General features: G+C 66.7%; 44 protein-coding genes and 4 pseudogenes (2 of these 48 running past the window's edge). 19 read left to right on the top strand and 29 right to left on the bottom strand.

What is annotated here, in order from left to right; translation table 11 throughout:
• Positions 1 to 2211: the 5' portion of a glycosyltransferase family 61 protein gene (locus PQI07_RS32795; RefSeq protein WP_274928983.1), read on the bottom strand. The gene continues 462 nt to the left of window position 1, outside the view; 2211 of the gene's 2673 nt are visible here — the first part of the coding sequence; its start codon is at positions 2209 to 2211; the stop codon falls past the left edge of the window.
• A gap of 266 nt (positions 2212 to 2477) precedes the next feature.
• Between PQI07_RS32795 and PQI07_RS32790 the strand changes: the two genes are divergently transcribed.
• Complete coding sequence (locus PQI07_RS32790; RefSeq protein WP_051976374.1) at positions 2478 to 3122, top strand: NeuD/PglB/VioB family sugar acetyltransferase; 645 nt, start codon at positions 2478 to 2480, stop codon at positions 3120 to 3122.
• 124 nt (positions 3123 to 3246) lie between these two features.
• Positions 3247 to 4356, top strand: a complete 1110-nt coding sequence (locus tag PQI07_RS32785; RefSeq protein WP_274928982.1) for an aminotransferase class I/II-fold pyridoxal phosphate-dependent enzyme — start codon at positions 3247 to 3249, stop codon at positions 4354 to 4356.
• A 151-nt stretch (positions 4357 to 4507) separates the two neighbouring features.
• Here the strand turns inward: PQI07_RS32785 and PQI07_RS32780 are convergent, their stop codons facing one another.
• Positions 4508 to 5851, bottom strand: coding sequence for an IS1380 family transposase (locus PQI07_RS32780; RefSeq protein ID WP_274926133.1), 1344 nt, complete (start codon positions 5849 to 5851; stop codon positions 4508 to 4510).
• Positions 5852 to 6088: 237 nt separating this feature from the next.
• Here PQI07_RS32780 and PQI07_RS32775 point away from each other — a divergent pair, with 237 nt between their 5' ends.
• Together PQI07_RS32775 and PQI07_RS32770 are read left to right on the top strand one after the other, a co-directional pair.
• Positions 6089 to 7861 carry a glycosyltransferase family 61 protein gene (locus PQI07_RS32775; protein WP_274928981.1) on the top strand — a complete coding sequence of 591 codons (1773 nt, stop codon included), beginning with the start codon at positions 6089 to 6091 and terminating at the stop codon, positions 7859 to 7861.
• A 28-nt stretch (positions 7862 to 7889) separates the two neighbouring features.
• On the top strand, positions 7890 to 9671 hold the full coding sequence (locus tag PQI07_RS32770; RefSeq protein ID WP_274928980.1) for a glycosyltransferase family 61 protein: 1782 nt from the start codon (positions 7890 to 7892) through the stop codon (positions 9669 to 9671).
• A 21-nt stretch (positions 9672 to 9692) separates the two neighbouring features.
• Here PQI07_RS32770 and PQI07_RS32765 read toward each other — a convergent pair whose 3' ends face one another.
• Positions 9693 to 12893 carry a rhamnan synthesis F family protein gene (locus tag PQI07_RS32765; RefSeq protein WP_274928979.1) on the bottom strand — a complete coding sequence of 1067 codons (3201 nt, stop codon included), beginning with the start codon at positions 12891 to 12893 and terminating at the stop codon, positions 9693 to 9695.
• 233 nt (positions 12894 to 13126) lie between these two features.
• Between PQI07_RS32765 and PQI07_RS32760 the strand changes: the two genes are divergently transcribed.
• Positions 13127 to 14470, top strand: a complete 1344-nt coding sequence (locus PQI07_RS32760; protein WP_274926133.1) for an IS1380 family transposase — start codon at positions 13127 to 13129, stop codon at positions 14468 to 14470.
• 787 nt (positions 14471 to 15257) lie between these two features.
• On the opposite strand, the pseudogene PQI07_RS32755 reads toward PQI07_RS32760, so the two are convergent.
• A pseudogene (locus tag PQI07_RS32755) lies at positions 15258 to 15551 on the bottom strand (hypothetical protein); the annotation flags it as partial.
• 65 nt (positions 15552 to 15616) lie between these two features.
• On the opposite strand from PQI07_RS32755, the gene PQI07_RS38035 reads away from it, so the two are divergent.
• Positions 15617 to 16285, top strand: coding sequence for a class I SAM-dependent methyltransferase (locus tag PQI07_RS38035; RefSeq protein ID WP_446721011.1), 669 nt, complete (start codon positions 15617 to 15619; stop codon positions 16283 to 16285).
• A gap of 142 nt (positions 16286 to 16427) precedes the next feature.
• On the opposite strand, the pseudogene PQI07_RS32750 reads toward PQI07_RS38035, so the two are convergent.
• Positions 16428 to 17390: pseudogene (locus tag PQI07_RS32750) on the bottom strand (DDE-type integrase/transposase/recombinase).
• 508 nt (positions 17391 to 17898) lie between these two features.
• On the opposite strand from PQI07_RS32750, the gene PQI07_RS32745 reads away from it, so the two are divergent.
• Positions 17899 to 19119, top strand: coding sequence for an IS256 family transposase (locus PQI07_RS32745; RefSeq protein WP_274928978.1), 1221 nt, complete (start codon positions 17899 to 17901; stop codon positions 19117 to 19119).
• Here PQI07_RS32745 and istA read toward each other — a convergent pair.
• The 11 genes and pseudogenes from istA to rfbC form a co-directional block, all read right to left on the bottom strand.
• Complete coding sequence (istA, locus tag PQI07_RS32740; RefSeq protein WP_274928977.1) at positions 19097 to 19879, bottom strand: IS21 family transposase; 783 nt, start codon at positions 19877 to 19879, stop codon at positions 19097 to 19099. The two genes, PQI07_RS32745 and istA, sit on opposite strands and share 23 nt — an antisense overlap.
• Before the next feature lie 175 nt (positions 19880 to 20054).
• Positions 20055 to 20410 (bottom strand): annotated as a pseudogene (locus PQI07_RS32735) (transposase); the annotation flags it as partial.
• Positions 20411 to 20661: 251 nt separating this feature from the next.
• Positions 20662 to 22125 carry a glycosyltransferase gene (locus tag PQI07_RS32730; RefSeq protein ID WP_274928976.1) on the bottom strand — a complete coding sequence of 488 codons (1464 nt, stop codon included), beginning with the start codon at positions 22123 to 22125 and terminating at the stop codon, positions 20662 to 20664.
• Positions 22122 to 22652 carry a hypothetical protein gene (locus tag PQI07_RS32725; protein WP_274928975.1) on the bottom strand — a complete coding sequence of 177 codons (531 nt, stop codon included), beginning with the start codon at positions 22650 to 22652 and terminating at the stop codon, positions 22122 to 22124. The genes PQI07_RS32730 and PQI07_RS32725 overlap by 4 nt, the downstream gene beginning before the upstream one ends.
• A 130-nt stretch (positions 22653 to 22782) precedes the next feature.
• Positions 22783 to 24693 carry a glycosyltransferase gene (locus PQI07_RS32720; RefSeq protein ID WP_274928974.1) on the bottom strand — a complete coding sequence of 637 codons (1911 nt, stop codon included), beginning with the start codon at positions 24691 to 24693 and terminating at the stop codon, positions 22783 to 22785.
• A 62-nt stretch (positions 24694 to 24755) separates the two neighbouring features.
• A complete protein-coding gene (locus tag PQI07_RS32715; protein WP_274928973.1) occupies positions 24756 to 25742 on the bottom strand; it encodes an NAD-dependent epimerase/dehydratase family protein in 987 nt (328 codons plus the stop codon).
• 63 nt (positions 25743 to 25805) lie between these two features.
• The gene (locus PQI07_RS32710) at positions 25806 to 28976 is read right to left on the bottom strand and encodes a glycosyltransferase (protein ID WP_274928972.1); all 3171 of its coding nucleotides are present in this window, start codon (positions 28974 to 28976) and stop codon (positions 25806 to 25808) included.
• A gap of 126 nt (positions 28977 to 29102) precedes the next feature.
• Positions 29103 to 29990, bottom strand: a complete 888-nt coding sequence (rfbA, locus tag PQI07_RS32705) for a glucose-1-phosphate thymidylyltransferase RfbA (protein WP_274928971.1) — start codon at positions 29988 to 29990, stop codon at positions 29103 to 29105.
• On the bottom strand, positions 29987 to 30892 hold the full coding sequence (rfbD, locus tag PQI07_RS32700) for a dTDP-4-dehydrorhamnose reductase (protein WP_274927246.1): 906 nt from the start codon (positions 30890 to 30892) through the stop codon (positions 29987 to 29989). The genes rfbA and rfbD overlap by 4 nt, the downstream gene beginning before the upstream one ends.
• Positions 30892 to 31941 carry a dTDP-glucose 4,6-dehydratase gene (gene rfbB, locus PQI07_RS32695; RefSeq protein WP_043757626.1) on the bottom strand — a complete coding sequence of 350 codons (1050 nt, stop codon included), beginning with the start codon at positions 31939 to 31941 and terminating at the stop codon, positions 30892 to 30894. The genes rfbD and rfbB overlap by 1 nt, the downstream gene beginning before the upstream one ends.
• A gap of 91 nt (positions 31942 to 32032) precedes the next feature.
• Positions 32033 to 32584: a dTDP-4-dehydrorhamnose 3,5-epimerase gene (rfbC, locus tag PQI07_RS32690; protein WP_043345777.1), complete on the bottom strand. Its 552-nt coding sequence runs from the start codon at positions 32582 to 32584 to the stop codon at positions 32033 to 32035.
• A 373-nt stretch (positions 32585 to 32957) separates the two neighbouring features.
• On the opposite strand from rfbC, the pseudogene PQI07_RS32685 reads away from it, so the two are divergent.
• Both PQI07_RS32685 and PQI07_RS32680 read left to right on the top strand, forming a co-directional pair.
• Positions 32958 to 33795, top strand: a pseudogene (locus tag PQI07_RS32685) (IS5 family transposase).
• 110 nt (positions 33796 to 33905) lie between these two features.
• Positions 33906 to 34849, top strand: a protein-coding gene (locus PQI07_RS32680; RefSeq protein WP_274926560.1) for an IS630 family transposase whose coding sequence is annotated in 2 segments (ribosomal slippage) — positions 33906 to 34242 and positions 34242 to 34849 — 945 coding nt in all. Because the reading frame shifts where the segments join, the coding sequence is not laid out codon by codon here.
• A 351-nt stretch (positions 34850 to 35200) separates the two neighbouring features.
• On the opposite strand, the gene PQI07_RS32675 is transcribed toward PQI07_RS32680, so the two are convergent.
• The 6 genes from PQI07_RS32675 to PQI07_RS32650 are packed head-to-tail and all read right to left on the bottom strand — an operon-like array spanning position 35201 to position 39725.
• Entirely contained in the window at positions 35201 to 35851 is a 651-nt protein-coding gene (locus PQI07_RS32675; protein ID WP_274928970.1) for an LbetaH domain-containing protein, read from the bottom strand.
• Entirely contained in the window at positions 35848 to 36573 is a 726-nt protein-coding gene (locus tag PQI07_RS32670) for an SDR family NAD(P)-dependent oxidoreductase (protein ID WP_274928969.1), read from the bottom strand. The genes PQI07_RS32675 and PQI07_RS32670 overlap by 4 nt, the downstream gene beginning before the upstream one ends.
• Positions 36574 to 36577: 4 nt before the next feature.
• The gene (locus PQI07_RS32665) at positions 36578 to 36805 is read right to left on the bottom strand and encodes a hypothetical protein (RefSeq protein ID WP_010685059.1); all 228 of its coding nucleotides are present in this window, start codon (positions 36803 to 36805) and stop codon (positions 36578 to 36580) included.
• Positions 36802 to 37842 carry a 3-oxoacyl-ACP synthase III family protein gene (locus PQI07_RS32660; RefSeq protein ID WP_274928968.1) on the bottom strand — a complete coding sequence of 347 codons (1041 nt, stop codon included), beginning with the start codon at positions 37840 to 37842 and terminating at the stop codon, positions 36802 to 36804. The genes PQI07_RS32665 and PQI07_RS32660 overlap by 4 nt, the downstream gene beginning before the upstream one ends.
• A complete protein-coding gene (locus tag PQI07_RS32655; protein WP_274928967.1) occupies positions 37835 to 38152 on the bottom strand; it encodes a hypothetical protein in 318 nt (105 codons plus the stop codon). Before PQI07_RS32655 ends, PQI07_RS32660 begins: the two co-directional genes overlap by 8 nt.
• The gene (locus PQI07_RS32650; protein WP_274928966.1) at positions 38118 to 39725 is read right to left on the bottom strand and encodes an HAD-IIIC family phosphatase; all 1608 of its coding nucleotides are present in this window, start codon (positions 39723 to 39725) and stop codon (positions 38118 to 38120) included. Before PQI07_RS32650 ends, PQI07_RS32655 begins: the two co-directional genes overlap by 35 nt.
• A gap of 179 nt (positions 39726 to 39904) precedes the next feature.
• Here PQI07_RS32650 and PQI07_RS32645 point away from each other — a divergent pair, with 179 nt between their 5' ends.
• Entirely contained in the window at positions 39905 to 41332 is a 1428-nt protein-coding gene (locus PQI07_RS32645) for an SDR family NAD(P)-dependent oxidoreductase (RefSeq protein WP_274928965.1), read from the top strand.
• Between the two features lie 198 nt (positions 41333 to 41530).
• Here the strand turns inward: PQI07_RS32645 and PQI07_RS32640 are convergent, their stop codons facing one another.
• Entirely contained in the window at positions 41531 to 42055 is a 525-nt protein-coding gene (locus tag PQI07_RS32640; RefSeq protein ID WP_179698451.1) for a hypothetical protein, read from the bottom strand.
• Positions 42056 to 42406: 351 nt separating this feature from the next.
• Between PQI07_RS32640 and PQI07_RS32635 the strand changes: the two genes are divergently transcribed.
• The 7 genes from PQI07_RS32635 (at position 42407) to PQI07_RS32605 (ending at position 51438) form a co-directional block, all read left to right on the top strand.
• Complete coding sequence (locus PQI07_RS32635) at positions 42407 to 43009, top strand: acyltransferase (protein ID WP_043349829.1); 603 nt, start codon at positions 42407 to 42409, stop codon at positions 43007 to 43009.
• Between the two features lie 324 nt (positions 43010 to 43333).
• The gene (locus PQI07_RS32630; RefSeq protein ID WP_274928964.1) at positions 43334 to 47272 is read left to right on the top strand and encodes a glycosyltransferase; all 3939 of its coding nucleotides are present in this window, start codon (positions 43334 to 43336) and stop codon (positions 47270 to 47272) included.
• 84 nt (positions 47273 to 47356) lie between these two features.
• The gene (locus PQI07_RS32625) at positions 47357 to 48151 is read left to right on the top strand and encodes an ABC transporter permease (RefSeq protein WP_043349821.1); all 795 of its coding nucleotides are present in this window, start codon (positions 47357 to 47359) and stop codon (positions 48149 to 48151) included.
• 199 nt (positions 48152 to 48350) lie between these two features.
• A complete protein-coding gene (locus PQI07_RS32620; protein WP_043349819.1) occupies positions 48351 to 48692 on the top strand; it encodes a hypothetical protein in 342 nt (113 codons plus the stop codon).
• Between the two features lie 50 nt (positions 48693 to 48742).
• Positions 48743 to 49495, top strand: a complete 753-nt coding sequence (locus PQI07_RS32615; protein WP_043349817.1) for an FkbM family methyltransferase — start codon at positions 48743 to 48745, stop codon at positions 49493 to 49495.
• 14 nt (positions 49496 to 49509) lie between these two features.
• A complete protein-coding gene (locus PQI07_RS32610) occupies positions 49510 to 49830 on the top strand; it encodes a hypothetical protein (RefSeq protein ID WP_043349814.1) in 321 nt (106 codons plus the stop codon).
• Between the two features lie 192 nt (positions 49831 to 50022).
• Positions 50023 to 51438 (top strand): phosphomannomutase, encoded by a 1416-nt coding sequence (locus tag PQI07_RS32605; protein ID WP_179698453.1) that lies wholly within the window; start codon positions 50023 to 50025, stop codon positions 51436 to 51438.
• A 55-nt stretch (positions 51439 to 51493) separates the two neighbouring features.
• Here the strand turns inward: PQI07_RS32605 and PQI07_RS32600 are convergent, their stop codons facing one another.
• The 3 genes from PQI07_RS32600 to PQI07_RS32590 are packed head-to-tail and all read right to left on the bottom strand — an operon-like array spanning position 51494 to position 54631.
• Positions 51494 to 52420 carry an NAD-dependent epimerase/dehydratase family protein gene (locus PQI07_RS32600; RefSeq protein ID WP_274928963.1) on the bottom strand — a complete coding sequence of 309 codons (927 nt, stop codon included), beginning with the start codon at positions 52418 to 52420 and terminating at the stop codon, positions 51494 to 51496.
• A complete protein-coding gene (locus tag PQI07_RS32595) occupies positions 52407 to 53372 on the bottom strand; it encodes an NAD-dependent epimerase/dehydratase family protein (RefSeq protein ID WP_274928962.1) in 966 nt (321 codons plus the stop codon). Before PQI07_RS32595 ends, PQI07_RS32600 begins: the two co-directional genes overlap by 14 nt.
• A gap of 2 nt (positions 53373 to 53374) precedes the next feature.
• Entirely contained in the window at positions 53375 to 54631 is a 1257-nt protein-coding gene (locus PQI07_RS32590; RefSeq protein WP_274928961.1) for a class I SAM-dependent methyltransferase, read from the bottom strand.
• Positions 54632 to 54838: 207 nt separating this feature from the next.
• On the opposite strand from PQI07_RS32590, the gene PQI07_RS32585 reads away from it, so the two are divergent.
• Complete coding sequence (locus PQI07_RS32585; protein ID WP_274928960.1) at positions 54839 to 55381, top strand: NUDIX hydrolase; 543 nt, start codon at positions 54839 to 54841, stop codon at positions 55379 to 55381.
• 98 nt (positions 55382 to 55479) lie between these two features.
• On the top strand, positions 55480 to 55629 hold the full coding sequence (locus tag PQI07_RS32580) for a hypothetical protein (protein WP_164706398.1): 150 nt from the start codon (positions 55480 to 55482) through the stop codon (positions 55627 to 55629).
• A 51-nt stretch (positions 55630 to 55680) separates the two neighbouring features.
• On the opposite strand, the gene PQI07_RS32575 is transcribed toward PQI07_RS32580, so the two are convergent.
• The 3 genes from PQI07_RS32575 to PQI07_RS32565 all read right to left on the bottom strand — a co-directional run.
• Positions 55681 to 56919, bottom strand: coding sequence for an HAD-IIIA family hydrolase (locus PQI07_RS32575; RefSeq protein ID WP_274928959.1), 1239 nt, complete (start codon positions 56917 to 56919; stop codon positions 55681 to 55683).
• Between the two features lie 10 nt (positions 56920 to 56929).
• Positions 56930 to 57517, bottom strand: coding sequence for a D-sedoheptulose 7-phosphate isomerase (locus tag PQI07_RS32570; RefSeq protein ID WP_053610038.1), 588 nt, complete (start codon positions 57515 to 57517; stop codon positions 56930 to 56932).
• Positions 57518 to 57599: 82 nt separating this feature from the next.
• On the bottom strand, positions 57600 to 57671 hold the 3' portion of the coding sequence (locus PQI07_RS32565; RefSeq protein ID WP_043756300.1) for an NAD-dependent epimerase/dehydratase family protein. 861 nt of this gene lie beyond the right edge of the window; only the last 72 of its 933 coding nucleotides appear in the window; its start codon lies beyond the right edge, outside the window — the gene reads right to left on this strand; its stop codon occupies positions 57600 to 57602.

The following is a 57671-nucleotide window of genomic DNA, read 5'->3' as shown; positions in this document are numbered from 1 at the left end:
GCGGAACCACGCCGGCAGGTGGGTGCGGATCAGCCAATCGGCCACCAGGGCGACCCGCCGGCGCTCCAGGGCCTCCGAGCCCCGGGTGCCGACCAAGCGCGGAACGAGCGGCAGGATCAGGGCATCGCGCGCATCCTGCGGCAGGCAATCGCTCCAGGTTCGGACAAAGGCGGCGATGCTGGGCGACGCGCAGGCGGGTTCATCCGAATGCGGCTCGCCGGCGACGTAGGCCACCGCCTCCAGGGCGCACAGGCCTGCCTCCGCGCCCGCATGGGGGCCGGCCGCGAGCGTCCTGACCCGCGCAAGCCGGTCTGGGTCGATGCGCGCGGGCCCGACGGTCCGCTTGTCCTGCAGCCGGGAGGCACCGCGATCCGGCACACGGATCGGCCGATCGTCCGCAGCCGCGATCGAAAAGCCGGCCGGTGCGCCGGTGGCGACCTCGGCCTCGAGTGCGGCCACGGCGGCCACGACCCGCCCCGGGTCGACCGTATAGCTCACGTGGAAGGCGTGCACGCCGGGGCGCGGGAGGGTCCGGCCGCGCAGGAACAGGATCCGCGCGCCCCCGGCCTCGATGAAGCTGGCATAGCCCCGGAAGTTGAAGGACAACTCCTCGTGGATCAGGCCGAGGATCCGGCACCCGGGTCGGCAGAACAGGGCGTTGCTGAGCGCCGAACTCGATGAGCCGACCACCAGTTCGGCGGAATGGAAGGCCTCGACCTGTTCGAGGAAGGACAGCGTCTCCGGATAGATCACCTCGAAGCCCAGGGGGCGCAGCCGTTCGGCGATCTCCGCCTCGTTGACGAGGGCGCGTTGGGTGAAGGCCTTGCGCGAGATGAACAGGCGCCGGTCGGTCCGGCCGGAGAGGGCCCCGCGCGCGCGGGCGCGGTCGAGGATCTGCTGGCGGATCGCCCCGAAGACGTCGGCCGGCCAGACCGTGTCGTAGAAGGGGCGGCCGGGCTTCATGTCGAAGGGGAAGAAGGCCGGCACCGGCGCCATCCCGAGGAGCCCGAACGCGACGGGCCTGGGCGGCAGCGCGATCACGGGCCGGTCGCGCGTGTCGAGAAGGCCCAGGATCTCCGCGTGCGCCCCCGGCATGTGATCGTCGATGCAGAGCGGGATTCCGTCGGGGCAGCGCGGGTCGTTGTAGCAGAGCATCCGCGGCACGAACTCGCAGAACCAGTGCCCGTAGTTCCGGCTCTGCAGGCCGAACATCATGAGGCCGGCCGCGATCGTGTGCTCGGCCTCGGGCACCTCGACGAGGGCCCGCGTGGCCCCGAAGGCGGCGGTCATGATCTGGTCGGGGTTGAGGCCGTCCTGCAGCAGGATGTCCGGGCGCCGCGGATGGGCGGCGAGGTCGTAGACGAGCTTGCCGCCGGCGATGACGACGTTGCTGCGCGGGAAGGCGCGCGCGCCCTCCAGGAAAGCGAGGTACTGGGCCGGGATATCCAGGCTGCCGGCCTCCGATCGGAGGGCCGGGGGCGGTTCCCAGAAGCGCAGATCGGGCGCGGCGATGCGGCGCTCCGGGAGCACCGTGATGACGCGGGCGCCGCCGGCCGCCGCCAGGGCCTGGACCGAGACGATGTCGTAAGCCTCCAGGGGCCCGGAGCCGGTGACGTGGCGCGTCGCCGCGTGGAGCGCGATCGCCGCGTCGAAGCGCCCGTCCTCCAGCAGGGTATCGAGGAGCAGGCGGCGCAGGTTCTTGACCTTGGTGCTGAGCCGGTCTCCGTCCTCCGTCGTCACGCCCGCGTCGCCGCCATTGAGGTCGTAGGCGAGGCGGTAACAATGGAGGCACGGCTCGGGCTGGTTCCGGCACTCGTACGCCCATCCGAGCCGCAGCAGGGTCGCAAGCCCGTCCTGGATCAGCACGGGCGCCTCAGCGTCGGCGCGCAGGCCCGCGATGTAAGCCTCGGCCTCGGCGAACCGGCCGCGCTCGCACAGGTCGCGCAGGCGCGCCGTGGCGGCGGCCCTCGTCCAGCGCGCCCGGGGGCCGGGGACCAGGGCGGCGATCAGGTCATAGGTCTCGGCGGCGGCGCCGAGCCGTTCGTCGCCCTCGAGCCGGAACGCGAGGGTTTCGAGGTGCCGGCACAGCGCGCCGCGCCGGACCGGCTCGCACTCCTCGGCGGCAAGGGTGCGGATCTGCGCGAGGACGTCCGGCGCGTTGTCGCGATGGACCGTCCGGATCAGGTCGATGAAGGTCTGCGTCGGCCTCATGTCGGTTGCGCGCCTGATCGACCCTGCCCGTCCGCGCGCCGGTCGAACGGCGCGCCCTCGCGGGCGGTGTACTGGAACCGGCGTGCCGTGACGAGATATCCGAATGGCCCTCTCCGGGGAGGGCCGGCGGATGCGGCGCTGGAGGGCGCACGCGGTCTCGTGTAGGGCAGGGCACCGGGCAGGCAGGGATCCCCGCGCATGGACGACGACCGGAACGACACGCTGCATTCGGGCCGCGGACGGATCCGATCCCGGATCCGGGCACGATGACCGTCCGCCTCGTCCTGTACGGCGCCGGCGCGCTCGCCCGCGAGATTGTCGACGCCCTGCAGCGCCTCAACGCGCACGGGACCGCGATCGAGCTGCAAGCCAGCATCGTCGATCCCGGGATCGACGCGCCGGAGACGTTTCGGGGCCGGCCCGTGATTCGGGATGTGCGCAGCCTGGCGGGCGACGCGAGCCTGCGCTTCGTCGTCGCCCTCGGCGAGCCCGGGCCCCGGGCCCGGGCGGTCGCGCATCTTCGTGCGGAGATCGGCGCCCAGTTCACCTCGATCATCGATCCGGGGGTGCTGATCGGAGCGAGCAGCCGGATCGGCGCGGGTGCCGTGATCCTCGGCCATTCCTCCATCACGACGGATGCGCGCCTCGGGGAGCACGTCCTCGTCAACCCGGGCTGCACCGTCGCCCACGACGACGTGCTCGAGGATTTCGCCACGCTGAGCCCTGGGGTCCACCTGGCCGGGCATGTCCGCGTCGAGGAGGGCGCGTTCCTGGGCACCGGGGCCTGCGTGATCCCGCGGATGCGGATCGGCGCGCACGCCGTGGTCGGCGCCGGCGCCGTCGTGATCCGGAACGTGGCGCCGGGCCAGACGGTGTTCGGCAATCCGGCGCGGTCCCTGCGGCGCGCCTAGGCGGGGAGGGGCCGGCATCCGGATCGCCGCCTTCCGCGGTCCTGTCCGGCCATGTATAGCGGGCGCGTCACCTTAGCATGCGCGTGAGGATGGTGGCGGCCGACAGTCAGGACGTGTCTCGACGATGATCCCCGTGCTCATTCCAAGCCTGCCGGAGACGGATGCCATCGTCCCGTATCTGCGCCGGATCGATCAGTCGCACATCTACAGCAATTACGGTCCGCTCTCCCGGGCGTTCACCGAGACGCTCTGCCGCTTCGTCTCGGAGCGCGCCGACGGCGCGCCGGTGGCGGCGACGATCACCGGCAGCGGGACGACGGCCATCGAGCTCGCCCTGCGCTACCGGATCGCCGGCCGGACAGGCCGGCTCTGCCTGATGCCCGCCTACACCTTCGTCGCCACCGCGCATGCGGCGGTCAATGTCGGCCTGGAGCCGTTCTTCGCGGATGTCGATCCCGAGACGCTGGCGCTGACGCCGGCCATTGCCGCCCGGGCCCTGGCGGCGGCCGGGGGCGATGTCGCCGCCGTGGTGGTGGTCAGCCCCTACGGCGCGCCGATCGACGTCGCCGCCTGGGAAGCGTTCGAGGCGGCGCACGGCATCCCGGTGGTGTTCGACGCCGCCGCCGCCACGCTCAACCTGCACCGCGTGGGCGCGCAGCCGATCTGCGTGAGCCTGCACGCCACCAAGGCGCTCGGGATCGGGGAGGGCGGGGCGATCCTCACCACCGACACCGATCTGGTCGCCCAGACCACCGCCATGACGGGCTTCGGCTTCTCGGCGAGCAGCCGCGTGTCGGAGGTGCGGGGCGGCAATTACCGGATTTCGGAATACGCCGCCGCGGTCGGACTGGCGGTGTTCGACGGGCTCGAGGCGCGCATCCAGCAATTGCGGGACGCATCCCTCGCCTATGTCGCGGGCTTCGAGCGGATCGGCGTGCGCATGCAGCCGGGCTTCGGCAGGGACTGGCTGACCATGACGATCACCGCCCTGTTCGAGCCCGGCACCGCCGATGCGGTGACGGCAGGCTTCGACGCGGACGGGATCCAGTGGCGGCGCTGGTACGGGACCGGCTGTCAGGCGCACCCCGCCTTCGCAACCTGCCGGCACGACGGGCTGGCGGGGACCGCCGCGGCGGCCGCGAGCGCCATCGGGGTGCCGTTCTTCCCGGCGATCACGCCGGCGCAGATCGATGCGGTCTGCTCGTGCGTAGAGCGGGCCCTGGCAACGCGCTAGCCCGTCTTATTCACCGGGGCTTGGCTGACGCCGTGTTTTGGGCTGATGGCGCGCGGGATCGCGCGTCCACTGTGACGCGTATGGATTCGGAACGTTGCGTCGGTGCTTGAGGGATAGGAGCGGGTTCGTCGGGGCGTCTCGGCCCCGCCGTTCAAGCGGGGGCTGGGACGAGCGCGGTCGCAAGGTGGCGTAGCAGGTCGGCTTCCGGACACGCCGCGGCGAAGGCGAGGCGGACGCGGGCAGCGGTCTCGCGGATCCGAGCGCCGAGCTTGAGCAGCCGGAGGCGGATCGTCGCGAACTCGGCCCTGGCGAGGCGATGGGCCGCCGGGATGGCGTCTCGCACGGTGAGCATCAGCCAGTAGGCCGCGGTGTGCAGGACGAGTCGCATCTGGTTGGCGGCCGGGTGCCGGCAGGAGGTGCGGTCGGAAGCGAGCTGGCCCTTGTGCAGCTTGATCAGGTTCTCGGCCTGGCCGCGGGCGCAGTAGAGTTCGGCGTAGAGCCATTCCGGCGTACCGGTGGCGATGTTCGTGACCACGAAGCGGATGTCGAGGCCGAGGCGGGTCGCCTCGATGCGGGCGGCGACGCGGCGCTGCTGCCGCCAGGACTTGGCGGCGTGGGTGGTCTCGGCAAAGCCGCGCACCGCATCCTTGTCGCCGAGGGCCCGCACCACCCGGATGTGGTCGGCGGTCGGCTCGACCTTGGCCGCGAGCGCCTTTGTGCCGGTCAAGCCGAAGACGTAGCTGACGCTGTTGTCCTCGCACCAGTCCATCGCTTCGGGCCGCCCGTAGTGGCCGTCGCCGCGGATGGTAATCGCGGTCGTCGGCCAGTGACGGCGGATCGCCCGGACGAGCCGGCGCAGATGGCCCCGGACCTCGCGACCCGAGGGTGTCTTACCCGACCGCAGGATCATCGCGACGGGACGGCTGGTGGCGGTATCGTAGACGTGGATCGGCAGAAAGCAGCGCGCGTCGTGGTGGGCGTTGAACAGCGACAGCTGCTGCTGGCCGTGCACCACGTCGCAGGTGTCGTCGATGTCCAGGGTGACCGCGGCGGGCGGTACGACGTAGCTGGCGCAGTACACGTCGACCAGCACTCGCCCGAGCCGGATCAGGTCGCGCAGGCCGGGGGTGTTCTCCATCCGCGAGACGGTGGGCTGGCTCATCAGGTCCGCGCCGCTCTCGGGCAGGCGTCCGCAGGCGAGCTTGAAGGCGGGGTCGGCGCGCAGATGGTCGAGGTCGTCGGCATCCTCATACCCGCAGGCAATCGCCAGGATGCGGGCCAGCAGGATCTCGGGCAGCGGGTGCACGACCCGGCTCGGATCGCGTCGATCCGTGATCACGGTCGCGAGCTTCTCGGCAATGCCCAATCGCTGGGCGGCCTGGGCGAGCAACAGGACGCCGCCGTCCGAGGTCAGGCGCCCGCCGTCGAAGGCAGCTGTGAGCTTCTTGCCTCGCACGGATGGAAACGCGAACGGCAGACACGTAGGATCGGACATGGCGGGCGTGGCAGGCTCGGTGCGCGTTGAAGGCTTGGCGTCAGCACCCAATCCCTAAGCTACATCAATGCCTTACGCTACGCTCGCCACCCCAGATCCACCGTCGTGATGAATAAGACGGGCTAGAGCCCTCTCTGCCCAAGTGAGCACCGGTTCGGCGCACGAGAGCGCGATACAACACGGACGTAAGGCGCTAAGCTAGCGCTGCAGATCGCGTGAGAGGAACGGTCGGTATCGATGCGAGGCGACTTTCAGCGTATCCTGACGCAGGCCAATCGGACGAACGGCGCCGCCACCCTCAACACGATCGACGGTTCCATTTCGACCTTGGCAGAGGAACGCACCGAGATAGCAGCGCAGCACCTCGCGACCCTCGCCTTTCGATACCAGGGTGAGGACTGCTTCGATTTGGCCGCCCGCGCCTACGGGCTGGCGGCGCAGGCCTCGCGTGCGCGGGCCGCGCAGTACCAATTGGCCGCCATCCGGACGAGCATCGTCGATCGCTGCCGGCGAAAGGCCTTCGACGGGGTGGAGGATCTCCTTGAGGCGCTGCGCCAAGCCAAGGCGGCCGCCGGAGACCGCGGACAGGACGACCCGTCGCTGATCAATATCGCCTGGGATGACGAGCTCGCTGGCGATGCCGAGAGCGCTGTGCGTGGCTACCTGCTGGCGCGGATCGCGCGGGATACCCTGGGCGGCCAGGCACTCACGATCGACGGCGACGCAATCGAGCGCAAGATCCGGAACCTGCGCAGCCTGCAGATGACTGCGCTCGCCGCGGAGGGACGCCACGAAGAGGCGCAGGCGCTGCACGAACGCACGCGCACGACCCTCGGGCTCGGACCCGTGCGGATCTACGATATCGTCTCCGTGCGGCAGGCCGCCGCTGAAGGGGCGGGTGACTATCGCGAGCTTGTCGGCCCCCGCCGGATCGCGGAGCCGGAGATCCGCTTCCTCGAAGGCCCGGTGGCGCTGACCTCCGTCTGCGGCACCCTGGATGCCCCGCCGCAATACGTCGCCTGGTTCGAAGACTGCCTGACCTTCCCGCGCAGCAACATCGTGCTCCAGGGCAATCGCTTGATCTACGACCTTGCCGCGCACCCCGATAGCAGCATTGCCGACATCAAGGACGGCTCGAACGCCGATCAGATCATGACGGCCGTCTACGGCGGCGGGCGCGCGCTAGTCGAGGAGCCGGCCGAGGCGCGGACCATCGAGTCCGGCCTGATGATGTTCGGGCTCCAGAGCAGAAACTACGGCCACTGGCTGCTTGAGTTCGTGCCGCGGATGCTGTGGTTCAACGACCCGGTATGTCCAGCAGGTTTCCCCATTTGCATCGACGACCACATGCCGGAAACGCATCGACAAATTGTGGAACTGCTCGATGCGCGCGACCGGCCAATTTTGCCTCTGCCGGCACAAGCGGTACGCTTCAGGGAACTCGGGGTCGCCCCGGTCCCGACGTTCTTCCCGTTCGACGTTCGGCCAGGCGTGCCGGTTTACGACTCGGTCTGGCCGAAGGACATCCTCGGCGCCATGCGGCGCGCGGTGTTGGACCGGCTTGCGGCACGCGGGATTGACCTGCGCGCCACGGGGCGGCGGATTTTCCTGTCGCGGAAAGGCTTCACGCAGCGCCAGCTCATCAACGAAGCCGAGATCATCAACGTTCTGGCGCGCTACGGCTTCGAAGTCGTCTACCCGGAGAAGCTGTCCTTCATCGAGCAGATCGCGCTCTATCATTCGGCCGACGTGATCGTAGGCTCCGCGAGTTCCGCTATGACGAACACCATCTTCTGCAACGACAAGGCCCGCGTCGTCGCGCTGATCCACGAAAACCGGTCGTTCAACTTCCGCGGCTACACAAGCATGATCGGATCGAGCGGAGCACAGGTCCTCTACGTCCGGGGCTCGACGGTGCAGGGCGAGAAGACGCACCCGTTCCACGCCAATTACACGGTCACGCCCGCCCAGGTGTTGCGCGCCCTCGATCGCGTCGGCGTCGGCCCGTAGCCCGTTTCCAGCTAGAGACGTGAGCGACATGCGGCCGACGGCAACCTTCCTCGACCTCGTTCGGTCGATTGATAGCGGCAACGCCCCGGCGCAGTTGGAGAAGCTGGCCGCTCTGCTCACCGCCGAGCCCCCGTCGCGCGCGCGCGCGTCCGCAACGCTGCGGCACCTGGAGGCCCTCGGCTTCCGGCTGGAAGGGAGCGCCCTGTTCGCGGCCGCGGCATGCGCCTTCGAGCTCGCCGCCGCGATCGACCCGCACGATCCTCCGCATTGGCGCCGGATCGCCGACGCTGCGCGGCTGCGCGGCTTCATCGACCACGAGCGCTGGGACGACGCGTCGGCGTTCGTCGCGGAGCTCCGGAGGCGGGACGAGGCGGGTTGCGCCCTGCAGGAAATCGCCCAGGGGCTGTTGCAGCTCGGCTGGGAGCACGAGTGCCGCGGCCGGGCGGAACCAGCCGTACAGTGCTACCGACTTGCCTACGCACTCAACGGGGGCGATTCCGGGCTCGTGACCGTGGACGGCGACAGCCTCAGCCAAAAGATCCGGAACCTGCGCATCCTGCAGATGAACGCCCTTGCAGAGGCGGGCCGGCACGAGGAAGCCGTGGCGCTGCACGAGAGCACCCGGTCGATCGTTGGCCTCGGCCCCGTCGGCATCTATCGTCTCGTCTCGGCCCGGCAGGAAGCCGCCGAAAGGCACGGGCGCTATCACGAGATGCGGCCCGGCCGCAGGATCGCCGACCCCGCCTTGACGTTCCTCGACGGACCGATCCCGCTGACCTCCCAGCCGGGGACTCTCGACGCGCCGCCGCAATACGTGGCCTTCTTCCAGGACTGCCTGACCTTCCCCCGCAGCAACGTCGTGCTCCACGGGGACCGACTGATCTACGACCTCGCGGCCCATCCCCTGAGCGGGGTCGCCGACATCAAGGACGGGGTCAATCCGGATCAGATCATGACGGCCGTCTGGGGGCCTGGACGTGCCCTGGTCGAGGCGCCGGCCGCGATCAACGAAGTCGACGCCGGCCTGATGCTGTTCGGGCTTCAGAGCCGGCAATACGGGCACTGGCTGCTCGAATTCGTCCCCCGGATGCTGTGCTTCAATGGTCCGGCCTGCCCCTCGGGACTCCCGATCTGCGTCGATGACGGGATGCCGGAGACGCACCGTCAGATCATCCAGCTAATGGACGCTCGTGATCGGCCGATCGTGACGCTGCCGCCGGTCGCGACGCGGTTCCGCGAACTCGGTCTCGCGCCCGTGCCGGCCTTCTTTCCGTTCGATACCCAGCCCGGGCTTCCGATCTACGACGCGATCTGGCCGCAGGACATCCTAGCCGCCGTACAGGACAGGATCCTCGCGCGGCTCGCCACGGATGGGGTCGACCTCCAGCATACCAGGCGACGCATCATTCTGTCACGGCGGGGCTTCGCGCAGCGTCAGCTCGTTAACGAGGCGGAGATCATCGAGACGTTGCGGCCCCACGGGTTCGAGGTCGTCCAGCCCGAGCAGCTCACCTTCGCCGAGCAGGTGCAGACCTATCACGCGGCCGACATCATCGTCGGTTCGGCGAGTTCCGCCCTGATCAACTGCATCTTCTGCCGGCCGGGCGCCCGGGTCGTGGCCCTCACCCACGAGAGCCCGGAATTCTACTTTCGCGGCTTCACCAGCTTCGTCGAGTCCAGCGGGGCGCGTCTTCTGTTCGTCCGCGGGACCACGCTGCAGGCGGAGGGCGTTCACCCGATGCACGCGAACTACTTGGTCCCGCCAGCGACGATGCGGCGGGCCCTGGAGGCTGTCACGTCCGCCTCTTGATCCGGATCCGCCGATGGTGCCTCAGCCGGACGCCGGACTTCCCGCCGCGTACACCCTGTGGATGGGCAGACCGCAAAAATCGTCCTCCACGCCGAGCGTCCGCATCGGTTCGGATGGGGTAACGATCAACCCCTGCATCAGCAGGCGGAGGAATTCCTGAGGCCCCCTTGTCGGGATGTCCGCCTGGAGCAGATCCGGCCCGAAGAGGTCGAGCGTGTCGGTGATGTACTGCTCGGCGCCGGCGTGCAGCTCGGCGAGTACGCCGTGCTCGGCCGGGGTCCGGAGATCCACCTTGAACAGCGGCGCGATCCGGTCGCCCACCGTCTCGTAGCCCACGACCTGTCCGTGTGGGGCGGTCAGGAACGCCTCGACGGCGAGGCCGTAGGCCAGGACGGGGAGCGACGACGTCTCGGGATTCTCGGCGCCCGCGCTGAAGCAGCTGAAGGCCGCGCCGCCGTCCTTCTTGACGGTCTGCGCCGTGTCGAAGGTCGTCATGTAGAAGCCGATTAGCGGCTGGCCGAGCGCCATCTGCATCATCTTCTGGATCGTCGCCGAATATCCGACATCGACCACCGCACAGAGACCCTCGGTATTGAGCCTCTCCTGCCTGGCGTAGGCGCGGAACCGCGCGTTCATGTCCGCGCCATGGGCGGTGATTTCCGGCTTGATGTCGGTCATGACGCGCTCGACGACCGGCGCATCGACCGGCAGACGCACGTCGATGCGGTCCAGTTCGAGATGCGCCGGGGCCGTGAAGCTCGCCCTGTTCCAGAGAAGCCCCTCAAGGCTGCCCACGTAGCGGCCGGCCGCCGTTACCAGATCCGGACGGAATTCCGTGCCGAGGGCCGCGCCGATAGCCGTCTGCCGGGAGACGTGAAAGTACCGGCCCTCGGGCAGGTGCCGCAGGTCGTAGCGCTCCCGGATCAACCGGTAGACCTTGACTAGGAAGTCGCCCTCGCGCGCAAGGAAGTACAGCCGCTCGACGCGACTCAGGGCCTCGTGCCGCATCAGCCAGGACATGAACAGCAGCATGAGCGGCCCGAACACGACGTAGCCGACCTCGCGGGCCGAGCCGAGCGTCAGGTAGGGCGGAGCGGCTCGGTTGAGGAACGGATTGCGGCACAGATGCAGCATGGCCTGGCCGACGACGAGGTCGGACGGCCACGTTCGTGCGAGATCACCTTCGTCGCGCTGAAATCCGCTCTGCGCGAGGATCTTCGCCGGATGCGCGACATGCAGATAGGGGATCCGCCGGTCGCAGGCCGCCTGGATGTCGGAGTGCTCGTTGTCGCCGACATGCAGCCAGCGGGCACGCGGCACCGCTTCGGCCTCTTCGACGTGGTGCCACAGGTCGCCCCGGTCCTTGCGCGCGCCGACCGCGTTTGACACGTAGATCTCCGCGAACAGGTCGGCGACCCCGATGCCACGAAGGATGGCGCGGATATCGGCCTCCTCATAGTAGGTGTCTGTCATCAGGACGACCCGCTTGCCGCGTTCATGGGCCGCCTTTAGGACGGCGATGACCTCCGGGCGCGGGCGCAGAGCGCCGAGGTCGATCTGCTTCTCCAGCCCGTGCGCCCGCGCGACCACGTCGCGGGGGATTGTGCCGGAGGCGGCGAGTTCCGCGTAGATCTCCGACAGGTTGACGTCGCCTCGGTGGTGCCGGCGGGCCCGGACCCGATTCTCGGCGGCGCGGCGCTCCGCGAACAGCGGCACGGGGCGGCCTTCCTCCGTCGCGATGCGGTGCTCGACGAGCTTGAGCACGGCGTCCGGGCGCCGGGCCGGGCGGCTCACGAGGGTGTCGAACAGGTCGAACGAGACGAGGTCGACATCGCTGAGCGCCAGCAGCGCTTGGTCCTGTGAGCGGGCGCTGTACTGATGCCAGTTTCGGGCGCTGCTGTCGTAACGGGCGAGCCCTTGATTGTAGTCGAAGCAGACCGCGCGGTAGCCCTGTGCACGGCACACCAGGGGAATCACCCGCTCGATCGCATGCGCGAGCGTCCCGTCGGTCTGACCGTGCTCCTCGGGGAAGTCGGCCAGGGTCAACCCCGCTGTCAGCAGCGGGCGCAGGGCGTCGACCCGTGCCCAGAACATGCCGCCGACGGGGTAGTCGAGGTATTCGTCAAACCCGTCGTAGGACAGGCCGAGGCGGGCGAGTAGACCGTGGCCGGTGCCGATGTTCGAGAGCCAGGTGTGCGCCCAGTAGACGATGTGCGCGCTGGTCTCCGGGAAGAACAGGCCGATCTGGCGATCCTCCTTCAGCAGCGCTAGGGCAACGGCGGCACAGGCGGCGTTCGCGAACAGCGCCCGATAGATCTCGTCGCGCCAGCGCACCTGCTCGGCGCCGCTGAACAGCGACTTCTTGGTGTGGACGTGGAGCACGTAGTCGTAGCTCAGGATGTCCTGCGCAAACACGGCGACGAGCGGTCCGAAGTTGCGGCCGCGGTTCTCCACCAGCACGACCCGGCAGCAATGGACCAGGCCGGCACGCGCGGCGGCCGCCTCGATAGCGTTCTTCTTCGCAGGCTCATTAGTCGAGACCAGCAGGTCGAACTGTGGGATCGCCCGCACGAGGTGCGGGAGGAGTTCCTCGAATACATCGACGTAGAAGGCGTGGACCATGACGACGATGCGTGCAGTCGTGCTCTCACGCAGGACGATGGGGAGAGTCTCGATCGCGCGGGCGCCGGCGTCGCGGGCGTATGCTAGGCGGATCGGCCGCCCCTCCGCGCGACCGCTCTCCAGATAATGCAGCAGCGGGTTCGAGCCCGCGCTGGCCACGTCGGCGTTGTTGCCGAGATACCACTCCCCATCAAACAGAGGGCCGGGCTTCATCCCGTGGCCTGCGCCCTCGCGGAGGTAATGCCGTGCGGCCTGGTTCGGCGACAGGTCGGGAACGTGGGTCGCCCGATACCATTCCGCGTCGAACAGATCGGAGCCTTCGATCCGCGCCAGCGCCACATGGTCGGCGAGCGGACAGATCGGCCGCCCCTCTGAGCGCCCGTCGTTCAGGTAGTGTAGCAGAGGGTTCTGGCCCGCCGCGGCGACGTCAGCATTGTTCTCAAGGTACCATGGGCCGTCAAACAGCGGGCCTGGGCTCAGTCCACGCTTGGCGCCCTCCTGAAGATAATGCCGTGCGGCCCGGTCCAGCGTCACGTCGGGTGCCTGTGTCGCTTGGTACCACCCCGCATCGAACAGGTCCGAGGTAGCAATTCGCGCCATCAACACCCCATCAGCGAACGGACAGATCGATCGACCTTCGGCGCGTCCGTTGTCCAGGTAGTGCAGCAGCGGGTTCAAACCTGCCGCGGCTACGTCGGGATTGTTCGCTAGCCCGTCTTATTCATCACGACGGTGGATCTGGGGTGGCGAGCGTAGCGTAAGGCATTGATGTAGCTTAGGGATTGGGTGCTGACGCCAAGCCTTCAACGCGCACCGAGCCTGCCACGCCCGCCATGTCCGATCCTACGTGTCTGCCGTTCGCGTTTCCATCCGTGCGAGGCAAGAAGCTCACAGCTGCCTTCGACGGCGGGCGCCTGACCTCGGACGGCGGCGTCCTGTTGCTCGCCCAGGCCGCCCAGCGATTGGGCATTGCCGAGAAGCTCGCGACCGTGATCACGGATCGACGCGATCCGAGCCGGGTCGTGCACCCGCTGCCCGAGATCCTGCTGGCCCGCATCCTGGCGATTGCCTGCGGGTATGAGGATGCCGACGACCTCGACCATCTGCGCGCCGACCCCGCCTTCAAGCTCGCCTGCGGACGCCTGCCCGAGAGCGGCGCGGACCTGATGAGCCAGCCCACCGTCTCGCGGATGGAGAACACCCCCGGCCTGCGCGACCTGATCCGGCTCGGGCGAGTGCTGGTCGACGTGTACTGCGCCAGCTACGTCGTACCGCCCGCCGCGGTCACCCTGGACATCGACGACACCTGCGACGTGGTGCACGGCCAGCAGCAGCTGTCGCTGTTCAACGCCCACCACGACGCGCGCTGCTTTCTGCCGATCCACGTCTACGATACCGCCACCAGCCGTCCCGTCGCGATGATCCTGCGGTCGGGTAAGACACCCTCGGGTCGCGAGGTCCGGGGCCATCTGCGCCGGCTCGTCCGGGCGATCCGCCGTCACTGGCCGACGACCGCGATTACCATCCGCGGCGACGGCCACTACGGGCGGCCCGAAGCGATGGACTGGTGCGAGGACAACAGCGTCAGCTACGTCTTCGGCTTGACCGGCACAAAGGCGCTCGCGGCCAAGGTCGAGCCGACCGCCGACCACATCCGGGTGGTGCGGGCCCTCGGCGACAAGGATGCGGTGCGCGGCTTTGCCGAGACCACCCACGCCGCCAAGTCCTGGCGGCAGCAGCGCCGCGTCGCCGCCCGCATCGAGGCGACCCGCCTCGGCCTCGACATCCGCTTCGTGGTCACGAACATCGCCACCGGTACGCCGGAATGGCTCTACGCCGAACTCTACTGCGCCCGCGGCCAGGCCGAGAACCTGATCAAGCTGCACAAGGGCCAGCTCGCTTCCGACCGCACCTCCTGCCGGCACCCGGCCGCCAACCAGATGCGACTCGTCCTGCACACCGCGGCCTACTGGCTGATGCTCACCGTGCGAGACGCCATCCCGGCGGCCCATCGCCTCGCCAGGGCCGAGTTCGCGACGATCCGCCTCCGGCTGCTCAAGCTCGGCGCTCGGATCCGCGAGACCGCTGCCCGCGTCCGCCTCGCCTTCGCCGCGGCGTGTCCGGAAGCCGACCTGCTACGCCACCTTGCGACCGCGCTCGTCCCAGCCCCCGCTTGAACGGCGGGGCCGAGACGCCCCGACGAACCCGCTCCTATCCCTCAAGCACCGACGCAACGTTCCGAATCCATACGCGTCACAGTGGACGCGCGATCCCGCGCGCCATCAGCCCAAAACACGGCGTCAGCCAAGCCCCGGTGAATAAGACGGGCTAGGTACCACGATCCGTCGAATAGGGGCCCAGGGCTGAAGCCAAGCGCGGCGCCCTGCCGCAGGTAGTGCAGTGCGGCTTCGTTCGGCACTACGTCGGGCGCCTGAGTTGCTCGATACCACTCCGCATCGAATAGCTCGGACCGTGAGAGCCTCTGCGCAACCACGAGATCGCGGTCAGCACAAAAAATGTTGCGCAGCGTCCGATAGAGCGTGGTGTAGAGGGCCATAATGGGGCTTTGAATTGAAAATTCTTGTGTCGAGGAGGGGCGCCGTCCCAGGTGCCAGACAGCGCGGTGTGGCAGGTCGTACAGCAAGGGCGGGGCGGTTCGCAAATTCCGAGCGAAGCAATGCACTTTTGAACGAGACCTCTAAGGATATGTCTGAAACCGTCCGACGACCGCCTCCGTCTGTCACGTATACAGACAAGAAATCAGCTCAGCAGAGAAAATTAATTTCCCACATCTTTTTGTTTCGGCCTGAATACGACTTTCCCGGTTTGTGGGATCCTGATGGGACGAACAAATCGTAGAGAAGAGTAAGCTCACCGAAGAGCAGACCGCCTGCGAGACGAGTGCCAAATCGCAAAGTGGTTCTGGTCGCGATGATAGCACATGCCCGCAGCTAGGGTGTGTCGTCATCTGAGGTGATCGAGGGCTGCGGCGAGACAGAGGATGCCGCTGAAGCTGGCGGCGGTCTTCTCGTAGCGCGTGACAAAGGCTCGCCAATCCGCCACGACCCATTGGGGCACGCCCGGCAAGCGCTTGAGCAAGGGCAGCGCATGAGGCAGTTCGTGGGCCTGCCTCTGTGCGATCCGAAAGGCGATCGCGCGGACTGCGCCCTCGGCGATCACGCGCGCCGTACCAGCCAGAGCTTTAGCCGCAATTGCAGCTTTGGCGCGAGAATCGCCCAGCAATCGCTTGTGCCATCGCACTTGTCCACGCTAAATTACCTCCGTTTTCCCTAGGAGCGCACGCCGTGAATAACCTGCAAGAAATGCTGCTGCCAAACCCACACTGGAATGAGGAATGGCACATGACTCAATGGGAAAGATCGACCTTAATTCAGCTGCTTCAAAATTTGAAACCGGATGTAAGCTTGGAGATTGGTACTTTCCGATGCGGAAGCCTTCGACCGATTTCGCACTATAGCCGCAGAGTCTATACATTCGACGTAGATCCCAATCAGCATCGTATAGCCAGCCTGTTCCCGACAGTGAAGTTTATCACGGGAAATAGCGCGGACACGCTACCTCCTATCATAGCTTCGATGAATGAATCTGAAGAAGAGGTCAATTTCATCTTGGTTGACGGGAGCCATGAGGTAGACGGTGTTTGCGCGGATATTTCTGCGTGCCTTAAGTATCGACCAAAACGCAAACCTACAGTTATTGTTATGCATGACAGCAGCAATCCGAAGGTCAGACGCGGGATCGAGATTTCTCCCTGGGATGACTGCCCCTTCGTTCATGAATTAGATCTCGATCTCTGTCCTGGTGCATTGTATGATCGAAGCGATATTCCAGGTGAAATATGGGGGGGCCTCGCCGCCGCGCTCCTCCTTCCAACGGCTCGATCAGGTCCAATTACACGACGAGCGTCCTTTCAGTACACGCGCGAAGCTATGCTCAGATCTTCATCGTATCCGGATGAGGCACGGTGGTGATTTTGTAGAAGTCCGCCGCACAACGTATAGTGGGCTCGAAGATGCCGACTGGGGCGAGTAGCTCATAGTCATGTCTTCACTCGCATGCTTCATCGGGCAAAGATCGCCATCAACATGCGCGGCACGGGCGTATGAACCCGGCCTAGCTGTCTGGATGTGAGACCTCCTTGGCGTCTGCGACGACGCGGAGGGCGCACTTGATGAGACTAGAACTGGGCGGTCCTTAGCTTGGGTTGGCGAGCGCGGGATCGGCTTCGAGACGCTGGCGCAACACCGTCTCGGGCGAGAGCCCGTTCAGCACGCGCTGCCGGCGGCCGTTGTAGGCCGCATTGAAGCCGCGCAGCACGATCTCCAGGTCGGCGTGGCGGTAGAGCGTGATGCCGAGCACCTACCGCTGCACGCGACCGTTGAAGCGCTCGACCATGACGTCGGTTTTCGGCGTATACGGGCGCGTTTTACGATGCTTCACACCGTGCAGCTCGCAGGCCGCCTCGAACGCATCGGCCGTGAAGCACCAGCCGCGGTTGGTGAGCACGCGGGTGACCCGGAACGGAAAGGCGCCGAGCGCGTCCGTGAGGAAGGCCACCGCCGAGGCGGTGGTCTCGTCGTCGTTGACGGTGAGAAGCACGTAATGAGACGCGCGATCGATGACGACGTACGGGTAGCGCTTGCGCGAGACACGGTTGCGGTCCTGCAGCTTGGGCAAGTGCTTTACGTCGACGTGGATGAACCCGACCTCGTAGTCCTTGAAGCTAACGTGTGGCTTGCGGGCCCTCTCGGCGGGCGGCATCCGGTTTATGCCCTCGGCCTTAAGGATGCGGTAGACGGCGTCCCGGTTCAGGTGTGGCAGGAAGTGGCTGACGACAAAGGTCAGCGCGTCGAGGGGAAAGCCGGTGGCGCGCTCCTCATCGCTGGCGCGCCAGGGCAGCCTGTGGGGACGCGCCAAGCAGTCCTGACACGCATCGGGGCCGCGTTTGCGCCATTTGCGGATGGTCTCGGTGGACACGCCGTAGCGCTTGGCCAGCACCCCGGATCTCTCGTGTGAGCGGGCGATCTCGGCGCGCACGGCTGAGGTTGTGCGGGTCTGGGGGTGGATGGCGAGCATCAGCGCTCCCTCCTGGCAGACTGGCGGAGCACACCGTCGAACCGCCACGCGTAGGCTTTAATCGCCCAACGCGCTGCGTCCCAACGACGTTCCACAACCAAACACCTAGTCGTTATAATTGTAGTGTTGATTTGCACGGAACGCGCGACTGAAACATATTATACGTTTCCGCTCGTCCGCTGTATAAAAGCTCAAAAATTTTCTACTCGGACGACAGGTCCTACCAAGAGCTTAGAGCTGAACGCTTCCAAGTGTTTGCTGCAACACAACGATACTCGTAGTTTGGATCCCACGCACTCTGACCTACGAGGCATGGCGCCGAAGAGGAATGTGGTGTTGAGGTTCGGGGGGTGATCAACGAACCATTGAGGCGAAGATCGCCCTGGAGAAACTGATTCCCGCTACTATCGATTGTCGCGTAGACGTCCCTGGCGTTGCGCGTCGCGGATCCGGGACTGTCAGGAATTTCATGTGGCGGCGGCCATAGTGGATCCGAAGGAGGTTCCCGATGGCACGACGCAAAGCACCCCGTATCCCTGACGCGATCCTGGACCAGCTCCTGGCCGGGGCCGATCCGAAGACGGCCTTCGAGGCCGATGGCCTGCTGGACGAGTTGAAGAAGGCCCTGGCCGAGCGGGCGCTCAACGCCGAGATGGACCACCATCTGGCAGGCGAGGACGACGGCAACACGCGCAACGGCTATGGCCGCAAAACGGTCACCACCGAGACAGGCCGGATCGAGCTGGCGATCCCTCGCGACCGGCAGGCGACGTTCGATCCGCAGCTGATCGCCCGCTATCAGCGCCGCTTTCCCGGCTTCGACGACAAGATCGTGTCGATGTACGCCCGCGGCATGAGCACCCGGGAGATCGTCGCGCACCTGCGCGAGCTCTACGGGATCGAGGTCTCACCCGACCTGATCAGCGCGGTGACCGACGCGGTCCTGGAGGAGGTCGCTGCTTGGCAGGCCCGGCCGCTCGAGCCGGTCTACCCGATCGTGTTCTTCGACGCCCTGCGGATCAAGGTGCGTGACGAGGGCGTGGTTCGCAACAAAGCCGTCCACATCGCGCTGGGCGTTCGTGCCGACGGCGCTAAGGAGATCCTCGGCCTGTGGCTGGAGCAGAACGAGGGCGCCAAGTTCTGGCTACGGGTCATGAACGAGCTCAGGAACCGCGGCGTCGAGGACGTGCTGCTTGCCGTGGTCGATGGCCTGAAGGGCTTCCCCGACGCGATCCGAGCGGTGTTCCCCGAGGCGCTGGTCCAGACCTGCATCGTCCACCTGCTGCGCCACAGCCTCGACTTCGTGTCCTACAAGGACCGCAAGCTCGTGGCGGGGGCGCTGAAGGACATCTACCGCGCGCTCGATGCCGCGGCTGGCGAGGCGGCCTTGGCGGCCTTCGAGACGAGCGAATGGGGTCGGCGCTACCCGGCCATCGCCCAGAGCTGGCGACGGGCCTGGGGCGAGGTGATCCCATTTTACGCCTTCCCCGGCGAGGTTCGCCGGATCCTGTACACGACGAACGCCATCGAGGCCCTGAACGCCACGCTGCGCCGGGCCGTGCGCGCCCGCGGGCACTTCCCGACCGACGAGGCCGCGCTGAAGCTGCTCTACCTGATCTTGAACCGCTCCGAGAAGGCGTGGAAGATGGGCTCGCGTGAGTGGGTCATGGCCAAGGCGCAGTTCGCCGTCATCTTCGGCGAGCGCTTCACACGGGCCATGGCGGCCTGATGTTCAACCCGCCGCCCGCACACGGAATTCCTGACAGTCCCGCCGGCAGGACGCCGATGCCGTAATGCTCGGCCATCATCCCGTAGGAGCGGTTGAGCTCGGGATCGTAGAACGACGCCTTGTGGACCCCGCTCTTGAGGTTGTCGGGCACGACGAGGCGGGGGACGCCGCCGAGGAAGCGGAACAGGCGGACATGCGCGCCGATCCAGTCGGGCAGCGTCTGGGTCCAGGTCGCCTCGGCATAGGTCAGGCTCGATGCGCCGAGCACCGCCACGAAGATCTCGGCCTCGCGCACGATGCCGGTGGCCGGATCGACGATCCCGACCTTCTTGCCCGAGTAGTCGACGAAGACCTTGTCGCCGGCGGCATGGTGCTGGCGCATCACCGGGGTGAGCCGACGCTCGAACTCCCTGTAGAGATCGCAGAACCGGGAGTAGCCGTAGCCCTCTGGATGGGTCTCCCGGTACTCCTCCCAGAGCACCGTCAGGTTGACCCCGGGCCGACGCATCTCCCGGACGATTGAGGGCCAGTCCGGCTCCGGCAGGCGGCGCATGCCCTGCTTCACCCCGGTCCGGGCAAACAGGCGCTGCTCCAGCACCGCGTCGGTGACCTCGGGGCCAAGCGGCCAGGTCAGGCCGGCAGCGCTCGCTCGGGCGAGGTTGTCCTGCACGGTCGAGCGGGCGATGCCCAACGTTCGTCCGATCTCTCGCGAACCCACCCCGTCGCGGGCGAGACGCAGCATCTGTTTGATCTGTCGCATGGTCAGCTCTCTCCTGGCCGGCATCCCGCTCTCCTCGTGGTCGAGGACAGGGATGCCGCGGTTGCTGACCCGCGGGGATGATCCGTCGCCGATATCGGCTACGGGGTGGCCGGCTTCATTTCGGAATGGTGGCCGACATCAAATCGGAACGCTGGCCGGCTTCCGTCGGAATCCGCACCTTGCACAGGCGCGCGACCGGGAAGTCCTTCTTCGTCGCGTCGATGAGGCGGAAGCTCATCGACTTCCCTCCGTGGCGAAAAAAGCCGTGGCCCGCTTCAGGATCTCCCGCTCCTGGTGCAGCACCTCGTTCTCGCGGCGCAGGCGCTTGAGCTCGGCGGCCATGTCCTCCTGCCGATCGGCCGGCGGATGGTCCATCTCCCGCTCACGCCGGCCGTCGATCCAGTTGCGCAGCGTCGAGAGCCCGACACCGAGATCGGCGGCTACCTCGCGGCGGGACCGCCCGCTCGTCTGCGCCGATCGCACCGCCTCTGCGCGAAACTCAGGGGTAAAGGTTTGCTTCCGGTCTGCCATCGGAACCCTCCTCCTTCAGGAAAAGAGCTCTCCACTTTTGCGTAGCAAGTCCGCACCGGATAAGCGACGATAGTTCGGAGAGCGTCAACATACTACCGGCGCCAATCCGGGCGTCGGTCATCCGCCGACCGCGCTACGCTTACCGCGCCTGCGTGGAAGCGATCGTGCAGGTATGGAACATAGCTCTGGCTGGCGGTCGCCAATCGATAACGAGTATGCTGGGCAGCACCCGGTCTGGTGTCCCGCGCAGCTCAATCGGCGAGACCGGGCTGCACACTCACGAACGCCCCGCTGACCCGCCGCAGCTCCGTGTTCTGCTCCGCGTAGGCCGCGTTGACCCGCCGCAGCTCCATGCTCTGTTCCGCGAATGCCGCGTTGACCCGCCGCAGCTCGATGTTTTGCTCCGCAAAAGCCGCATTGACCCGCTGCAGCTCCATGTTCTGCTCCGCGTAGGCCGCGTTGAGACGGAGTATCTCGTGCTCCTGTGCGCGATGGCTCTGCTCAACCTGAGCAAATTTCCGCTGAACGGCGGCGATCTGCTCCCTGAGGCCCTGATTTTCGACCTGGAGGGCCGACCGATTATTAGCCTGAGCAACGCTGTGTTGTCTGTACTCTAATAACGGTTTAGCGATGTGAGCAAGATGCCCCCCCGATTTCCATATTCTGTAAAACAGATTATGATCTTCCGGCTGCCCGTCGGATCGGTAGCCGCCCACCCTGTCATAGGCAGATCGCCGGTACATTGAGGAACCGTGAACGAAGTTGCTCGTCCTAAAAGTAGCAAGCGTTTCTGGGCAAGGGTCCGGGAAGCGCCACTCGTAAACATCCCAATTGTTTGTCGGTGCGTGCCCAAGGAGGGAAGCGCCCACCTTCCTAGCCTGTTCACCAGCCAAAACGCCAAATAAAAGCACGTCTGTGTATGCAACGTCCACATCTGGGTTAGCGTCTAGAGCGAGGCGGCACTCAAGGATAAAATCGCTGCGCAGCCGATTGTCTGCACCGAGAAAAAACAGATAATCACTAGTTGTTTGCGCAACGCAAGCCCGAAAATTTTCCACGATTCCAAGATTGCGGGAATTGCGAATGACGGCTTTCCCGGACAATTCTATTTCTTCCAGCACTGAATACGACATATCCGTGGATGCATCATCGACTATAATAAATTCATCTGGGCCGATAATCTGCGCATCAACCGAGGCCACCGCCTCTCTTAAGAAATGCCCATAATTATAATTCGTGATGATGGCAGCGACTGTGGCCTTGAAAAGGGAATCTGTTTCCCGCATCAGGCGAACAGGAAGCGGGCAATTCCTGCCAGAGGAACGATTGCTATAGACAATACTCAGCTTTCCATCTTCGCTAGCGGAGATAAGCCATTCATTTTTGCCAGTTCTGAAATTATCGTGCGCTGCCAAGACAAATTTACTTGGTTGGATCCCTAGCAAGTTATTCAAGACCGATGCATTCACAGCCGGCCTTGCCAAAGTCCACGACATGCCATACATCGCTAAGATCGATGCAGCGGTCTGAACTGTATCTTCGGTTGGGTCGAGGAGCACGATCGAGACGCAGCGCGTATCACTAGGATCGTACTCGTCTAAATGCACAACTCGATAAGCTCTCAACGCGGAGATGTGCCGAAAAAATCCGTCAGGCGTGACACAATCGTATCCACCAGGCGATTTTATTGTAATTTCTCTATAAGCCAGGATCATGCGATAAATATTTCTAAGATTTGAAGCTCATTGCCCAAACGATAGATAAACTGATCAATTCGACGCAACGGAAGCGATGGTCTAATCGGCCTAGCTGAACGATCATGAATGATGAAAGCGCCCGACTTTGCAAGACGCAACAATGCACCGCAGGCGATCGGGAACGAAACGCCAGTGGCCGTATCCATGCCACCCGTCACCACGATGAGATCGAAAGCCTCCATGGAAGCCTGTGCGACATGAGCCACGTCAGTGCAAGCAAATCTGACGCGATCACAGCCAACGCCATTCTGAGTAGAGCTCTCAACTATCTGCGACGGCGGAATAATGCCGAGTATACTGGCGCCGGGCAGCCTCAACGTCAGAGAACCGTCTGCGCACCCGAGATGTAGAACCCTTTCAAACGACATTATAGGAATGGCTGCTAAGATAAAATCTTCGCGGCGCAACCGCTCAACCGATTCGATTTTCGCCGGATCTGGAGCAGCTACCTGCCCCTCTCCGCAGATCACCTGAAGCGTCGTCACCTGCGATTCCGTGGTATTCCGAAGCGAGGTAGCCGTCTTACCTCTCCCGCCTCGCATTGTCACGCCGCCGGGCGCATCTGATATTGGGCTCGTAGATTACCAAGACGGTAGCTCCCGTAAATCAGCGGCTTTATTTCTGAAGGAGGGCAGAAATTCCGACCTCGTAGGCTATCCGCTGGCCCGGTGCCAGACGCTTCATGCAGGCAATCTGACGCGCACGCATGTCCATTTGTGCGCAAGCGAGGCGATTGACGGATGTCGCTTCGATCAACGGCTCGGCAAGCGACAGCACTGAAAGGCCGTGTAGTACGGCCGCGTCGAACCAGAGCAGCGGATTTGTTCCGGTGACGAACTCAGATTTCGCAAGAAGCTCGAGTGCCTCTGCCGAAATGACACCGCCGACTGGAGCAGCTCCGTAGAGAGCTGTCCAAGCCCAGTCACCGGCAAGTACCGGTTCCGTGACCTGCGAACCGTCTCCTTGCGCGCGGAACGAAAACGGAACCACGGCGTCGTTGCCTGAGATTGCATTCAACAAACGGGAGCAGCCTTCAGGCGTGAGTACAGCGCCGGATCGAAGCAAAACGACGGGACGCCCACCGCGGTTGAGCGAGCGCATCATCATTTTATTGTCTAGCTCGTCAAAGGACAACCGTTCTATGCCTGGCAGGATATCCGACGCGAGTACGGAACGCGTGTCTGCAACCACCAAAACGAAGTCTGAGACTAAGGTACCAAGCCACCGAATTGCGGCTGCGCTGACATGGAGCGCAGCACAATCGCCGTCAACGATTATTGCGATGGTTAATGATTCATGTGCCGGCGGTGATTTCGCCGGAAACCGTTCAGCGAGTTCGGCGGCAACTGTTGCGTGCGCGGCCACCCAGGCCGCGACGGTATCACTTCTCTCCAAATAGGGCGCAGCTTTAGGCAAGGCGGGCGCTTGCGCGATCACCTCGGAAAGGCGCTCGGTCAGCGACTCGACAGTATAGGAGAATAGCACCTCCGGGTGGGATGACGGATCGAGCAGCTCCGGAATCCCACCGCCAGCGCAAGCAACAAATCGCGCCCCTATCTCTAAAAGTTCATAGACAGCACACGGTGAATTATCGACGGGAGAAGCTAGAACAGCAACACGCCCCGGAGCGATGACGTAATCATAGGCTTTTTCGCGGTCAAACGAATCAAGGATCTGCCAGATGAGACCAGAATCTGAAAGCCGAGCTGCTATGTAATCAGACGCCGGAACCCCATCGACGGTCGACTGTCGACCCATAAAGGTAATCAAGATACCAGAGAGGTTATTTTTGAGGGCCAATACTGCATCAACAAATAGTTTGATGCCCTTACGGGGTTCTAGACGCCCGAAGAAAATCAGCTCGCTTGTGTGTTCTGCCTTGGGTCGCTCTCGATTCCTTAGAACGCCGAGATCGTCGGGAATGTAATAGGTCTGCTGGAACAGCCGTTCGGACGGCAACTCGAAACCGCGGCAACGCATCCACGCGACCAAGTAACGGCTAGGCGTCCAAACAAGATCGGCTTCTCGAAGCACAAATCGCTCTGCGGCGTCAGTCCACATCCAAAACGAATGACTTGCCAGTTCCTCATTGGCTTCAATCACCCACGCCGAAGGCCCATGGCAGCCGACCCAGAACTGTGTCCTATGAAAAGCTAGTCCAAGTTTTTTTGCCACGAGGCAGTAATAGGCCTCGCCAAGGTGCTCACTAGTATGGACGACGTCGAAGCTGCGGCCTCGTAGCCAGTCGTAAACTGCATAGCGTTCCCAGGACGTAAAATCCGCAAGCGGACCTTCCAGTTGCCCAACGCGCATACGCGAGATCGGGACTACCTCTATGCCCTGCTTCTCGTAGCGGACCGACTCTGCCTTGAAGACCTCGGGTGCCAGCATATCCGCTCGTGTGAGAGCGAGAGTAACCCGATGCCCCTCTGCCGCAAGCAGTTCGGCTAGACCGGTGCTGACCGTGGCAATGCCACCGTTTCTCCAGAAGCCGATCGCCTCGAAAGTAACGATGCAAATGGACAAGCTTTTGATCGATGTAGGCCTCTCCCGAGGAAAGATGCGCAGCTCACAATCCCAATTGTCTCTCACGATGCACGTCCCCTCGCAAGACCGTCGTTCTCGGACATCCAATTAAAGGTGTCCTTCAAGCCGTCGGGCCATTCGACTTTGGGCGTCCAGCCAAGCTCGGACTTGATCAAAGACGTATCAAGAACATTGACTGGGACATCAGCGGCGCGACCCGGAGTATAGACACGCTTCAAAGACCCTTGCCCGAGCAATGCCTCGATGTCGTACAATATGTTGTTAACACTCAGACCTCTGGAACTTCCAACATTCATAATACGGTGCGGCCCATCATAGGTGACGACCTCAACAAAAGCCTCAATGACGTCATCAACATGAATGAAATCCCGAGTTATCTCTCCGTCTCCCCAAATTTCGACAGGCAACCCGGCAAGAGCCCGGTGAACGAACGTACCGACTAGCCCCTGACGCTTGTGGCCGAGCTGGTATCTTCCGTACGGGTTTGCGATACGCAGAGAGTGATAATTCAGCCCGTGCAAGTGGCGGTAAAGAAATAGATACTTCTCGATCAGTAACTTGCTGATCCCATAGGCGGAAATTGGATCTGTGCGATCGTTCTCGCAGATCGGAACGGAACTTGGGATACCGTATATAGCCCCGCCTGAAGATGCAAAGATCAATTTTTTAACCCCACTCGAAACGCATAGATCAAGCATATGAATTGTGGACAGCGGACTACTTTTCAACTCGGCTGCCGGGTCGCGATTTGAGCTTTCAGGCACCGATCCGCTGATCAAATGAAAGACAATTTCCTGCCCCTCGAGTGCATTAGACAGGGCAATTCGGTCATTAAAACTGCCTGTAATGGACTTAATTTTGCTGTTTCCGGCATTAAACCCAAGACTTCTGCCAAAACTTGTCACTTCAGCACCGACCTCGGCTAACCGCGCACAGAGGTTGGCTCCTATGAACCCCCCGCCGCCGAGGACGAGACAGCGCAGACCATTGAGAAGCTCGGTCTTATCTGAAGGCGAAGAAGCGCTCATCGAAGAGGTGGCTCCGGTTTTGCGTGAAACGGCGACTGGTAACGAGCTAAGCTATAGGCGCAACTAGCTTCCCATATCTATGCCGCTCGAGAAGCGGATCCTCGACGGATCGATCGGGCGCGACTTCAAGGCCAAGGATCGGCGTAGGGCTAGAGCGTCTTGACCCTCGTCAGCTTGAGTAAGGAAACCGAGGTCCGCGGCTGGATTGTCTCTGCCGAACTGCCAGGTATCTGTGGTCGCCGGCAACGGGACGCGCGCGTGTCGGATAAAATTGCGGAGCGGCTCTGGCGCAAACCACGGCGCATAATTGTCTATAAAATACTCGAAATATATTGGCCAATTCCGACCTGATGGAGCCAACCTATTGGGCGACCGCTCGTGTCTCTCCAGATCGATGAACCTGTTTAAGGCCGGCACTCCTTCCTCGCGGAGCAAGTGGCGAGTAGAATTAAGTGTATTCGTTTCATGCACTCGGTATGCCATGCAGACGGACTGCACAAAAATGGGCTCGATGTAATGGGTCGCTTGAAGTATAAAATCCCAATCGTGGCACATTTTGTATTGCGAAAAGCCGCCGATTTTTCGGTATAGATTCTTCGTAAAAACCAGATTGCCGCTAGTCACTGCGATATTGTTGCGAAGAAGCGCAAAGCCCACTGTAGGGCATTCCAAGGCATGGCCTAGCGCCATGCGGTACCACTCGCGTATGCCGGCGGTTTCATCCACGAAGCGACTGGTGCCGTCTATGAAATCGACGGCTGAGAAGGCCAGGAAATCTCCGTCTGACGGGACTTCAGCCAAGATGGTGCTAAAGCGGTTGGTTGCGTAATAATCATCTGAGTTTAAAACGGATAGAATCTCGCCGCGAGCCAATGATAGGCCGCGCATGATAGCCGCATGAGCGCCTCCATTCGCTTTTAATGCCTCGTATCGGATCTTGACTGGCCCGGTATAATGTTCAATTACTCGTCTAATGGCTAGATCTGATTCGTCTTTTGAACAATCGTCTATTATGATAAGCTCGCCGATCGGGTAATCTTGCTCTAATACCGATCGTATTGCAGTCTCAATGTATTGGGCGTGGTTATAGGACGGGATTACAACCGACACTTCATCATTACGCCGGCCGTTTTCGATTGCTTGATGGGAAGAGGTGTTTCGTTCTTCTGCTTTCTCAGAGAGGTCGATAGCAATCCCGATTTCTCTTAGTACGTTTGACAGACCGATTGCGAATGCCTCCTGTGTGTATCGCTGGTGATAACACTGGAGCGCATTTTCCCGCATAGCTCGACGTTGTGAGTCGTTTCGCGCCAGCGTCAGCACTGTCTCCGCCATTGAGTCAATGTCGAGATATGGCACTATGATACCGCCGCCGTCGCCGAGCGCGTCGGCCGCCCCCCCAGCGTGACGGAACACGATAGGTGGAACCCCGCTTGCCATCGCGGACAGGTTGACGAGCGGGAACGGATCCTCGCGCGAGGTAAGCACGAAGAGGTCGGCGCCAGGCATTGTATCGAACAAATTGACCCGCGGTTCGAGAAAGCGGACGTGCATGCTCAAGCCGAGCTTGGATACGTCCTGCTGGCAGAAGAGCATATATGGAAGACTTGGATTTCCGATCCATGCGAATCGAATGTCTAGGTCTGAACCTGCCTGCTGCACGACGCGGTGACTGACTTGGACAAATAGGTCTGCGCCTTTACGATGATCGATGGTACCGCAGCCGAGTACAACAATTGCGTTCTCGGGGAATCCCGCCTCTTCCCGTAGTTTTCGGCGGGCAGAAATTACCTGATCGTCAGATAGGCTAGGAGCAGCGCTCCCAGTTGGAACGATGTGCAGAGAAGTATTCTGTAGCTCAAAATCTTTGCCGATTGCTTCTTTAACGTATGAGCTTCCAAAGACTAACGCATCCGCGGAAACATCAATTTTTCGGATGTGATGCTCGCCAAACAGCTTAATGCTAGCGGGCATTTCGTGTACAAGAGATACGACTTTGAAGCCGAGGCGTTTCAGAGGAGCAAGTAAATCCGACGTGAGGATGGTGTTGCAGAACGCTACCTTCAGGGGGCGACCCGCTAGTCCGGCGACGCTCTCAGTTAAGCTGTCGATGGTGTTTTCGCCGAGAAACCGGAAATCTGGTAATTTTGAAAAGCGCGGGCTCAGTGCGCCACCGCCAAGACTGAGGACCTTGACGTCAAATGCTTCATTGGCAACTAAGTATTCGGCCATATTTAAGACGACAACTGGCGCGCCACTTAGTGAGCAGTCGTGTGTAATCAGCACTACTGCGGGCTTACGCAGGCGGCTTGACGCCGGGATCAGTATAGCCTCGCTCGTTTCCAGTGGATGAGTAACCTGCTCGTCCAACGTCGGCGTGGGCGGCTGAGATGGTGCCCGTCCCTCGGCGCGTCCGCTCGTCAGGTAGTGCGTCAGCGGGTCGATGCCGGCTTCGGCCACATCCGGGTTCTGGGCGAGGTACCAAACCGGGTCGAACAGCGGAGATGGTGCCCGTCCCTCGGCGCGTCCGCTCGTCAGGTAGTGCGTCAGCGGGTCGATGCCGGCTTCGGCCACATCCGAGTTCTGGGCGAGGTACCAGGCCGGGTCGAACAGCGGAGATGGTGCCCGTCCCTCGGCGCGTCCGCTCGTCAGGTAGTGCGTCAGCGGGTCGATGCCGGCTTCGGCCACATCCGGGTTCTGGGCGAGGTACCAGGCCGGGTCGAACAGCGGAGATGGCGCCCGTCGCTCGGCGCGTCCGTTCGTCAGGTAGTGCGTCAGCGGGTCGATGCCGGCTTCGGCCACATCCGGGTTCTGGGCGAGGTACCAGGCCGGGTCGAATAGTGACGACGGCGGCCGTCCCTCGGCGCGTCCACTCGTTAGGTAGTGCGTCAGCGGGTCGATGCCGGCTTCGGCCACATCCGAGTTCTGGGCGAGGTACCCGACGGGATCGAATAGTGGCGACGGCGGCCGTCCCTCAGCGCGTCCACTCGTCAGGTAGTGCGTCAGCGGGTCAATGCCGGCCTCGGCCACGTCTGGGTTCTGAACAAGGTACCCGGCCGGGTCAAAAAACGTTTGAAAGTTATCGCGATTTTCGTCGTGTTCAGCAGCCGTCGAAGCTTCAACGAGACCACCTTCAATTGAGTGCTCTTCGAGAGGTAAGGTGGATTCGACTGCATCTTCCGAATGCGATGCCAGCGGCTTTATCCTCAGAAATGATTTTATATATGTCACCATTGGGCGTTATTCGCTTTCTTGCGGGATGGCTCGGCCAAGTTGATACCAGTAGTCACATTACCACCTTAGTGTTGCAATTTCGAGACCAATAGGCTTCCACATGAGATCATGGAGAATGCGGATCGCTTATTCAGCGCGGCTGTCCTCGCTCTCGCGGGCGAGGCGCAGCAGGTTCTGCCCGTAGGCGGTCTTGGCGAACATCTCGCCCCGGGCCACGAGCTGGTCGCGGGAGATGAAGTGCTGGAGGTAGGCGATCTCTTCCAGGCAGGCGACCTGCAGGCCCTGGCGGTGCTGCAGGGTGCGGACGAACTCGCTCGCCTCCAGCAGGCTGTCGTGGGTCCCGGTGTCGAGCCACGCATAGCCGCGCGACATGCGCTCCACGTGCAGTTGCCCGCGTTGCAGGTAGGCCTCGTTGACGCTGGTGATCTCCAGCTCGCCGCGGGCCGAGGGCTTCACGTCGGCGGCGATGTCGAGCACCTGATTGTCGTAGAAGTACAGGCCGGTCACCGCCCAGGTGGATTCCGGGTTCTGCGGCTTCTCGACGATCTTGGTCGGGCGGCCCGCCTTGTCGAGGTTGACCACGCCGTAAGCCTGCGGGTTGTCGACGTGGTAGGCGAAGACGGTCGCGCCCTGCTTGCGCGCGGCGGCGCGATCCAGGAGTTCGCCCATGCCGGCGCCGAAGAACAGGTTGTCGCCGAGGATCAGCGCCACGTCGTCGTCGCCTACGAAGTCGCGCCCGATGACGAAGGCCTGGGCGAGGCCTTCCGGCCGCGGCTGCAGCGCGTAGGAGAATTTCAGCCCGAACTGTTCGCCGGTGCCGAACAGCCGCTTGTAATTGTCGAGGTGCTCCGGCGACGAGATGATCAGGATCTCGCGGATGCCGGCCAGCATCAGCACCGAGACCGGGTAGTAGATCATCGGCTTGTCGTAGACCGGCAGGAGCTGCTTGTTGATCGACAGCGTGGCCGGGTGCAGGCGCGTGCCGGATCCGCCGGCCAGAACGATGCCCTTCATGGCTTGGAAACTCCCTCTGAAACCGGCCCGACGAGCCGGTCCAGGATATCGTCGAGTGCCGCCTGCCAGGCCCGCGGCGCGATGCCGTAAGCGGCCGTGAGGCTGTCGGTGGACAGGCGCGAATTGGCCGGCCTCCGGGCCGGTGTCGGATAGGCGGAAGTCGGGATGCCCTTGACCGGCACCGAGCGGCCGCCGCGGCGGGCCGAGCCCGCCACGATCGCCTCGGCGAAGCCGCACCATGTGGTGTCGCCGGCGTTCACGCAGTGGAATGTGCCGGTGGGAGCGTCCGCATCCCCGGCCATGCGCTGCGCGATCGTCGCGAGGGCGGCGGCGAGGTCGGCGGCCGAGGTCGGGCAGCCGTGCTGGTCGTCGACGACGGTCAGGGCATCGCGCTCGGCCGCGAGTCGCAGCATCGTCTTGACGAAGTTGCCCCTGTGCGGGCTCACCACCCAGGCGGTGCGGACGACGGCGTGGCGCGGATTGCCGGTGCGCACCGCCAGCTCGCCGGCGGCCTTGCTGGCGCCGTAGACGCTCTGCGGGTCGATCGGTGCGTCGGGCGCGTAGGTCCCGTCGGGCTTCGTGCCGGCGAAGACGTAGTCGGTCGAGACGTGGACGAGCGGGATGGATCGCGACGTCGTGGCGGCCGCCAGGATCGCCGGCGCGAGCGCGTTGAGGCGCCACGCCGCGACCACATCGGACTCGGCCTTGTCGACGGCCGTGTAGGCGGCGGTGTTGATCACCGCCCGGTAGTCGCGCGCGGCGAGCGCCGCCGCGACGGCGTCCGCGTCGGTGATGTCGAGATCCGCGCGGCCCGGTGCGTGCACGCGGACGCCGTCCGGCCAGGACAGGGCCTGCAGCTCGGTGCCGACCTGGCCCGCGCCGCCGAGGACGAGGATGTCCATCAGCCGTTCAGTCCCAGGCGCTCGCCCTTGTACCGGCCCTCGCGGATCGGGCGCCACCAGCCCTCGTTGGCGAGGTACCAAGCGACGGTCTCCTCAAGCGCCTGCTCGAAGGTCTTCTGCGGGCGCCAGCCGAGTTCGGCCTCGGCCTTGGTGCAGTCGATGGCGTAGCGCCGGTCATGGCCCGGGCGGTCGGCCACGAAGCTGATCAGCTGCTCGTGCGGGGCGTTCTGCGGACGCAGCCGGTCGAAGGCCGCGCACAGCGCCTTCACCACCGCGAGGTTGTTGCGCACCGCCCGGCCGCCGAGCAGGTAGGTCTCGCCGATCCGGCCGCGCTCCAGCACGGCGACGAGGCCCTTGGCGTGATCCTCCACGTGGATCCAGTCGCGCTCGTTCAGGCCGTCGCCGTAGACCGGCAGCTTCTTCCCCTCCAGGGCGTTCAGGATCATCAGCGGGATCAGCTTCTCGGGGAAGTGCCGCGGCCCGTAATTGTTCGAGCAGTTGGTCACCAGCACCGGCAGGCCGTAGGTCTCGTGCCAGGCGCGGGCGAGGTGGTCGGAGGCCGCCTTCGAGGCCGAGTAGGGCGAGCGCGGATCGTAGCGGCTCTCCTCGGTGAAGAACGCGTCCGGCGGCAGCGAGCCGTAGACCTCGTCGGTGGAGACGTGGAGGAACCGGAAGCTCTTTTTGTCCGCCTCCGGCAGGGCTTCGTAATAGCCCCGCGCCCCATCCAGCATGGTCTGCGTGCCGATGACGTTGGTGCGCACGAAGGCGCCCGGATCGGTGATCGAGCGGTCGACGTGGCTCTCGGCGGCCAGATGCATCACCGCCTGCGGCTTGAAGTCGGCGAAGGCCTTCTGCACGGCGGCGCGGTCGCAGATGTCGGCCTCGACCAGGCGATGGCGCGGGTTGTCGGCGAGCGGCGCCAGCGAGACCGGGTTGGCCGCATAGGTCATCGCGTCGAGGGTGCAGACGTCGTGGCCGAGATCGTTGACGAGGTGCAGCACCAGCGCCGAGCCGATGAAGCCGCAGCCTCCGGTCACCAGGATGCGCATGGCGTGTCACCTCTTCGGATAGGTCAGAAACGGAATAGCCGGGCAGCGTAAGACTGGCCGGCGTGACGAAATTGCGGCCGGGCCGCGCGGCTCAGAAGACTTGTCCGAGATCGGCGAGGCGCGGGGCGCGGCGATCCTTGTCGGACAGGATTGCCGCCTCGCCCGAGACCGGCCACGGGATCCCGACTTCGGGATCGTTCCAGGCGAGCGCCCGGTCGTGCTCGGGGCTGTAGTATTCGTCGACCTTGTAGGCGACCATGACGTCGGGGGTCAGGGTGCAGAAGCCGTGGGCGAAGCCGTGCGGGATGTAGAGCTGATCGCCCGTCTCGGCGTCGAGGGTGACGGCGACGTATTTTCCGTAGGTCGGCGACCCGCTGCGGATGTCGACCGCGACGTCGAGGATCGCGCCCTGGAGCACGCGGATCAGCTTGGCCTGGGCCCGGGGCGCGATCTGGAAGTGTAGCCCGCGGATCGTGCCCTGCGGCGCCGAGAAGGACTGGTTGTCCTGTACGAACGGCGTCGTGATGCCGACCCGCGCCAGGGCGTCGGCCCGAAACGTCTCGGAGAACCAGCCCCGCGTATCGCCGAAGCGCTTCACCGCGATGCGCTTCACGTCCGGGATCTCGGTCTCGATGACGTCCATGCCAGCGCCCTTCTTGCGGATCCCGTCGCGAGGTCCAGCGGACGTCTCCGCATCGGTCGTTCGGGGCCGCGCGCCCGCCTTGCCGACCACAACCTCGGTGATGCCCCGCGACTTCCGGTCATTCGCCGTCCGTGTCAAGGCGTTATCCATGCGCTGCCGGTCTTAGCAAAACAATGCACACGTCGTCCGTCCGACCTACCGAGCTGAGACTGCTGGCATCCAGGCCAGCCGTACCGGAGATGGCTCTTCAATGATGTGGGGTGCCAGTCGACGGCATCGACGTGCGGCGGTGGCAACCTGCAGATGATCGGCGCCACTAGGGCGTCTCTGCAAAGGGGTTCACAGGCTGGGAGGTCCGGCCCATGCGGGCTTGATGCGACGCTTTGAACTGACCGACGCGCAGTGGGCGCAGATCGCCCCGCTGCTGCCTCCGCAGAAGCCGCGCACGGGCCGGCCTTCGGAGGATCACCGGCAAGTCCTCAACGGCATGCTCTGGATCCTGCGCACGGGCGCACCCTGGGAGGATCTACCGGCGCGCTACGGTGCTGTGGGATCGGTGTCGAGCCGGTTCTACCGGTGGCGCAAGGCCGGCGTGTTCGAGCGGGTGCTGCAGCGGCTGCAGGCGCAGGCGGACGCGCGCGGCGACCTCGACTAGGACCTGCACTTCGTGGAAGCCACGGTGGTGCGCGCCCACCAGCACGCCGCCGGGGCACGCCGGTCCGGCGCCATCGGGGGGTGAGGCGACCGTCGAGGAGGTGGGCGAAGCGCTCGGGCGCAGTCAGGGCAGCTTCTCGACCAAGCTTCATCTGCGTGCCGAGGGCGGGGGTAAGCCGATCACGGCGGTGCTGACGGCGGGCGAGCGCCACGAGCAGTTTGCGTTGGATGCTCTCATGGACAAGGGCGTGGTGCCACGCCCAGGGCGAGGCCGCCCGCGCCTGCGGCCCCGTAGGACGGCAGGCGACCGGGGCTACTCCAGTCCGCCGGCCCGTCGCCGCCTCCGACAACGCCGGATCGAGCCGGTGATCCCCACCCGCAAGGATCAGCCCCGCCAGCTGGATTTCGACAAAGCCGCCTACCGCGAGCGCAACAAGGTCGAGCGGTTGATCGGCCGGCTCAAGCAGTATCGCCGCATCGCCACCCGCTACGAGAAGCGAGCCGCGAACTACCTCGCCATGGTCACGCTTGGCATGACCATGCTCTGGCTCAAATAACTTTGCAGAGACGCCCTTGAGCGTTTTCGGTTTGGGCTGAGTCGGCTTGGTGGGGTTCACGCGGCGCTGGGAGGCTGATTCACTAGGCCGGTCGACAGCTGGAGTGATGCATGGGCCGCCCCTACAGCTTGGACCTGCGCGAGCGGGTGGTGACCGCGGCTGCGGCGACCTCGCGCCGTCAGGCGGCCGCCCGCTTCGGGGTCGGCCAGGCAACCGCGATCCGCTGGATGGCGGCGCTCGCCGCGACTGGGACGGTGGCCGCCCGGCCGCAGGGGCGTGCCCGCCGCTCCAAGCTCGACCCGTACGAGACGTTCCTGCGTACGCTGATCGACGAGAAGGTTGACATCACCCTGGAGGAGATGCGCGCCCGGTTGCAGGACGAGCATGGCCTCACCGTCGGGCTCGGCACGCTGTGGGCCTTCCTCGACGCGCGCGACCTGACGTACAAAAAAAGACGGCCCACGCCGCAGAGCAGGATCGACCGGACGTGAAGGCCGCCCGGGAAGCGTGGTTCGAGAGCCAGCCCGATCTCGACCCGGACCGGCTGGTGTTCCTCGACGAGACGTGGACCGCCACCAACATGGCCCGCACCCGCGGGCGCTGTCCCCGCGGCCAGCGGCTGCGCTCCCCCGTCCCGCACGGTCATTGGAAGACCACGACCCTGGTGGCGGGCCTGCGCCTGTCCGGGATCGCCGCGCCGTTCGTGCTCGACGGGCCGATCAACCGCGACGCCTTCCAAGTCTACGTCGATCAGGTCCTGGTGCCCGAACTCGCACCCGGGGACATCGTGATCATGGACAATCTCGGCAGCCACAAAGGCCCGGCCGTGCGCGCGGCGATCGAGGCGGCAGGCGCGCGGCTCCTGTTCCTCCCGCCCTACTCGCCGGACTTCAATCCGATCGAGATGGCGTTCTCGAAGTTGAAGGCGGGGCTGCGCAAGGCCGCCGAGCGCACGCGCGAAGAGCTCTGGACCACAATCGGGCGGCTCGTCGATGCCGTCACGCCCGACGAGGCCGCAAACTTCTTCGTCGCGGCAGGATACGACCCCGATTAAACCGAAACCGCTCTAGTGTGCGGATGCGCCAACACGCCGCCTTCGCCCAAAAAAGATGACCGGTCCAGTGGCATGGGGCGCTTGCGCGGAGGCCTGACGAGACCTGCCTTGAACAATCGCACCAGCCGTAGGTGCTGAGTATGTAGGGAGGTGGCGTGGAAGATCTGATCAACGTCGCCTGATCGCTCGTAGAGATCCAGCCGAGATGGAAGCGGCCAAATCGATCAGGTGGCTGAGTTGAATACGACGCAATCGCAACCTTGCCCAACGCGCGATTGATGACGCAAATTCGAAGCGAGCTATCGCACAAACCCAAGCGCCGTCATGCCACTCAATCGGGCTCGGATCGGCTCAACCGCGATCTGATGCGACCACAGGATTATCCGGCCTCGGCCAGATCACGCCATCATCGGGCACGGCGCGCAGCACTGTACAGCCCATGCCGATCATCGCCCGTTCGCCGACCTTGAGGCCCTGCAGTACTTTGGCCAACGGTCCGACCAAACTGTCTGCACCTATCGCGCAGCGCCCACCGATGAACGCCGCGGGTGAGATCGTCGTGTTGTCGCCAATCTCGGCATCGTGACCGATAATGGCGCCGGTGTTCAACACAGAGAACCGCCCGAGCCGCGCATCGACGTTGACGATGACTCCATGCGCCACGAACGCCCCCGCGCCCAGCCCGACGCCCTGGCTGACGATCGCATGCGGCGAGACCATGGGCGGGCAGGGCAGGGCGTGGCGGTCGAGCCACGCGATGATCTCGGCCCGCGCCTGGATCGCCGCCCGGCTCACCCCGCCCACGGCCAGGGCCACACCTGCATAAGCGGCGCGGTCGGCCAGCAGTTCGTCGAGATAGCCCCTGTAGGTGCCGACCTGCGCGCTCGGCTGGCTCGAATAGGTTGCATCGACGGTATAGCCGCACATTTGCGCGACCTCTGCGATCTCCTTGGAGAATCCGCCGCCGCCGATCAGCGCGAGACGCTGCCCCGGCGCGGTCACAGCATGGCTCCGCCATCGACCCGGAGGATCTCGCCGGTGACGTGCCGGGCCTGGGGCGACATAAGAAACGCGATGGCGTCGACCACGGATTCGACGGTCGCGGCGCCTGCGGGGCTCCGTTTCTCCAGCGCGTCCTTGAACTCCGCGCCGTACAGGCGAGCATGGGCCTGAGTCATCTCGGTGTCGAGCCAGCCGGGGGCGACGCCGACGGCGCGCCGGGGGGCAAGTTCCCGGGCCAGCCCCTTGATCAGGGCGTCGAGCCCCGCCTTGGAGGCGGCATAGGGCACGATCGCCGGCTCGGGCCGCTGCGCCGCGACGGACGACACCGCGCAGAACACCGCGTCCCGGGTCGAGACGCGGGCGCTGCCGAAGGACGCCGCGAACAGGGTCGGCGCGACGAGGTTGGTGCGGTAGAGTCGCTCGATCTCCTCGACGCCGAGGCTGCGCATCGGCTTGATGATCTGAACGCCCGCGCAGTACACGAGCCCGGTCAGGAGGCCCTGCTCGGCCACCGCCGTCTGCAGCACGCCGCCGATCGCCGGGAGATCGGTGACGTCGGCCGCGACGACGGCGCAGCCGAGCGCCTCCAGCTCGGCGAGCCGGTCCGCCCGCCGGGCGAGTGCGGTGATCCGCGCCCCGCCCGCGCGGAGACGCTCGGCGACGGCGCGGCCGATGCCGCTGCTGGCCCCGACGACGAGGACGTGCCCCACTGGCTGCGACATCGGCTCAGGCCTGTAGCTTCGCGCCGGCCAGCGCGATCAGGTCGTCGGTTGTCGCCGCGCCGGCGATCCGCTGCGGATCCACCTCGAGGCCCAGCGTGTCGTAGAGCGCCATGATGTTGAGGATGCCCAGCGAGTCGAAGGTCTCGATCTCCCCGAGGCTCTGCCCGCGGGCCAACGGCCCCGGCTGATCGAGGATCGTGCCGAGTTCGTCCAGGAATGCGCCCTCGGTCATCGGATGGTCTCCTCGTAGGTCATGACCGGGGGCGCGTAGATCCGGTCGGTGGTGATCGTGCAGGCCCCCCAGCTCAGGCCGACCCCGAAGCCGGCGAGCAGCGAGCGCACTTGTCCGTCCGCATAGGCCTCCGCGAGGAAGCCCGAGATCGTGCCGGGGATCGAGGCCGAGTTCTGGTTGCCGTAGACCGACTGGGTGCCGGTCGGAAGCTTGCTGTCGTCGAGCCCAAGGCGGCGCTGGAGGTTCTTGAGGATGTATTTGTTCGGCTGGTGCAGGACCAGGAAGTCGACGTCCTCGGCGCGCGTGTCCGAGAAAGCCAAGATGCCCTCGATCAGCGGCGGGACGCGCTTGAGGGAGAAGTTGAAGACCTGCGCCCCATCCATATGCATCGTCGCGGGCTTGTCCGCATCCGCCGCGTCGGCCCGCAGGCCGCTATGGGGGATGAACAGCGCCTTCTCCCCCGAGCCGTCGCTGTGGAGCTGAAAGACGCTCTCGCTCTCGCGCCGCTCGATCAGCACCGCGGCGCCGGCATCGCCCATGATCGGGGTGATCGAGCGGTCATCGGTGGCGACCATGCGGCTCGCGACGTCGCCGACGCAGAGGAGGACGCGGTTGAGGCCGGATTCGACGAGGCTGTAGGCGACCGACAACCCGTAGACGAAGCCGCTGCAGCCGAGGCGGATGTCGAAGCAGAGCGTGTCGGTCCGCATGCCGAGGCGGTGCTGCATCGCGATCGACGTGGAGGGCGAGCTGTAATCCGGCGTCTGGGTCACGAGGATCAGCCCGTCGACGGCGTCGGGCTGCAGGTCGAGGCCCCGCAGCAGGTGGCGCGCCGAGTAGAGGCAGAGATCCGCCGTCGTGGTGCCGGGATCGGCGACGACGTGCCGGGTCGAGAAGCCCATCGCGCGCTTGAGGCGCTGCGCCTCCTCGGGGGCAAGACCGAGGGCGGCCGCCTCGTCGTCGAAGGCCAGGACGCGTGCGCCGACCGTGGTGACGAGCCCGGTGAGGGTCGCGCGCGAGAACCGCAGGTCAGCCATGCTCGACCGTCTCGGCGACGTAGTCGATCCAGCCCTGGAAGCGGCGGAGGGGCGACTTCGTGCTGTCGAGGATGCTCTCGTTGGCGAGCGGCACATAGCGGCCGATCGTCCGATCGATCTCGGATTCCGTCTCGAGGAGGAGCTCGACCACCGCGAAGGAATCGAGCCGCTCGTACACGTCGTCCTCGGGACCGAGATTCTCCAGGTCCGGGCGCCCCCAGGTCTCGACGAGTCGCGCGAAGGTGGCGCGGGCAGCCGCCTCGACGGCGCCGCGGTCACTCCGCGACGATGTGGATGTAGGGGGTGTCATCCGGTCCTCGTGTCAGTCGGTATGTCTTGCCCTCGGGGCCAGCGCTGAGGGGTTCGAAGCCGTTGTCGTCGAGGAAGGTCTCGACCATCCGGTTCTTCGCGCTCGGGCGATACTGGGCCTTCAGGTCCCGATCACCCTCCTGGTGGCAGACGTGGCGCAGAATTTGGGCCTCGATGCGGCGACCGAGCGCCCGGCAGCTCATCAGGAACGTCTCGAGTTCGCCGCCCCGGACGATGGCGACCCCGACGATGCCCATGTCGCCGAACCGGTCGACCACCCGGGCCGCGTAGACGCCGCCCTCCTGCATGGCGGTGGCGACCTCGTCCTCGGTGTAGCGCCGGGTCGTCAGGTTGAACTGGTTGGTCTTGTTGATCAGCTGCGTGACCCGCCGCAGGGAGCCCGGGTTGTTGCGGGCGACATGAACCCGGATCTCGAGGGAGGCGAGGTAGTCGTCCATCGAGGCGGCCGAGCGCTGCAGCTCCTGCCGCTGCGCCTCGCCGCGGTACTGCTCGGTCTTGGCCAGATCCTCGGCGGTGACGTTCCGGGCGCGCAGCGACGCGATCCCGTCGAGCAGGGTGAGCGCCTGCTCGGGGCGCGTCCGGTCGAACAGGTGACACTCGACCCCGGGGAGCCGGGCGCGGACCTCCTCGATCTCGAACGGGTTGTCGTCGAGGAAGACGAAGCTGTCGAGGCCGAGGTTCAGCGTCGCCGCGAGGTCGCGGATGTTCTCGCTCTTCTCCGACCAGTTGCTGCGGTAGGCTACGAAATCGTCGAGCCGCAGCGGCATCGCACGCTGGGCGAAGACCGCGCGGAAATCCTCCTCGTTGTTCTTCGTCACCGCGCAGAGCAGGATCCCGAGACCCTTCAGGCGCAGGAGCTGGCGCTGGAGCTGGGTGTGGACGATCCCCGGATAGTCGCTGTCGACCTCCAGGTTCTCCACCCCGTCCTCGCCGACGACGCCGCCCCAGAGGGTGTTGTCGGCGTCGACCACCACCACCTTGCGCCGCGCCCGCAGCCGCGCCGCGACGGCGTCGGCGTAGCGCGCGTTGAGCGCGTCCACGGCGGCCGGGGCGTAGGGCATCTGGTACATGTACCGGTTGCGCTCGCGGAAGGCGTTGGCGAAGCCGAGCAGCGCCAGGGCGCCGGCGGCGTCGACGACGCTGACCCGCTCCTGAGCCCGGGCGAGGTCGAACAGCACCGCGTTCACCCGCGCCAGGGCATCAAGCTGATCGTGGAGGTCGCTCTCGACGGAGGAGAATGGCACGAACGGCACGGTGTTGAGGATGATCGTCCCCGGCGCCCGGGCGAGCCGCGCCGAGACCAGCTCGGCGAGGCCGCGCGCGCGGGCGACGGCCGCCTCGTCCGGGGCGACGTCGAAGAACCAGCGGTGGTCGAGATGCACGATCAGGACGTCGGCGGCGGCGGGACCCGCCAGCACCTGCTCGATCTGTCCGATGGGGAGATGCTCGCAGGAGACCGTGGCGAGATCCGCAAGGCGGCCCGCCATCTTCCCGAACGGGTTGGTGACGACGTTTCCGACGAAGCCGATCGACAGGGCGCGAGCCGTGGTCATCCTCGATACCGGTCCCTGCGACATCCTGCGGATGCCTGCCCTCCGGCGATCGACCGGCCCCTTACCGTGCGTGCGAGCGCCGCCCTCTTGCGAGATCGCGTGTCATAAAGCAAGGGGCCGGGCACCCGGCGGCCGGCCAGCCCGGCCGGGGCGGGGACCGGCCGAGGAGGAGCTGCGCGATGAACGGATCCGGTTCGCACGACGCCGCCGCGACGCGGATCTGGACCGAGGCGCACCAGGCCGCCTTCGCGCGGGCCACGGGGGACGTGAACCCAATGCACATGGATGCGCGGATGGCCCGGCGGACGCTCGCCGGCGAGCGGGCCGTCCACGGCGTCCACGCCGCCCTCTGGGCCCTCGATGCCTGCGCCGACGCCCATCCCCTCGACCGGCTCGCGACGCTGCAGATGCGGTTCGAGCGGTTCGTGCTGGTCGGGGATTGCACCGTGCTGACGGTCCACGCGGCGGAGGCGGGGCAGCTGCGCCTGTCCCTCGCGGTGGACGGCGTCCGCACCCTGACGATCCAGGCGACCTTCGCGGCGGACAAAGCCCCGGCCCAGCCGGTCGAGACGGCACCCACCGCGATCCCCGCGGAGCCGATCGCCCGCGATCCGGCGGCCCTGACGGGGCTCGCCGGAGCCTTCACGCTGCCGGACCCGGCGGCGATCGCCGCGCTGGCGCCGCGCCTCGCCCGCGCCCTCGGTCCCGGCCGGGTCGCCGCCCTGGGCGGACTCTCGACGCTCGTCGGCATGTTCGTGCCTGGCCTCCACTCGATCCTCTCGAAGATCGACGTGACCCTCACCGACGGGGATGCCGGCTCGAGCCTCGGCTACGCGGTGAAGCGGTTCCAGCCGATGCTGCAATCGGTGACGCTGGACGCCGCCGGCCCCGGCCTCATGGCCCGGGTCGAGGGCTTCGTCCGCCCGCGGCCGGTGGAGCAGGAGAGCCTGCAGGACCTCGCGGCCCTGGTGGAGCCGGGCGCCTTCGCCGACGTGTCCGCGCTGATCGTCGGCGGGTCGCGGGGCCTCGGCGCCGCGACCGCCAAGCTGATCGCCGCAGGCGGCGGGACGGTGTGCATCACCTACGCGTCCGGCGCCGACGAGGCGGAGGCCGTCGCCCGGGAAATCCGCGCCGCGGGCGGGCGCTGCCAGATCCTCCGCTACGACGCCGCCGCGCCGGCCGCCGCGCAGCTCGCGGCGCTGGCGATGCGCCCGTCGCAGCTCTACCATTTCGCGACGCCCCGCATCTTCCGCCAGAAGCGCGCGCCCTTCGAGCCGGCCTGCCTGGACACGATGATGCGCGTCTACAATGCCGCGTTCTACGAGCTGAGCCAGTTCTGCCTCGACCGCAGCGACACCGTGGCGGCCTTCTACCCGTCGACCACCGCCATCGACGAGGCGCCCCGCGACACCCTGGAATACGTCATGGCCAAGATCGCGGGCGAGATTCTCGCCGCGACTTTGGGGCGGACGCTCCCGAAGCTGCGGACCGTGATCGAGCGGCTGCCCCGGGTGAAGACCGATCAGACGGCCACGATCTTCCCCGTGCCGGCCGCCGCCCCGAGCGCGCTGATGCTGCCGATCATCCGGCGCATGGCGTCGGCCTGACCCGAAGGACCGGGGCGCGGAATCGACGGGCCGGACGGGGCCGTCACAGGACTGTCGATCAACTCAAGCGCCCCCCCTGCACCGACACGAGCGCAGGACGGTGAGCCCGGCCAGCGCGACATCTCCGCGCGCGGCGCCGCTGTCTTGTTTCGCTCCGCCCGCCAAAGACGGCACCGTCGCCCTCGCCAGACGCCCGGATCACTCGGCGGCGTCGTGTTGGACCTCCGCATCCGAGTCCGGGTCGGCCTCGTCCTCGGCGTCAGCCTCACCGTCCTCGGACTCCACGGGCGCGGCGGCCGTGAAGAAGTCGCCGTTCCGGATCGCCTCGCCGCCGGTCACCAGCATGCTGAGATAGGTGTTGAGGGTATTCGGCGCGACGTCGGGCAGCCGCTCGGCGATCTCGACATGCGACAGGCCCTGCGGGCCGGCCGAGCCGAGCAGCGCCTTCAGCCGTCCCTTGGCCGAGTTCGCCCGGGGACCGCGGGCGCCGCGCCGTCCGCCGGAGGCGGGCGCGGCGCGTTCGGCCGCGGAGGCCCGCGGACCTTCGGGCGCGTGGAGACCGGAGGCGTCCAGCGGGATCCCTTCGACGATCGAGGTTAGCGCCGCCTCGGCCGCCCGGAGCTTGGTCAGCTCGGCTCCGATCCGGTCGTAGTCGCTCTGGAGCGCGGCCCTGCGCGCCCTCACGTCGACCAGGGCCTTCGTCAGGGTGTTGTCCTCAGCCACCGGACGGCCTCATCCCATGATTTCGCTGGGTGACGGCATACGTCATAGGACCATTGCGGCGTCAACAGGCGCGCGGAGGCTCGCCGGCCGGGCCCGGTGACGGCCCGCGATCGGCAGCGCGAGTTGTGAGGACGACGCCCGATGGCTTAGAGACATCTTCGAACGCCTCTGCCGGCTTGGAGTCATCGGCGCAATTGCCGAATCTCGACGGATTCCGATTTCGGCACGCCGATACCGTAATCGTCACGTCAGAAGGCGAACGTTCTTCCACGGGTTCGATGTGCGGCCGTCCGCTCCGGGACGTCGGCCGCGTCGCGCCCAGGGGCATTCATAGATCCCGCAGAGCAAATTATGTCTTTGAATATTTTCGACAAAGGGGAGAATAATGTCATCGACATCGATTCGCGGGATCAGCACAGCCAAGCCGGAAAAATCTACATCAACGGCGACAACAACTACATTCGCATAGGCAGAGGCTGCGTGTCCGACAAGGACATGCACATCGTCATCGAGTCCAACTGCCGGTTCGATGTCGGCGAGCACGTCCGGCTCTCGATGGCCAACATCTATGTCGGCCCCAGCTCGATCCTGCGCATCGGCGACAGGACCGGCTTCACCGGTCTGGTCCATCTCAATCCCGTCGAGGCGAAGGCGATCGAGATCGGGACGGATTGCTCCATTGCGTCCGGCGTCTGGATGACGACGAGCGATTTTCACTCGATCGTCACCCGGGATACCGGGCAGCGGCTGAATCCGGCCAAGCCCGTTCGCGTCGGCAATCACGTCTGGATCGCCAATCACGCCACGCTCCTCAAAGGCTCCGTGGTCGGCGACAACGCCATCATCGGCGCACACGCTGTCGTCACCGGAACCGTGCCGCCCCATTGCGTGGCCGCCGGCAATCCCGCACGCATCGTGCGGGAGGACGTGACGTGGCGTCCGGACCTGATCTGACCGCACCCCGATGAGGCAGGCGAGGGCGGACGGCTCCGGGCCTCGGATCGGTCCTGCGGAGCACCGTCGGCGCCCCGTTGTTTACCCGGTGCGCGTGTTCCGTTAGGGCGATGAACCGCCGACACGGCGTCTCGTCCGACGCGCCGGCACGCCTTCGATCAAGCCCACAATCGGCCCGCGCGAACACATGCTCCTCCGAGCCTCAGGTCTCGTCTCAAGCGCCGCCGGGCCGAAGCCCGCCTCGGGGCTGGTGGCCTGCACCGCCTCCGACGCCGCGGATCGCGGACCGGCGCGCGCGGCGCGCGGCGCAGCGCGAGCGGTGCGTTGAAGCGGTTCTTCCGCCTGTACCGCAGAGTGCGCGGCAATCCGCTGATCCGGCTGGCGGTGCGCCGCGGCCTTCCGGCGGCGAACGATCTCGTCACCGCGGACGCGCAGATCGCGACTCTGGCCCCGCATGTCGACGCGGCCTTCTACGCGAGCTGGTACGGGATCACGGCCGATCCGGTGCGCGACTACCTCGTCCACGGCTGGCGCGAGGGCCGCGACCCGCGCCCCGACTTCGACTCCGCCGCCTACCTCGCCGACCGCCCCTACCTCGCCCGGGCCGGCATCAACCCGTTCCTGCACGCCCTCACGCGCCGGCGCGCCCGGGCCGGCGGCGAGGGTGGCGGCGCGGGCGGGGCGGCCGGCGCGCCCCTGCCCAAGCCCGACACGGCCCAGGCCGAGCGCCTCGCCCGCCGCCTCGTGGACGGGGCCTTCTACCTGGCCAACAACCCCGACCTCGCCGCCGCCGGCGTCGATCCGGTCGACCACTACATGGCCTCCGGCTGGCGCGAGGGCCGCGAGCCGGCACCGCAGTTCGACACCCTGGCCTACTGCCTCACCCGCGGCCTCACCTTCGCCACCCAGAACCCGCTGGTGCACTACGTCCGCAACGGCGGACCCGCCCGGCCCGACCCGGACGCGGCGCTGGCCCTGCGGATGGAGACCCTCGCCCCCTACTTCGACGCCGCCCATTACCGGCAGCGCCTGCCCGGCCCCCTGGCCGAGGCGCTGGCCGGGGCCTCGGACGCCGCGCTGCTGCGCCATTACGTGGCGGAGGGCTGGCGGGCGCGGGTCAGCCCGCGGCCGGATTTCGACCCGGCCGGCTTCGTGCAGGCCCGCGCGGGCAGCCGGGCGGTCGGCGACGACCCGTTCTTCCGCTACGTCGCCGAGACCCGGCTGTCCGGGGGCGCGCCGTTCGCCGAGCCGCACCGGCTGAACCTGCCGGCGGTGGATGCGGACTGGTACCGGGCGACCTACCCGGACGTGGGCGGGCGGGAGCCGTACCTGCACTTCGCCGAGGCGGGCTGGCGGGAGCTGCGCGACCCGGGGCCCGGGCGCTCGACGCTGGCCGCGCTGCTGGGCGTCTGCGGCCTGCGCCCGGCGCGGGCGCCGATCGCCGATACGGGCTGGCTGGGGGCGATCGGGCAGGCGGCCTGCGACCGGGACGGGCTCCTGGACCTGCAGGCGCGGCTGGTGGCGGGGCATTTCGACCACGGCTTCTACCGGGCGCGCTACGGGCTGTCCGAGGCGGACGACGCCGTGCGCGACTATTGCGACACCGGCTGGCGCAAGGGCCGCAACCCCAGGGCCGACTTCAACGGCTGGGCCTACCGCGCGCACCATCCCTACGTGGAGGCTACGGGCATTGCGCCCTTCGTCCACCATCTGGCCCGGGCGCTGCTGCGCGGCGACGACCTCACGGGCGATGCCTTCGATCCGCGCTACGGCGCGCCGCCGGCCGCGGAGGACGCGGAATTGTTCGAGCAGGCCCGCCTGATCGAGCCGTTCTTCGACGCGCCCTGGTACCTCAAGCGCTACCCGGATACCCGCGGCTTCGAGAACGGGCCGGCGATCCACTTCCTGTCCCACGGACAGGAGGAGGACCGCGATCCGAGCAAGACCTTCTCGACCCGCTTCTACCGCCGGGCCTACGGCCATCTCCTGGGTGCGGGAGAGTCGCCGTTCCTGCACTACGTGCGCACGGGCCGGGCCGCCGGGCTGATGGCCGCCCCCGAGGATCTCGGCACCTACCCGCCCATGGAGGCCCCCGCGCCCGACGCATGGGACCGCCTGCCCCAGGCCCTGCCCATCGACCAGGCCCGGGTCGTCGTGATCGTCCCGGTCTACAAGGGCCGCGGCGAGACCCTGCGCGCCCTCCACGCCTGCCTGTCCCAGCCCCAGGCCACGCCCTTCACCCTGCTCGCCGTCAACGACCGCTCCCCCGACCCGGAGCTCACCGCAGACCTCGCCCGGCTCGCCGGCCGCGGCCTGTTCCACCTCGTCGAGAACGAACGCAACCTCGGCTTCGTCCGCTCGGTCAACCGCGCCCTCGGCCTGCGCCAGGGCCGCGCCGTCGTCCTGCTCAATTCCGACGCGCAGGTCTTCGGCGACTGGCTCGACCGGCTCGTCGCCCACGCAGACCCCAAGGTCGAACCCGAGGCCGCCCCCAGGGCCGAACCTGAGGCCGAACCCGGGGCGGGGCTGCGCGTGGGCAGCGTCACGCCGCTGTCCAACAACGCCACGATCTGCTCCTACCCGCGCTTCAACGCCAACAACACCATGCCGCTGGAGATCGACCGCGCCGATCTCGACCGCATGGCCGCGCAGGTCAACCGCGGCCACGCCGTGCCCGTGCCCACCGGCGTCGGCTTCTGCATGTACATGACCGCCGCCGCGCTCGACGCCGTCGGCGCCCTCGACGCCGAGGCCTTCGGCAAGGGCTACGGCGAGGAGAACGACTGGTGCCTGCGCGCCATCAAGGCGGGCTTCGTCAACCTGCTCGCCGAGGACGTGTTCGTCTACCATGCCGGCCAGATCTCGTTCGGGCTCGACGAGGGCGGCGAGTACGTCCAGGGCCAGGCGGCCCTGCTGGCCAAGCACCCCGACTACCCGGCCCGGGTCGGCCAGTTCGTCCAGGCCGATCCCGGCCGGCGCGGGCGGGCGCGGCTCGACCGGGCGCGGCTGGCCCGGCACTTCGCCGGCCGGGCGCTCCTGTACGTGACCCATTCCTGGGGCGGGGGCATCCAGCGGCACATCGACGACATGGTCGCCCAGGCCCGGGCCGAGGGCCTGAGCGTCGTGCTCCTGCAGATCGACCGGACCCGCAACCTCGAGGTCCACGTCGCCTACCGCAGCCCCGAATTCCTGTACCTGCCCAACCTCGACAGCCTGTACCTGCCGCGGGACGCGGACGAACTCGCCGGCTTCATCGCAGAGCTGGCGCCGGTCCTGATCCACGTGCACTCGCTGGCGGGGCTGCGCTGGGCGGCGGCGCGGGCGCTGATGGATCGGGTGGCGGGGTCGGGCCGGCCCTACGCCTGGACGCTGCACGACTACTCGCCGGTCTGCCACCGCAACCACCTCGTGCAGCCGGACGGGCGCTATTGCGGGCTGGCGCCGGTCAGCGCGTGCCGGGCCTGTCTGGCTTCGGACGCGGACGGGTTCGAGGAGCCGGATCCGGGCGAGCGGCGGGCGGCGTTCGGGGCGTTCCTGGCGGGGGCTTCGCGGGTGTTCGCGCCGTCCGCCGACACGGCGGGCCGGATCCGGGACGTGTACCCGGATCTCGCGGTCACGGTCCGGCCGCATGTCGAGCCGGAGCGCAGCGTGCGCTCCACCGCCCTGCAGCGGCCCGGACGCGTCCGCCGCGTCGCGGTGCTCGGCGCGATCAGCCTGCCCGAAGGCGGATTGCTGCTGCAGGCTTTGGCGTCGGACGCGCGCAAGCGAGACCTGCCTTTGCGCTTCTCGATCGTGGGCTTCTCCGACCCGACCCTGACGGGCGGCCTGGAGCGGGCCGGCGTCACGGAGACAGGGCGGTACTCCACCGACGATCCGACCCTCGACCGGGTCGCCCGGGCAGCCCTCCAGATCGCCGAGACCGGCCGTCATTGGGAGGATGACGAAATCCTCGATCTCGTGACCCAAGTCTCTGCCGATCTGGTGCTGATGCCGTCGATCTGGCCGGAGACCTACGCGTATGCGCTGTCGCTGGCGCTGCGCACGGGCCTGCCGGTGGCGGCCTTCGACCTCGGCGAACCGGCGGAGCGGCTGCGTGCCGACCCGGACGGCCATCTCCTGCCCTATGCCCTCGTCACCGACCCGGCCGCCTGCAACGACCGCCTACTCGCCCTCGACATTCCGGCCGGCGGCCGAGTCGCCACGCCGATCCGGGTCGCCACCTCTGACAGCCTGATGCGCGGCTACTACGCTCTCACCACCTGACGCCGACCGGCGCGGGACGCGCCGGTCAACGCACTTTGGCCCCTTTTCTCGTCGAAGCAGGCCCGGCAACGCGAGGTCAAATCGATGCCCGCCCTCCCGACGGCTCCCGGGCAAAAGAGCCCGATCGAGTCCTATCTGCATGTGCTGCACGCCCTGATGCTGCGGGACATGCGCACCCGATTCGGTGCCTCGCTCTGGGGTTACGGCGTGGTCGTGCTCTGGCCCTGCGTCCACGTCTTCATGCTGATCGCCATCTACACGTTCCAGAAGCTGGCGGCGCCGCTCGGCGACAACCGGGCCCTGTTCTTCGCGACCGGGGCGGTTCCGGTTCTGGTTTTCCAGTACATCTCCCGCGAGGTCATGAAGGCGGTGATCATGAACCGACCGCTGACCTACTATCCACAGGTCAAGCTGTTCGACGTGATCCTGGCTCGGATCCTCGTGGAGATCGTGACCGGCTTCCTCGCACTGCTGGTCGTCTGCTCCATCCTGATCGCCATCGGGACCAATCCCGTCCCCGCAGAACCGTTCACGGCCATGTGCGGCTATCTCGCCGCCATCATCCTGGGGGTCGGGATCGGTACGATCAACGTGGCGGTCATCGGCTTCTTCCCCGGCTGGATGATCGGCTACGCCCTGTTCAGCATCATCCTGTACGTGTCCAGCGGCGTCATGTTCCTTCCGAGCTACATGCCCGACAAGGTATATTACTGGATGAAGTACAATCCCGCCATGCAGTTGGCGGAATGGGTTCGATCGGCGTACTATCCCTATGCCGGAATTCAAGTAGATTACCTCTATGTCGTCATGTTCGGATTGACCTGCGCCAGCATCGGCCTGCTGCTCGTCAAGCATGTCGTCAGCAAGATGCAGGGGTGAGCCGGGGCGGGATTACGCCTGTCCCGAGAGCCGCGCCTGACGCGGTCGGCACGATTCTCGGGCCGGTCTGGCACAACCGGAGGCACGCGGGAGCTGCGGCATCCGACCGGCCAGACCGGATGCCGATCCGGATCCGGGGCCGCAGACGGACCCTCGGGCCTCGAAAACTCAACCCGCTCCGGGTCAGGGCTGCCGCACGATGACGAATGCCGTTCATGCGATCGATACGACGTACATCCGCCGGATCCAGCAGCAGCAGATCGAATTGACCCTTCTCAGGGCCGAGCGCGACGCCGCCCTGCAGGAACGCGATCTGGCCCGGGCGCGGTCCGAGGCGACATCGACTCTCCTCGAGGCGCTCCTGGGAGGCCTGCGGCCCTACGGATTCAGCCGCAAGCGCTTCCTGTCCGCGATCCGCAGGGCGGCGCGGACCGTGCCGGATCACGGCCCCGCGGCACTCCAGCACGGCATCCTGTTCGAAGGATCGAACCGGATCCTGGCGGGCCCGCGCAGGCCGGTCCAGGCGGCGGCACACCGCTGACACCCCCGCGCTTGCGCGCGTTCCCCGTTCGGAGACTGGAGCCGAGGACCATGGATGTCGAACTCCTGACGGTGTTCAATGCCCTGATCAACCTGAGGGACAATCTGGACGCGCGCCCGCACATCCTCGGCTCCGAACTCGACTTCCTGTCCTTCGCCACCCGGATGGCGCCGTACTCCAACGCGCAGCTGCTGCAGGACCTGTGGGTGCTGTATGAGCTTCAGGAGAAGCGGAACGGCTATTTCGTGGAGTTCGGCGCCTGCGACGGCGTCAGCCTCAGCAACACGCTCCTGCTGGAGAAGACCTACGCTTGGCAGGGCGCCCTCGCTGAGCCCGCCCGGGCGTGGCACGCGGCGCTGCAGCGCAATCGCAACTGCTACATCTCCGACAAGTGCGTCTACAAGACCGACGGGATCGAGGTGCTGTTCAACGAGGTCGACATCGGCGAACTCTCCGGCATGGAGGACTTCGCAGACGGCGACTTCCACGCCCAGTTCCGGCAGGAGCGCCGGCAATACCCGGTGGCCACGATCTCGCTGGACCGGTTCCTCGCGGAGGCGCGGGCGCCGCGGCGCATCGATTACATGAGCATCGATGTGGAAGGCGGCGAGTTCGACGTGCTGCAGAGCTTCGATTTCACGCGTCACGACATCGCGCTGATCAGCGTGGAGCACAATTTCTCGGGCAGCCGGGAGAAGATCGACGCGCTGCTGACCGGTCAAGGCTACCGGCGGCGCTTTCGTCAGCTCTCCCTGTTCGACGATTGGTACGCGCGCCCGGATCTCGTGGCCGCACGGTCCTGACGGAGGGCGGGGCCATGTCGGCACAGACCGCGATCGCGATCCTCGATTCCATGTTCGACCTGTTCAAGGAGATGGGCAGCGGCATCGCCCTCGACCTGAACTGGCTCGCCATCGCCCGGCGCCTTCAGCAGGTCCGGGCGCAGGCCGTCTGGTCGGCCGATCTGGACTTCGTCGCCACCAAGCTGAAGGCGCACGCCGCCCATTATGCGGCGACCTACCGCCCGCCGCTCGGCTCGGAGGCGATCAGCAAGGCGAACGCCGACAGGCTCGATGACGTCGTCCGCCACTACTCGATCCTGCGCGCGCATCTCGAACAGCAGTTACCGGCCTCTTGAGGCGCTTGCGGCGGGTCCGCCGGCACAGAGGCGTTCCGAGCGCGGGCCGCACCAGGCAGCGCCGCCCGCGTCCCGGGGCGGACCAGTCTCGCCCGGCCCGAGCCAATCCGCCGGTCCCAAGCGTTGAGAATGCGAACGGTTTGGGGCATCGATCGCGAGCGCGTGCGTCGAACCGGAGACGATGGGGATCTCGTGAGCAGTCTGAAATTCGGGACGAGCGGCTTGCGCGGTCTCGTGACCGACCTCGTCGGCGGGCCGAGCTACGCCTATGCCAGCGCATTCTTCCGGTCCGTCTCGGCGGATGACACCCACCGAGCGGTGGTGATCGGGCGGGACCTGCGCGACAGCAGCCCCGCGATCGCCGCCACGGTGGCGGAGGCGGCCGCGGCCGCCGGCTTCACGGCGATCGATTGCGGCGCCCTGCCGACCCCGGCCCTGGCCCTCGAAGCGATGCGGCGCGGCGCCTATGCGGTCATGGTCACGGGCAGCCACATCCCCGAGGATCGCAACGGCCTGAAGTTCTACCGCCCCGACGGCGAGATCACCAAAGCCGACGAGGTGGCCATCCTGGCCGCCCTGGCGGACATCCCGGCCAGCGGCGAGAGACCGGCGGCGGCGTCCGCGACGCCCGAGCCCGACGCCATCACGCGCTACCAGCAGCGCTACGCCGCCGCCTTCGCGCCGGACATCCTGAAGGGCCTGCGCATCGCGGTCTATCAGCAGAGCTCGGTGGCCCGCGACCTGCTGTCCGACCTGCTCGCCGCCTTCGGCGCGCAGGTGACGCCGATCGGTCGGTCGCAGGTCTTCGTGCCGATCGACACCGAAGCCCATCGTCCCGAGGACATCGCCTTCATCCGCGATGTCATGGCACCGGGGTCTTTCGACGCCCTTGTGACCACGGACGGCGACGCCGACCGGCCGCTGGTGGCCGACGGCAACGGCCGGATCCTGCGGGGCGACGTGCTCGGGCTCATCACCGCCCGTTACCTGGGCGCCGACACGGTGGTGGTGCCGGTCACGGCCGGCTCGGCCCTCGAGCAGGCCGGCGGCTTCCGGTCGGTGGTGCGCACCAAGGTGGGCTCGCCCTTCGTCATCGCCGGCATGGAGCAGGCGAAAGCCGCCGGAGCGCGGACCGTTGCGGGCTTCGAGGCGAATGGCGGCTTCCTGCTCGGATCGGACGTCACGCGCGACGGCAAGACGCTGCCCGCTCTGCCGACCCGCGACGCAATGCTGCCCATTCTCGCCACCCTGGCGGCAACGCGCGCGGCCGGCCTGCCCCTGGCCGACCTGGTGTCCGCGCTCGATGCGGGCGACATGGCCAGCGACCGCCTTCCGAACACGCCGTCCGAGACAAGTGGCGCCTTCCTCGAGCGGCTCCGGGATGCGGATTTCCGGGCCGCCTTCCTCCGGCCGATCGGGTCACCGGATTCGATCGACGAGCAGGATGGAATCCGGATCGGGCTCGATGGCGGACGCACGATCCATTTCCGGGCTTCGGGGAACGCACCGGAGTTGCGGTGTTATGCGGAGGCCAAGTCGGCGCAGGATGCGCAGGACCTCGTCCGGTGGGGGCTCGCTGCCGCCGCCGCGGCCCTGGCGAAGGCCTGATCGCCAGGAGGCTCCGGCACGCTCGGCTTCGCGGCGCGCGGAACGCCGGGACCCGTCAGCGGTCGGCATACTCCGCCGCGACGAGCCTGCGCAGGCCCGCTTCGAGATCGATGCGCGGCCGCCAGCCGGTCCGGCCGAGGAACCGCGTCGAGTCGAGCATCTTGTAGGCCGCGCCCTGGAACGAGCCGGGCGGGCTCACGAGGGGCACGGACCAGTCGAGGGCCGCCAGGGCCGCCCGGGCCACCGCCTCGACGGTGACGGGCGTGTTGGCGGCGCAGTTGAGGATCTCGTTCTCGAACGCCCGGTCGGCCGCCAGGATCGCGTCGATCTGGTCGTCGACGTAGAGCACCTCGCGGATGGTCTGCGGGTTGCCCCAGACCTCGAAGGCCTGCGCGCCCGCTGCCTTCTCCCGCACGGCGCGGTCGAGGAGGGCGCCGACGAAGTGGCTGCGGTCGGAGGCCGTGTTGTCGTGCGGACCGTACAGGGTCGCCAGCACGCAGTGCAGGAAGCTCAACCCGTACTGGTGCGCGTAGGCCGCCGAGCCCGTCGCCAGGACCTGCTTGGCGAGCCCGTAGCCGATCACGGAGGGATGGGTCGGTCCCTGTCCGAAGCGCGCCTCGGGGAGGGGCTCGGCCGATTCCGGATAGGTGCAGGACGAGCCCGTGGAGACGAGCTTGGCCTGCGGCTGGTACAGGCGCCACGCCTCGAGGACGTTTAGGTGGATCCGGGCGTTGATCGCCAGGAGCTCGCCCTGGATGTCGTACTGAATTGCGCCGGTCCGCTGGCGGGTCACCACGTGGAAGATGCGGCCGGCCGGGGGGGCGTCGCGCAACGCCCGCTCGACATTGGCCCAGTCGGACAGGTCGCCCGCCGCGCGGCCGATCTCGACGACCTCGCGGCCCTCGGCCCGGAGCCGCGGCACGAGGTTGCGCCCGAGGAAGCCGTCCGCCCCGATGACGATGTCGCGCTCAGGCCCCGGCATGGCGGTACTCCTGGCGATACCACGCGATCGTCGGCCGCAGCCCGTCCGCGAGCCCCGTGAAGGTCGACATTCCGAAGCGCTCGCGCAGCCGCTGGTTGGTCGAACGGCGGGCGAGGACGCCGTGGGTCGTCGTGTCGGGGGCGTGGACGGGCCGGTCCTCTCCCGCCACCTCCAGGATGGTGCGGGCGAGGTCGAGCAGGGTCGTGGTCTCGCCGCGGCAGAGGTTGAGCGCGTCGCTCGTCTCCCGGATCGCGAGCGACCGAGCGAACACGTCGACGACGTCGCCGACGTAGATGAAGTCGCGCTCGACCAGCGGGTTGCCCTTGATCGTGAAGCGCTCGCCCGGGGCCAGCGCGCGCATCACGAAGGCCGGCAGGACATGCGCCTTGCGCGGATCCGTCGAGTCGTGGGGACCGTAGGGGTTGCTCAGGCGGAAGCTGATCGTGTGGATCCCGTAGCGCTCGGCGTGCAGGTCGGCGACCACCTCGGACCAGCGCTTCGACCACGCGTAGAAGGCCTCGTTCGGATTGGGCGGCGCGTTGAGGTCGACCGGCCGCGCGTCGTCGAGGGGATCGCAGGCTGCCGGGTAGACCGCGACGCTCGAGGCCGCGCGCACCTCGCGGATGCTCTTCGTCAGGCAGAACCGGTAGAGGCGGTTGGCGATCTCGGCGTTGCCGGTGAGCAGGTCGCTCTGCGCCGTCTCGAACTTGTCGGCGTCGTAGCGCTGCGCGGCGACGTTGACGACGATCGCGTCGGCGGGGACCGAGAGCGCCTCGAGGGCGTCGAAGCGCGCGGCCTCGGTCGCCCCCGGGACCGCCTGGCCGGAGGGGCTGACCGCGATCAGCCGCGGCACGCGGCCGGCGAGATGCGCGACGAGGTTGCGGCCGACGAACCCGGTCGCACCGACGACGACGACGGCCTCGGGCAAGGGGGCTGAGGGGAGGGCGGCCACGCTCAGGCTGCCGGCAGGTCGGCGGCGGTGATCTCCTTGAGGTCCGGCACCGGAACGATGAAGGCGCCGCCGTTCTCGAGGTAGCGGCGCTCGCGCGCCAGGAACTCGTCGATGAAGTTCCAGGCGAGCACCAGATAGGCGTCGGGCGCGGGCACGCTGCCCTCCTCGACGATCGGGATGCGGGCGCCGGGGATCAGGCGGCCGAACTTCAGAGGATTCTTCTCGGCCGCATATTGAACCAGCCGCGGGCCGATGCCGAAGGCGTTGAGCAGCGTCGCGCCCTTGGCCGGGGCGCCGTAGGCGTGGACCGTCTTCCCCTCGGCGTTCATGCGCTCCAGCAGATCGAGCAGCGCCGCCTGCAGGCGCCGGACGTTCTCGGCGAAGCCGACATAGGTCTCGAATGTGCCATAGCCGCGGGCCTCCTCGTCGGCGCGCATGCGCTTGACCGCGTCGCTGACCGGGTGGGCGCCGGGGAAGCCGACATGCGCCTCCAGGGAGCCGCCGTGGACCGGCACCACGCTGACGTCGAAGACCTCCAGGCCGTGGCGCGCGAACAGCTGCTCCAGGGAGCGGAGCGTGTAGTAGCACAGGTGCTCGTGGTAGATCTGATCGAAGGCGGTGTTCTCGATCATGCCGCCCAGGTAGATCGCCTGCACGACGAAGACGCCGTCCGGCTTGAGCAGCGTGACGATGCCTTTCACGACGCTGTGCAGTTCCTCCAGGTGGAAGAAGACGCCGGCGGCGGTGATCAGGCTCGCTGGCCCGTCCTGCGCGCGGACGATCTCGGCGGTCTCTTCGTTGAAGAAGCGGTTCAAGGTCGGCACGCCGGCGGCGCGGGCCAGTTCCACGACGTTGGCGGCGGGCTCGACGCCGCAGCGGCGCAGGCCGAAGGGCTCGTACTGCCGCAGCCACGTGCCGTCGTTGCTGCCGATATCGACGACGAGGTCCTGCGGCCCGAGGCCATACCGCGCCACGAGCCGGGCCGCCGTCTGGCGGAAATGCTCCACCAGCGTCTTCGTCGTGCCCGAGACGTAGGGGTAGTCGCTGAACATGCTCTCCTTCGGGATCGTGTGATCGATCTGGACGAGCGTGCAGTCGTGGCAGAAGCCGGCGCGCAGGGGGAAATGCGGCTCGCGCCGGTCGGCGAGGTCCGGCGGGATCAGGCGGTTGCAATGCGGCTGGTCGGTGAGGTCGAGGAACAGCTCGACATCGCGTCCATCGCAGACGCGGCATGCCATGGCGAGTTTCGTTCCCGTCATCGTACGACCTATGACATCCGCGGCGCGAGACTCTACGTGCCCGAGACGCTTACCGGCTGAGCTGGAGGGGCGCAACGATCGCTCCGGCCCGGATCGACGACAGGGCAGGACCACTGGATTCGACCCGATCCATACCGCCCGCACCCTCGCGCTGTTCAGCGCATCTCTGCCAAAAACACTACCAATATCTTCGATTTGGAAACAATCATGTCCGAAACCGCGTGGACGATCCGCAAGTCGCACTACATCATGAAGGATCGATGGCTCGGACTCCGTGCCGACGACTGCGTGACACCGTCGGGCCACGTCCTCGATCCCTATTACGTGCTCGAGACCGCGGACATCGCCCTCGTGCTGGGCATCGACGCGGCCGATCATGTCATCCTCGTACGCCAATACCGGCACGCCTATGGGAGCCCGAGCCTGGAGCTTCCGGGCGGGGCCATCGACCCCGGCGACACGGATATCCTCGCGGCCGCCGAGCGCGAGATGCGCGAGGAAACCGGCTACACCTTTGCCGATGCCGAACGCGTGGTCACCCTCAACGCGGATCCTGCCCGCTACGCCAACCGCATGCATCTCGTCCGCGCGCGCGTGATTGCGGCCGGGCCGGCGCGTCCGGATCCCGGCGAAGACATCGCGGTGATGCGCGTGCCGCGGGCCGAGGCTCTGCGGCTCGCCCAGTCGGGCTCCATCGTCGGAGCCGTGCACGCCGCCATGATCCTGATCGGTCTGTCCGGCCGCGGATGAGGGGCGTCACCGGATTGTGGATCGAGCGATCGAACCGCTGACAAGGCCCGCGCGTTCCGCCAATACGATTAATCGCAGGTTAAAGAGCGGATTGAAGCGTGCCCGAGTACGACATCAAGATCGTCGCTCCGCGAGATCGGAAGGCCGCGGACGCCGAGCGCGAGACGCCGCCCAAGCGCCGGCTCGACTGGGACCGCGCCATGCGTGAGGCGGCCGAGGCGGAGCTCTCGATCCAGTCCCACGACTGAACCCGCCGCGCGGCGACGCGCGCCCTGGTCCCCCACACGTGTTGCCGCTTCCTAGCCCGTCAGCGCGGCCTCGCGCAGGAAGGCGAGCAGGTCCTCCGACCGGAAGTGATGCACGGCGAGCCCCGCCGCCCGGCCGGCGGCGAGATCGGTTTGCTGATCGCCGATCAGGAAGCTGCGCGCGCGGTCGATGTCCCAGTGGTCCATCAGGTCGAGGATCATGCCGGGTTCGGGCTTCCGCCAGCCGTGGACCGCCCTGTAGGCCTCCACCGTCCCGTCCGGATGATAGGGGCAGTACCGGAGATCATCGATATGCGCGCCCGCCGCGCGCAGGTCGTCCCGCATCCAGGCCGTCAGACGGGCCACATCGGCCTCGGTGTAGAAGCCGCGGGCGACCCCCGCTTGGTTCGTGACGACGAACACGAAGAAGCCGGCCTCGTTCAGCGCGCGGACCGCATCACGCGCGCCCTCCATCCAGTGGAACCGGTCCACGGAACCGACATAGCCGTGGTCGTGATTGAGGACCCCGTCCCGGTCGAGGAAGGCGGCCGGTCTCGTCCGGCGGGCCGGGATCTCCACCTGAGCGCGGTCGTAGCTCTCGGGCACGCCGATATCGAGAAAGTAACCGTCGTAGGCCTCGCCCACGACGCGGCCCTCGGCGACCAAAGCGGGCAGGACGTCCCGTTCCAGCGAGCAGGCCGGCGGGAAGCCCTTCAAGGCGTCGCGGCGCACCAGATAGACGCCGGCATTGACGAGACCGGGGCCCGGCTCGGGCGGCCGCTCGAGGAAGGCGGTGATCCGCACGCCGTCGAGGAGCGCGACGCCGTAGCGTGCCGCGTCCGGCACCCGGCGGAGCGACAGGACCATCGCCGCCTCCGGATGACGCGCCGCCAGGGCGGGCAGGGCCAGCAGGTTCACGTCGAACCACGAGTCGCCGTTCAGCAGGAGGAAGGTCTCGTCCGCCTCGGGGAGGGCGTGCACGACGGCGCCGCCGGTCCCGGCCTGCTCCGGCTCGATCGAGACCCGCAGCGTCATGCCGAAGCGTCGCGCGACCGCGTTGTCGGCGGCGTAGGCGCGGATCTTCTCGCTGTGGAAGGAGGCCAGCAGCACGATGTCGGTGAAGCCGTGGCGGCCGAGCTCGAACAGCAGGACGTCCAGGAACGGCTCGCCCGCCACGGGCAGCAGCGGCTTGGGCATCGCAGACGTCAGCGCGCCCAGGCGGGTGCCGAATCCGCCGCACAGGATCATGGCCTGCCGGACGGGGCTGCCGGCGCCTCTCGGTCTCTCGGTCACGGGCCGCCCTTCACGCCGCCGTCCCGCGGGGGAACAGGCTTTCCTCGACGAGGCCGCACACGATGTGCGCGGCGGTGATGTGGACCTGCTGGATCAGGGGCGTCGCGTCCGACGGCGCATGCAGGCACAGATCCGCCCGTTCCGGCATCGCTCCGCCCGTCGCGCCCGTGAACGCGACGACCCGCACGCCCAGCGCCCGCGCCGCATCCATCGCCTTCAACACGCTCGGCGAGCGCCCGGAGGTGGAGAGGGCGAGCAGGACGTCGCCCGGCCGCCCGAGGGCGAGCACCTGCCGCGCGAACACGTGCTCGTACCCGTAATCGTTGCCGATCGCGGTGATCACCGAGGTGTCCGTGGTCAGCGCCAGGGCTGCGGCGGGCGCCCGATCGTAATTGAGCCGCGAGACGAACTCGCCCGCGATGTGCTGCGCGTCGCCGGCGCTCCCGCCATTGCCGATCGTCAGGAGCTTGCCGCCGCCGCGCAGGGATGCGGTCACCACGTCGGCGATCTCGGCGAGGGTCGCCTGGAAGCGGGGATCGTCGAGGGCCGCCTGGAAGGTGTCGCGGGTCTGCGTGAGGAAGTCGACGATCGCGCTCATGAGCACCTCGGTCCGTGCCCGCGCCGGCCGACCTGTCGGGCCGTCCGGCGGGGTGATCGCTGCTGGGCTGGAGCCGTCCGGATCAGACGTTGGCGAACCGCGAATTGCGGATCATCCGGAAGCCCTTGATCAGCTCCTTGATCCCCCGGTCGAG

The sequence above is a fragment of the Methylobacterium sp. 092160098-2 genome (genome assembly GCF_028920805.1).
Lineage (GTDB): Bacteria > Pseudomonadota > Alphaproteobacteria > Rhizobiales > Beijerinckiaceae > Methylobacterium > Methylobacterium fujisawaense.
Note: the sequence above shows the minus strand (reverse complement) of the source record. Positions and strands in the feature narration are given on the sequence as shown.

What these genes read in the sequence shown, in the direction of transcription:
- istA (WP_274928977.1), bottom strand. Translation starts at nt 19,879, where the DNA reads ATGCGACAGATCAAACAGATGCTGCGTCTCGCCCGCGACGGGGTGGGT.
- PQI07_RS32615 (WP_043349817.1), top strand. Translation starts at nt 48,743, where the DNA reads ATGGATGTCGAACTCCTGACGGTGTTCAATGCCCTGATCAACCTGAGG.
- PQI07_RS32570 (WP_053610038.1), bottom strand. Translation starts at nt 57,517, where the DNA reads ATGAGCGCGATCGTCGACTTCCTCACGCAGACCCGCGACACCTTCCAG.
- PQI07_RS32670 (WP_274928969.1), bottom strand. Translation starts at nt 36,573, where the DNA reads ATGTCGCAGCCAGTGGGGCACGTCCTCGTCGTCGGGGCCAGCAGCGGC.
- PQI07_RS32590 (WP_274928961.1), bottom strand. Translation starts at nt 54,631, where the DNA reads ATGACGGGAACGAAACTCGCCATGGCATGCCGCGTCTGCGATGGACGC.
- PQI07_RS32745 (WP_274928978.1), top strand. Translation starts at nt 17,899, where the DNA reads ATGGCACGACGCAAAGCACCCCGTATCCCTGACGCGATCCTGGACCAG.
- PQI07_RS32635 (WP_043349829.1), top strand. Translation starts at nt 42,407, where the DNA reads ATGTCTTTGAATATTTTCGACAAAGGGGAGAATAATGTCATCGACATC.
- PQI07_RS32585 (WP_274928960.1), top strand. Translation starts at nt 54,839, where the DNA reads ATGTCCGAAACCGCGTGGACGATCCGCAAGTCGCACTACATCATGAAG.
- PQI07_RS32665 (WP_010685059.1), bottom strand. Translation starts at nt 36,805, where the DNA reads ATGACCGAGGGCGCATTCCTGGACGAACTCGGCACGATCCTCGATCAG.
- PQI07_RS38035 (WP_446721011.1), top strand. Translation starts at nt 15,617, where the DNA reads ATGCTGCTGCCAAACCCACACTGGAATGAGGAATGGCACATGACTCAA.
- PQI07_RS32650 (WP_274928966.1), bottom strand. Translation starts at nt 39,725, where the DNA reads ATGACCACGGCTCGCGCCCTGTCGATCGGCTTCGTCGGAAACGTCGTC.
- rfbD (WP_274927246.1), bottom strand. Translation starts at nt 30,892, where the DNA reads ATGGACATCCTCGTCCTCGGCGGCGCGGGCCAGGTCGGCACCGAGCTG.
- PQI07_RS32710 (WP_274928972.1), bottom strand. Translation starts at nt 28,976, where the DNA reads ATGGTGACATATATAAAATCATTTCTGAGGATAAAGCCGCTGGCATCG.
- PQI07_RS32645 (WP_274928965.1), top strand. Translation starts at nt 39,905, where the DNA reads ATGAACGGATCCGGTTCGCACGACGCCGCCGCGACGCGGATCTGGACC.
- PQI07_RS32620 (WP_043349819.1), top strand. Translation starts at nt 48,351, where the DNA reads ATGACGAATGCCGTTCATGCGATCGATACGACGTACATCCGCCGGATC.
- rfbB (WP_043757626.1), bottom strand. Translation starts at nt 31,941, where the DNA reads ATGCGCATCCTGGTGACCGGAGGCTGCGGCTTCATCGGCTCGGCGCTG.
- PQI07_RS32655 (WP_274928967.1), bottom strand. Translation starts at nt 38,152, where the DNA reads ATGACACCCCCTACATCCACATCGTCGCGGAGTGACCGCGGCGCCGTC.
- PQI07_RS32775 (WP_274928981.1), top strand. Translation starts at nt 6,089, where the DNA reads ATGCGAGGCGACTTTCAGCGTATCCTGACGCAGGCCAATCGGACGAAC.
- PQI07_RS32785 (WP_274928982.1), top strand. Translation starts at nt 3,247, where the DNA reads ATGATCCCCGTGCTCATTCCAAGCCTGCCGGAGACGGATGCCATCGTC.
- PQI07_RS32760 (WP_274926133.1), top strand. Translation starts at nt 13,127, where the DNA reads ATGTCCGATCCTACGTGTCTGCCGTTCGCGTTTCCATCCGTGCGAGGC.
- PQI07_RS32715 (WP_274928973.1), bottom strand. Translation starts at nt 25,742, where the DNA reads ATGAGCGCTTCTTCGCCTTCAGATAAGACCGAGCTTCTCAATGGTCTG.
- PQI07_RS32770 (WP_274928980.1), top strand. Translation starts at nt 7,890, where the DNA reads ATGCGGCCGACGGCAACCTTCCTCGACCTCGTTCGGTCGATTGATAGC.
- rfbA (WP_274928971.1), bottom strand. Translation starts at nt 29,990, where the DNA reads ATGAAGGGCATCGTTCTGGCCGGCGGATCCGGCACGCGCCTGCACCCG.
- PQI07_RS32780 (WP_274926133.1), bottom strand. Translation starts at nt 5,851, where the DNA reads ATGTCCGATCCTACGTGTCTGCCGTTCGCGTTTCCATCCGTGCGAGGC.
- PQI07_RS32600 (WP_274928963.1), bottom strand. Translation starts at nt 52,420, where the DNA reads ATGCCGGGGCCTGAGCGCGACATCGTCATCGGGGCGGACGGCTTCCTC.
- PQI07_RS32625 (WP_043349821.1), top strand. Translation starts at nt 47,357, where the DNA reads ATGCCCGCCCTCCCGACGGCTCCCGGGCAAAAGAGCCCGATCGAGTCC.
- PQI07_RS32765 (WP_274928979.1), bottom strand. Translation starts at nt 12,893, where the DNA reads ATGGCGCGAATTGCTACCTCGGACCTGTTCGATGCGGGGTGGTACCAA.
- PQI07_RS32790 (WP_051976374.1), top strand. Translation starts at nt 2,478, where the DNA reads ATGACCGTCCGCCTCGTCCTGTACGGCGCCGGCGCGCTCGCCCGCGAG.
- rfbC (WP_043345777.1), bottom strand. Translation starts at nt 32,584, where the DNA reads ATGGACGTCATCGAGACCGAGATCCCGGACGTGAAGCGCATCGCGGTG.
- PQI07_RS32610 (WP_043349814.1), top strand. Translation starts at nt 49,510, where the DNA reads ATGTCGGCACAGACCGCGATCGCGATCCTCGATTCCATGTTCGACCTG.
- PQI07_RS32660 (WP_274928968.1), bottom strand. Translation starts at nt 37,842, where the DNA reads ATGGCTGACCTGCGGTTCTCGCGCGCGACCCTCACCGGGCTCGTCACC.
- PQI07_RS32730 (WP_274928976.1), bottom strand. Translation starts at nt 22,125, where the DNA reads ATGATCCTGGCTTATAGAGAAATTACAATAAAATCGCCTGGTGGATAC.